Below are 57222 nucleotides of genomic sequence, written 5' to 3' on the forward strand. Positions count from 1 at the left end.
AACTGCTGCCGGATGCGGCGGCTTTTTGCTGGACATACTGCTCAGGATTCATGCGGCGATTGTTGCACGTGAAAATGACGCAATCGGGCCTGCGGACAGGCGCCTATTTCTCACATCACGCCTATCCTTCGCATCTGCTACATCCATAAGGCGCGCCAGCCCATCACCACCACATCCCAGGCGCCGAGCTTGGGGCGTTGCTGCAAGGTGTTGAAGCCCAGCGCCTCGATCTTGTCGAGGATGCGCAGGCCGCCTTGCACCACCAGGCGCAGCTCCCAGCCGCCGCGCCCGGGTACTTTTTTCACCAGTTGTGCGCCTTTTAGCATCCTGGCCTTTGCTGAGCGGGCGCAATCAGCTATCAAATTAATAGTGCTTGGCTGGCTGTCCAGCGCCAGCAGCTGCGCTTCATCGACGCCGTGACGCGCCCAGGCGTCGGCGGGCAGGTAAATGCGTCCGCGCGGAATGTCCACGCTCAGGTCCTGCCAGAAGTTGATGAGCTGCAGGGCGGTGCAGATGTCGTCGCTTTGCTGCAGCGAGGCCGCGTCGCCGACGCCGTACAGGTGCAGCAGCAGCCGGCCCACCGGGTTGGCCGAGCGGCGGCAGTAGTCGAGCAGTTCGACCTCGCTGGCATAGCGCTGCTTCACCACGTCCTGCTCAAAGGCGCTGAGCAGGTCGGCCAGCAAATGGACGGGCAGGGCAAACTGCGCGATCACCGGGCCGAGACGCTCAAAGACGGGGGCCCAGCACGGCGATGGGGCCAGGCCGGTCGCGGTCGCGGTCGCCATCAGATCCGCGCGGTAGGCGGCCAGGTCGTCCAGCCGTGTTTGAGGCCGGGCGTCGCCCTCGTCGGCGAGGTCGTCGGCGGTGCGGGCGAACCAGTAGATGGCGGCGATGGCCGGGCGCAGGTGCGGCGGGCACAAAAGGGAGGCGACCGGGAAATTCTCGTAGTGGTCAACGCCCGCCCTGCGCGTGCTGCCGATGGAGGTATTTGCAGGGGCCAGTTTTTCCGGCAAGGGCGTCGATTTGTCCGGCATGCGCGTCAAACCGCCAGCCGGCCCGGCATGCGGGTCATGAAATCCGCCAGGTAATTGGCTTCCTCGGAGGCGCCGGGACGTGCGTAAAGGCCGATGCCGATCTGTATCGAGGTCGGGGATTCGGGCGTGGAGGGCAGCACGCGGCAGCCCGGCGGGATGGTGGCTGAAATCATGGGGCCTATGCCTATGCCCACCTGCACCGCGGTGGCCATGGCCACCAGGGTGGAGGCTTCACACACCATGTTCCAGTGCAGCTGGCTGTCGGCCAGCGACTCCATGACCCGGGTGCGCCAGGGGCAGGCGTCGGTGAAAAGCACCACCGGCAGTGCCTCGTCCGGCAGCAGTGTCAGGTCGGAGCGCACCACCCACAGCAATTGCTCGGGCCATTCGACCAGGGGCTGGTGCGCCACCTCCTGGGTGTCGCAGATCAGCAAATCGAGTTTGTCCTGTTCAAACAGCGCGGCCAGCTGCCGGTTGCCTGCAATGATCAGGTCCAGATGCACCTTGGGGTTCTGGTCGCGGAAGGATTTCAGGATGTCAATCAGCCGCGTCGCGGCAAAGTCTTCCACCACCCCCAGCTTGACGCGCCCTTCCATGTGCTGGCCGCTGATGCGCTGGCAGGCTTCTTCGTTGAGGGTCAGGATCTCGCGCGCGTAGGGCTCCAGAATGCGTCCCTCGGCGTTGGCTGTCAGGCCCTTGGGCGAACGCTCGAACAGCGGGGCGCCCGCGATATCTTCCAGGCGCCGGATCTGCATGCTGACGGCCGCCTGGGTACGGTGCAGGGCGGCCGCTGCGCCATTGACGGTGCCCACGTCAATCACCGACAAGAATGCACGCAACAGGTGCGGGTCCAAGTCCTGCATTCAGTTTTATTGATAGGTAAACGACAATTTTGTGGCTATCGCCACTTTAGCAGAGCCCTTACCATGGCTTTGAGATTTTTTGAAAGGCAGCGAAAGCAGGTTTTCGCAGTTCAACAAATTATTCTTATATACCCACACTTACAGGAGACCCCGACATGACACACGATATCCAACGGCGCACCCTGGTCAAGGCCGCCGGCGCCGCGCTGGCCACCACGGCGCTGGGATTCCCGGCGCTCAACGCACTGGCTCAAAATCGCCGATTTGCAGGGAAAACCATCCGTATCCTGACCTGGTCGGACGACACGGGGCTGGCGGTGCTGCGCAATATTGCGCAGACCTTCGAAGCGCAGACCGGTGCCAAGGTGATTGCCGACCGCACGGGTAGCACGTCCGAGATGGTCGCAAAGCTCAAGGCCGGCGGCAACCGCCCGCAATACGACGTGATCACGCTGGCGGGTGTCGGGGCCGTGACCTTGGCCAGTGCCGGCCTGCTGGAAAAGCCCGACCTGAACCAGCTGCCCAACCTGCAAAGTGTGGACCAGCGGTTTCGCACCGGGGCGGACGGCCACGGCATCGGCTACCTGCTGTGGACCGGCGGCATGCTTTACAACACCCGTACCTTCAAGGCCGCGCCGACCAGCTATGAGGAAATGTGGAACCCCAAATATGCCAAGCGGGTGTTCCTGCCGCCGGCCACCTGGACGGATTCGCTGGACACCATTGTGGCGGCGGCCAAGCTGACCGGCGGCAGCGCGACCAATGTGGAAGGCGGTTTCAAGAAGCTGGCCGAACTCAAGGACCGGGTGCTGACCTTTGGCGAGAACCCGACGCAAATCGCCGAGCTGTTCCGCTCCAACTCGCTGGACATTGGCGCGGTGTATGCGCCGGCGTTTTTCGCCAAGGAACTCAAGGACCCCAATTCCGGCCTGGGCGCCACCTACAACCTCAAAGAAGGCTTTTTCGCCGACCTGATGTACACCATCGTGCCCAAGGCCCATCCCGGCGAGTCGTCCGTGATCCATGCCTTCCTCAACCACACGCTGGACCCGGTCGTGCAGGGCAAGATGGCCGAGGACGTGCTCAACGGGCCGGTCAACCTCAAGGCCGTGCTCTCGCCCGAGGCGCAAAAGAGCCCCTTCATCATCAAGCCCGAGCAGCTTGGCTCCACGGCGGTGATCCACGACAAGGCGGTGATTGCCGCGGTGCGCGACAGCTGGATCAAGCGCTATACGCAGACCTTTTCCTGATCACCCTTGATGTCCACCACGGCCGGTTCGCGCGTTGCGCACCGGCCGTCAGGAGAGTCTGACCATGTCCTATTTTCATTCGGGCCGCCTTCGGCTGGCCCTGCTGGCCTTGCCGGCCATCGTGTTGTTGCTGCCCTTTTTTCTGGCCGTTGCCTTTGTGCTGCGCTTTTCCTTCTCGGCGGAAACGCAGGCCATTGAGGGCTTCAGTCTTGGGCGCTATCTGGGCCTGCTCGACCCGTTCTTTTTGCGCTCGGTGATCCTGACGCTGAAACTGGCGGCGCTGAGCACGGTCATCTGCCTGGTGCTGGCGGTGCCAGTGGCCATGCTGATGGCGGCGATCACCCAGCCCATCTGGCGGCGCATCGTCACCAGCCTGATTTTGCTGCCCATGATTTTGAACCTGCTGATTCAGTCCTATGGCTGGATCATGGTGCTGGGGCCCAACGGCATCATCAACGGGGTGCTGCTCAAGCTGGGCTTGCTGGATCGCCCTGTGCAGCTGCTGTTCAATGAAATTGGCGTGCTGGTGGGCCTGGTGCAAACCGCTTTGCCGCTGGCCGTGTTTCCCATCCTGGGCTCGATGCGCGCCATTTCGGGGCAGTACCTGGAGGCCAGTGCCAGCCTCGGCGCCAAGCCCTGGGTGTCGTTTCGCGACATCACGCTGCCGTTGCTCAAGCCCGGGCTGATAGGCGCGGCCTCCATCGTGTTCGCCTTCAACGCCAGCGCCTTCGCCGTGCCGCTGCTGCTGGGCGGACGCCGCGTCCAGACCATGGGCGTGGCCATTCGCGACATGGTTTCGCCGATGTTTGACTGGGGCGGCGCGGCGGCCGCCGGTGTCACCCTCATCGCCATCACCCTGGCGACCCTGATGGCCGCGACCTGGCTGTCCACACGCAGCACCCAATGGCAAGGAGCACGTTGATGGCAACGACAACCTTAATCACCTCTTCAACCATGTCTTCAACCACCTCTTCAAGCGGGTCTTCGGTCATGCCTTCAAGCACTTCGCAGGCCGGCCGCGGATCGTTTGGCTGGGTCATGGGCACGCTGGCCGGGCTGGGCCTGCTCATCGCCGCGCTGCCGGTGGTGATCATCCTGATCATGTCGTTCTCGGGCGGCACCAACCTGGATTTTCCACCCCAGTCGCTGTCGCTGCGCTGGTACGGCGCCGCTTTCGATGTGCTGTTTGGCGACAAAAGCGAGGGCACGATGTCGGCTTTCAGTGCCATGAGCAGCAGCCTGATCGTGGGCCTCGTCACCATGCTGGCCAGCGTCAGCGTGTGTGTACCGTTGTCCTATGCCGTGGTGCGCAGCCAGGGGCGCTGGCGCCATGTGGCCGAACTGCTGTTCACCTTGCCCATCGTGTTTCCGCTGGTGGTGCTGGGTGTGGCCTATCTGCTCATGACCGAGGCGCTCAACCGTGAGACGGGCATTGACCTGGGCCTGTTTCGCCTGGCCATCCCGCACATCACGCTGGCGCTGCCTTTTGTGCTGCGCAATTGCCTGAGTGCCATGAACGGCGTTGGCGTGGACCTGGAGGAGGCCGCCATGTCGCTGGGCGCCTCGCCCTTGCGCGCCATCCTGCACGTGGTCGTGCCGCTGATGAAGCCGGGGATCATGGCCGGGCTGATCTTCGCCTTCATCATTTCATTCAATGAGTTCACGGTGACCTTCTTCATGTACACGATTGACGTGCGCACCTTGCCGATCTGGATGTACAGCCGCACCGTCTCGTCGCTGGACCCCACCACCCTGGCCATTTCGACCCTGATCATTGCCCTGGACGTGGCGCTGATCGCCTGGGTCGACAAGATCGTCGCCGGCAAGGGCAGCCTGTTTTGAGCGCGGCTTCCAAGAACCTGATTAACGAAAGACTGTTGCATATGGACAAACATCTGGAACTCCGCGGTATAGGCAAACGCTTCGGCACGGCGGAGGTGCTTAGCGGGGTCGATCTGAGCATCGCCCGCGGCGAATTTGTGTGCCTGCTCGGGCCCTCGGGCTGCGGCAAGACCACACTGCTGCGCATCATTTCCGGCTTCGAGAGCGCCAGCAGTGGGCAACTGCTGCTGGACGGCCAGGAGATCAACCATGTGGCGCCGCATCTGCGCGGCTTTGGCATGGTGTTTCAGTCGCTGGCGCTGTTCCCCCACATGACGGTGGCCGAAAACATCGCCTACGGCCTGAAGCTCAAAGGCGTGGCCCCGGCGCAGCGCGCCAGCCGGGTCGAGGAATTGCTGCACATGGTGCAGCTTCCGGCGATTGCGGACCGGCCGGTGTCGGCGCTCTCCGGTGGCCAGCGCCAGCGCGTGGCCATTGCGCGCGCGCTGGCCGTGCCGCCCAAGCTGTTTTTGCTGGACGAGCCGCTGTCGGCCCTGGACGCGCAGCTGCGCGACAGCATGCAGATCGAACTCAGGCAGCTGCAGCAGCAGTTTGGCGTGACCACCATCGTGGTCACGCACGACCAGCACGAAGCCATGATGTTGTCGGACCGCCTGGTCGTCCTCAAGGGCGGTCGCGTCCAGCAATGCGACACCCCCTCTCACGTGTACCGCAAACCGGCCAATGCGTTTGTGGCCGAGTTTCTGGGGGCCGCCAATCTGCTGCCCGGCGTGGTGCGTGGCCCGGGCATGGTCGAGGTGCTGGGCAGCACTCTGGCGTTGCCCAGCAGCCTGCCCGCCGGCAGCAAGGTGACGCTGGCGGTGCGCTCCGAAGACCTCAGGTTCGAGCAGGCCCACCTTGACGCACCGGCGCGGCCCAACAGCATCTCGGGTGAGATTGATTTTCTGCGTGACCTGGGGGCCAAGTCCGAACTGATCCTGCGCTGCGGCGATGAGCGTTTGCGTTGCCATGGCAGCGATGCCCAGTTCCAAAGCGCGCGCTGCGGGCAGCGGGTGAATGTTCTGATTGATGCCGAACGCTGTTCGGTATTTGCCGGCTGAGCGAGGGAGAGTTTGATGGAAACTTCCGTGCCCACGATCTCCCCGATTTTTGTCGACGCCGCAAGCGTGGCCCGCCATTTGCCCTGGCCGGCGCTGCTGCAGGCCTTGCAACAGGCCTTTGCCGCCACCGACCTGAGCACGCCCACGCGCGCTCACCACCACATGGAAGGCATGGGCGGCAGCAGCACGCCGGTCTTGCTCTCCATGCCGGCGTGGAGTCCGCGCCTGGGCGTGGGGGTCAAACTGGTGACGGTTTATCCCGATAACGCCAGCCTCAATTTGCCGTCCATCCATGGCCTGTATGTGTTGATGGATGGCGCCACCGGCCGTCCGCAGGCGGTGCTGGAGGCCGGCGAATTGACGGCGCGGCGCACCGCAGCCGCCTCGGCCCTGGCCAGCCGGTTTCTTTCACGGCCCGACAGCAGCACCTTGCTGATGGTGGGCACCGGGCGCCTGTCGCAGTATCTGCCACTGGCCCATGCCGAGGTGCGTCCGATCAAGCGTGTGCTGGTGTGGGGCAGGTCGCTGGCCAAGGCGCAGGAGAGTGCCGACGCCTTGCGGGCGCAGGGCGTGAATGCGCTGCCTGTCGCCGGGCTGCAAGAGGCCTGCGCCGAGGCCGACATCATCAGCTGCGCCACCCTGTCCAAGACCTCGCTGCTGCGTGGCGACTGGCTGCGACCCGGCACGCATGTGGACCTGGTGGGCGCTTTCACGCCACAGATGCGGGAGGCCGATGACCAGGTGTTCCAACGTGCGGCTTCGGTCTGGTGCGACACCACCGCAGGCGCGCTGGCGGAAGCCGGTGACCTGATTCAGTCGCTGGCCTCGGGTGCGCTTGACAATGGGCGCATCAAAGGCGATTTGCTGAGGTTGTGCCAGGCGGGCCAGCCCGTTTCGCGCCATGACGCGGACATCACCGTTTTCAAATCGGTAGGGGCGGCGCTCGAAGACCTTGCCGCCGCACGGCTATGCCTTGAACGCTTGTCCCCCGATTCAATTTTTTCCCCAACATGAGCAATGCCATGATCACCAATGCAGAACACCTGGCCCGATTGCGGGACCGTTATGCCGACGCCTCGGGCGCCGACATGTTTCACCCCGCCTTCAAGGCCGTGGCCGAGCAGATCTTCAGCAGTTCGGACCGCCGCAAATGGCCGTTTGCCGATGTCGCCACGTTTCTGGATGCCCCTTACCGACCTGATGGCCTGGCCCAACCCCTGCCCAATCTGGCGGGCCTGGATGTCGCGCTGATCGGCGTGCCTATGGACCTGGGTGTGACCAACCGCGCCGGAGCGCGTCTGGGGCCGCGGGCCGTGCGCAATGTGGAGCGCATCGGACCCTATGAACATGCCCTGGGCCTGGCCCCCATCACGCGGCTGAAGATGGCCGACGTGGGCGACGTGCCCATGCGCAGCCGCTACAGCCTGGACGAATGCCATGCCGACATCGAGGCCTGTTTTACCCAGGTGGTGCAGGCCGGTGTGATTCCGCTGGCCGTGGGCGGTGACCATTCGATCACGGGCTCGATTTTGAAAGCCGTGGGCCGCGACCGGCCGGTGGGCATGGTGCACATCGATGCGCATTGCGACACCGCCGGCACCTACGAGGGTTCCAAATTTCATCACGGCGGGCCCTTCCGCGAAGCGGTGCTGGCGGGCGTGCTGGACCCGCGCCGCAGCATACAGATCGGCATTCGGGGGGGCGCCGAGTATTTGTGGGAGTTTTCGTTCGACTCCGGCATGACCGTGATCCATGCCGAAGAATTTTCCAAAATGGGTGTGGAGGCCGTGATCCGGCGCGCTAGGGAAGTGGTGGGCGACGGCCCGACCTATGTCACGTTTGACGTGGACAGCCTGGACCCGGCCTACGCACCGGGTACGGGCACACCCGAGGTCGGCGGCCTGAGCCCGCGTGAAGTGCTCACCTTGCTGCGCGGCCTGGCGGGCCTGAACATCGTGGGCGGCGACGTGATGGAGGTGGCCCCGCAGCACGACCCCACCAGCAACACGGCCCAGGTGGGGGCGCAGATGCTGTTCGAGATCCTGTGCCTGGTGGCGCTGTCGCCGGCCATGGCCGGGCGGTAACAGGCCGTGCATCATTGCATTTCTTTTTCAACTTTTACCTGTCAGGAAAACCATGACCATCCAGCGCATTGAAACCGGCCCCCGCATGTCGCAAGCCGTGGTGCACCAGAAAACCATTTACCTGGCCGGCCAGGTGGCCGACCATGACGCCGGGCCCAGCGTCTTCACGCAGACGCAACAGGCCCTCGCCAGCATTGACCGCCTGCTGGCCGCTGCCGGCAGCGACAAAACCCGGATACTGAGTGCCACCATCTGGCTGACCGACATGGACACCTTTGGCGAGATGAACCGTGCCTGGGAGGCCTGGGTGGCCCCTGGCAGCACCCCGGCACGCGCCACGGTGCACAGCGCCCGTCTGGCGGCCCCGGAGTACCGAGTGGAAATTGGCGTGATTGCGGCTCAGGCTTAAACGACGCCTGCGCCCATACCCCCGCGCACCCCGCCACCGCTGCAGGGGTGAGCCCGGCTGTTAAGCCCTGAATTCGTGGCGCGGCCACGCTTCACGTCCGGGAGGCTGCAAATGCCCTGCGTTGCCGGACGCCGCGACTCTGGCCGGAAATCGGCTGCATTTTGCGGGCTCCTCATGCCGCTCCAGGCCGGATGTGGAGCGCAGTTGCCCTGCGCCAGGCATCCGGGCGAACATTACCCACTTCATCATGACGGCAGCCGCACAGGCAGCGCAACGCGTGCAAGCGCCTGGTCGCGGCGCGGCGGTTGCCTCTGACTTGGGCGCCAATGGGCATCGCTGCCGGTAATCTTTTGCCGCTGGCCTTGATGTCTGCGGCGCGCCCTGTCGCTTGACAAGCCTAGGCATTTAACCTAGATTACTAACCGGTCAGTCATTAATGGGCTGGCCCAGTAGCTTGTTGCCGGCCCTAAAGCCTGGCCCTTACCCGGATTCGATCATGAAGAAAACCGTCTTTGCCCTGGCAGGCGCCGCCGTTTTGCTGGCCGCCTGTTCCAAATCCGCCCCGCCAGAGGAGCCGGTTCGTGCCGTGAAAGTCATCACCGTAGGAAGCAGTGCATTTGCCTCCAGCCATGAGTATGCGGGGGAGGTCAAGGCTCAGGTCGAGTCCCGGCTGGGTTTCCGGGTTGGCGGCAAGATCATCAAGCGGCAGGCTGAACTCGGTCAGCATGTCAGGGCCGGACAGGTCCTGGCCCAGCTGGACCCGCAGGATTACAGGCTGGCCGCCGATGCGGCGCGTGCCCAGGTCGCCGCTGCGGCCACCAACCGGGACCTGGCCGCTGCCGATTTCAGGCGCTACAAGGAACTCAAGGACCAGAATTTCATCAGCGGCGCGGAGCTGGAGCGGCGCGAAGCCACGCTCAAGGCCGCCCAGGCGCAACTCGAGCAAGCCCAGTCGCAGCTGGCGGTGCAGGGCAACCAGGCCAATTACGCCGCCTTGTTGGCCGATGTGTCAGGCGTGGTGACGGCCATTGATGCCGAGCCCGGCCAGGTCGTGGCCGCCGGTGCGCCGGTGGTGCGCATCGCGGCAGACGGTGTGCGAGATGTGGTCTTCTCTGTGCCCGAAGACAAGCTGGCCGGCATCAAGCTGGGCGCGCCGGTCAAGGTCCGGGTCTGGGCGCAAGACACCGAGTTGCCCGGCAAGGTGCGCGAGGTGGCCGCCAGCAGCGATCCGGTCACGCGCACCTACCCGGTCAAGGTGTCCATCGACGCCAAGGAGCCGCCCGCGCTTGGGGCGACGGTTTATGTGGTGCCCGAGGCCGCCGGCATCGTGGGCATGCCGGTGATCAAGCTGCCGACCACGGCCTTGCGCCAGGAGGGCAAGGCCACGGCGGTGTGGCTGCTCGACAAGGCCAGCATGACCGTCAAGCCGCAGGTGATCCAGATCGCCACCGCTGACGGCAACGATGTGGTGGTGGCTTCGGGCCTGCAGCCGGGCATGCTGGTCGTCAGCGCCGGCGTGCATGTGCTGTCACCCGGCCAGAAGGTCAGTGTCTATCAGAAAAATTGGGCTGCAGCCGGCGCCAATACTGCGCAGGCAGCTCCTGATTCGATAGCGACAGCCACGGCGGCCGTGCCGGCCGCGAAGTGAGGCCGGCATGATGCAGGCAGGCAACGGCACCGGCGACCAGGCCGGCAACAACCCTGGCAACAACGCTTCCCCCTCCACCCGGTTCAACCTGTCCCGGTGGGCGCTGGAACATCCGGCGCTGACGCGCTACCTGCTGGTGGTGCTGATGGCGCTGGGTTTTGCGTCCTATTTCCAGCTGGGGCAGGACGAGGACCCGCCGTTCACCTTCCGCGCCATGGTGGTTCGCACCTACTGGCCGGGCGCCACGGCGCAGCAGGTGGCCGAGCAGGTCACCGACAAGCTGGAGCGCACGCTGCAGGAGGTGCCTTATGCGGACCGGATACGCAGCTACTCCAAGCCCGGCGAGTCGCAGATCATTTTCCAGATCAAGGATTCTTCCAAACCGGGCGACGTGGCCAACGTCTGGTACTCGGTGCGCAAGAAGGTCGGCGACATGCGCGGCACCCTGCCGGGCGGCATCCAGGGGCCTTTCTTCAATGACGACTTCGGCGATGTCTATGGCGTGATTTACGCGCTGGAATCGGATGGTTTCAACTACGCCGAGCTCAAGACCTTTGCCGACGACGTGCGCCAGCAGCTGCTGCGCGTGCCCGATGTCAGCAAGGTCGAGCTGTTTGGGGTGCAGGACGAAAAGGTTTTCATCGAAATTTCGCAAAAACGCCTGGCACAGCTGGGGCTGGACCTGAACCAGGTGCTGGCGCAGCTGGGCCAGCAGAACGCGGTCGAGTCGGCCGGGGCCGTGCAGACCCCGCTGGACGTGGTGCAAGTCCGTGTAGAAGGCCAGTTTGAGGCGCTGGAGCAATTGCGCGCCATGCCTATCCGCGGCACGGGCTATGGGGCAGGCACAAGCGCCGGGGGCAACCAGCTGCGCCTGGGCGACATTGCCGAGATCAAGCGCGGCTATGTCGATCCGCCGTCCGTCAAGGTGCACCACCAAGGCAAGGAAGTGATTGCGCTGGGCGTCTCCATGGCCAAGGGCGGCGACATCATTGCATTGGGCAAGTCGCTGGAGAAACTGTCCGAAAGCGTGGCCAAAACATTGCCGGCCGGCATCCAGCTGGTCCACGTGCAGGACCAGCCCAGGGCGGTGTCGACGTCGGTGAACGAGTTTGTCCGGGTGCTGATCGAGGCCGTGGTGATTGTGCTGGCGGTCAGTTTCATCAGCCTGGGCTTTCATAAACGCCCGCACCAGGGGCCTGGCCGCTTGCCGCTGTGGAAGCGGTATTACATCGACATGCGGCCCGGCCTGGTCGTGGGCATCACCATCCCGCTGGTGCTGGGCATGACCTTTCTGGCCATGTGGTACTGGGGCATCGGCCTGCACAAGATATCGCTGGGTTCGCTCATCATCGCGCTGGGCCTGCTGGTGGACGACGCCATCATTGCCGTGGAGATGATGGTGCGCAAGATGGAAGAGGGGTACGACAAGGTGCGCGCCGCCACCTTCGCCTACGAAATCACCGCCATGCCCATGCTGACCGGCACCCTGATCACCGCCGTCGGTTTTTTGCCCATCGGGCTGGCCAGGTCCACCACCGGCGAATACACCTTTGCGATTTTTGCGGTGACGGTGATTGCGCTGGTGCTGAGCTGGATAGTGTCGGTGTACTTCGTGCCTTATCTGGGCACGCTGCTGCTCAAGCCGCCGCCGGGCCGCCCCAAGGCGGCGACGGCCCCCTTGGGGGGCAGCGAGGCACACGCAGTGGCGAGCGTGGGGGCGAACCTATTGCCGCCGCATGTAAAGGAGGTGGCTGCCGGCCACGACAGCCCGCACGAGATGTTCGACAGCCCGTTTTACAGCTATTTCCGCAAAACCGTGGACTGGTGCGTGCAGCACCGCTGGATCACGATAGGCGCGACGCTGCTGCTTTTCGCGCTGGGCATTGTGGGCATGGGCAAGGTGCAGCAGCAGTTCTTCCCGGATTCCAGCCGCCCCGAGATCATGGTGGACATCTGGTTCCCCGAGGGAACGTCGTTTGCGGCCAATGAGGCCACCGCCAGGCGCGTGGAGCAGCGGCTGATGCGGGAAGAGGGCGTCACCTCGGTCAGCACCTGGCTGGGCTCGGGTGTGCCGCGGTTTTACTTGCCGCTGGACCAGGTTTTTCCGCAGACCAACGTCTCGCAGATGATCGTGCTGCCCAAGGATCTGAAGGTGCGCGAGTCGCTGCGCATCAAGCTGCCGGCGCTGCTCGCGACCGAGTTTCCCGAGGTGCGCGGCCGGGTCAAGCTGCTGCCCAACGGGCCGCCGGTGCCCTATCCGGTGCAGTTCCGCGTGGTGGGCGCTGACCCGCTGGTGCTGCGTGAGCGCGCCGACGAGGTCAAGGCGGTGATGCGGGACAGCGCCAACACGCGCGGCGTCAACGACAACTGGAATGAATCGGTCAAGATGCTGCGCCTGGAGGTGGACCAGGCCAAGGCGCGCGCGCTGGGTGTCACCAGCCAGTCGATCGCGCAGTCCTCCCGGACCATCCTGGCCGGCACGCCGGTGGGTCAGTTCCGCGAGGGTGACAAGCTGATCGACATCGTGCTGCGCCAGCCGCTGGACGAACGCAATGCCATCACCGATATCGGCAACGCCTACCTGCCCACCGCTTCCGGCAAGTCCATCCCCCTGACACAGATCGCCAAACCGGTGTTTGCCTGGGAGCCCGGTGTGATGTGGCGCGAAAATCGCGACTACGCCATCACCGTCCAAAGCGACATCGTCGAAGGGCTGCAGGGCGCCACGGTGACGCAGGAGCTGATGCCCAGGCTCAAGGCGCTGGAAGGCCAATGGCACGGCGGCGGCATGACGGCTTACCGCATTGACGTGGCGGGCGCGGTGGAGGAAAGCAGCAAGGGCTCGGCATCCATCGCCGCAGGTATTCCCGTCATGCTGTTCCTGACCTTCACCCTGCTGATGCTGCAGCTGCACAGCTTCAGCCGCGCCATGCTGGTGTTTCTGACCGGGCCGCTCGGCATTGCCGGCGTGGCCGGCGCCCTGATTCTGCTCGGGCGGCCGTTCGGCTTTGTGGCCTTGCTGGGCGTGATCGCGCTCATGGGCATGATCCAGCGCAACTCCGTGATCCTGATTGACCAGATCGAGCAGGACCGGGCCCGCGGCGTACCGGCCTGGGATGCGATTGTCGAGTCGGCGGTGCGGCGCCTGCGGCCCATCGTGCTGACCGCGGCCGCAGCGGTGCTGGCCATGATCCCGCTGTCGCGCAGCGTGTTCTGGGGGCCAATGGCCGTGGCCATCATGGGGGGGCTGGTCGTGGCGACGGTCTTGACGCTGCTGGCCTTGCCGGCCATGTATGCGGCATGGTTCCGGGTGAAGCGCGAACCGCCTGCGCCAGCCTGAAACTGGCCTTTGAACTGGGGGCTCCGAAAAGCGGGGAGGTTACAGGCTAAAATAGAACGTTAACCGATTTCAAGCGGGGATTCGGAGTTGTCTCGGATTCCCGTTTTTATTTCAGGCGCGCGGGTGGCGAAATTGGTAGACGCACCAGGTTTAGGTCCTGACGCCAGCAATGGTGTGGGGGTTCGAGTCCCCCCCCGCGCACCAACCTTAAGGCGTTGGGGGTAGCAGGCGCTGCCCCCAACTCGTCAGGTGTGGCTGAATCACCGCAGCATGGCAGGTGCAAGCCCTGTCTTGAACATTTTTTGATCTTAGGAAACCATCATGGCCGTGACTGTTGAAACCCTTGAGAAGCTCGAGCGCAAAATGACGCTGACGCTGCCCGTCAATACCATTCAGTCGGAAGTCGATACTCGCCTGAAGAAGTTGGCCCGCACGGTGAAAATGGACGGTTTCCGTCCCGGCAAGGTCCCCATGAACGTGGTGGCCCAGCGCTATGGCTATTCGGTGCATTACGAGGTCATGAATGACAAGGTGGGCGAGGCTTTTTCCCTGGCCGCCAACGAAGCCAAGCTGCGCGTCGCGGGCCAGCCCCGCATCAGCGAAAAAGAAGGCTCTCCCGAGGGCGAGCTGGTGTTTGACGCAGTGTTCGAGGTGTATCCCGAAGTCAAGATTGCCGATCTGGCCGGTGCCGAAGTGGAAAAGGTCAGCGCTGAAGTCAGCGAGGCTGCCATCGACAAGACCGTGGATATTCTGCGCAAGCAGCGCCGCACCTTCGCCCAGCGCACCGCTGATGCGCCTGCGCAAGACGGCGACCGCGTCACCATCGATTTCGAAGGCAAGATTGACGGCGAGCCCTTTGCCGGCGGCAAGGCCGAAGATTTCCAGTTCCTGGTCGGCGAAGGCCAGATGCTCAAGGAATTTGAAGATGCCGTGCGCGGCATGAAGAGCGGCGAAAGCAAGACCTTCCCCCTGAGCTTCCCTGCTGACTACCACGGCAAGGACGTGGCCGGCAAGCAGGCCGATTTCCTGGTGACGGTCAAGAAGATCGAGGCGGCCCACCTGCCGGAAGTCAACGAAGCCCTGGCCAAGTCACTCGGCATTGCCGACGCGACGGTCGAAGGCCTGCGTGCCGACATCAAGAAAAACCTGGAGCGCGAAGTCAAGTTCCGCCTGCTGGCCCGCAACAAGAACGCCGTGATGGACGCGCTGGTTGCCAATGCAGAGCTCGACCTGCCCAACGCCAGCGTGCAGGCCGAACTCGACCGCATGATTGAAGGTGCACGGGCTGACCTGAAGCAGCGCGGCATCAAGGACGCCGACAAGGCGCCGATTCCTGATGACGTGTTCCGCCCACAAGCGGAAAAGCGCGTGCGTCTGGGGCTGGTGGTGGCCGAGCTGGTGCGCGCCAACGAACTGCAGGCCAAGCCCGAGCAGCTCAAGGCTCATATTGAAGAATTGGCTGCCAGCTACGAAAAACCGCAGGATGTGGTGCGCTGGTACCTCAGCGACAACCGCCGCATGGCTGAAGTGGAGGCGGTTGTCATTGAAAACAATGTGACCGAGTTTGTCCTGGGCAAGGCCAAAGTCACGGAAAAAGCCATTTCGTTCGACGATTTGATGGGCCAGAACTAAAGCCTGGCTTCTCCCGAACTTGGGGCTTGTGCTTTGCGGTGCAGGCCCCAATTTATTTAGCTACGGCATAACAAGCCTGGGGCAGTTGTTAGCCTTCGCTGAAACTCTCTGGCGAGAGTTTTTAGGTACAGTACAAACATCTCTGGAGAAAGCATGATGGTCCGAAACAGCATTTATGGGGGCGGCTACGGCAGCCCGCAAGCCGGCGCACAGGATACGCAAGGTCTGGGCATGGTGCCCATGGTGATCGAGCAGTCTGGCCGGGGTGAGCGGTCTTACGACATTTATTCCCGTCTGCTCAAGGAGCGCGTGATTTTCCTGGTCGGCCCGGTCAACGACCAGACCGCCAACCTGGTGGTGGCGCAACTGCTGTTCCTGGAGAGCGAGAATCCTGACAAGGATATTTCTTTCTACATCAACTCTCCGGGCGGTTCCGTGACGGCCGGTATGGCCATTTACGACACCATGCAGTTCATCAAGCCGGATGTGTCCACGCTTTGTGTCGGCATGGCCGCCAGCATGGGTGCCTTTTTGCTGTCGGCAGGCACCAAGGGCAAGCGGTTTTCGCTGCCCAATTCGCGGGTCATGATTCACCAGCCATCGGGCGGCGCACAAGGCCAGGCCACGGATATTGAAATTCATGCCCGCGACATTCTGAAAACCCGTGACCAGCTCAACCGCATCCTGGCCGCCAACACCGGCCAGCCGATCGAGAAAATCGAGCGCGACACGGAGCGTGACTATTTCCTGTTTGCGGACGACGCCAAGGAATATGGCCTGATTGATCAGGTGATCTCCAAGCGCCCCTAAGCCAAAGGCTTCAAGTTGCACAGCAACAAGCGGCGTTTTCCGTAGCTGAAAACGCCGTTTTTTTATTGGTTATCATTAGGTAACAGTTTCCCCAGGCACCTTAAAGGCATCCCACCAATGGCCGAGAAAAAAGGCTCCTCCAGCGAAAAGACTTTGTACTGCTCCTTCTGCGGTAAGAGTCAGCACGAAGTTAAAAAACTGATCGCTGGCCCATCGGTCTTTATCTGTGACGAGTGCATAGACCTTTGCAACGAAATCATCCGCGACGAGCTGCCCGCCGGCGAAGATGTCCGCGAAACGCGCAGTGATTTGCCCACACCGGCAGAGATCAAGTCGACGCTGGACGGCTACGTGATTGGCCAGGAGCCGGCAAAGCGTACGCTGGCCGTCGCCGTGTACAACCACTACAAGCGCCTGCGCCACAAGGATGCCGCAAAAAAAGACGACGTGGAGTTGACCAAAAGCAATATTTTGCTGATTGGCCCCACGGGTTCGGGCAAGACCCTGCTGGCCCAAACGCTGGCCCGCACGCTTAACGTTCCGTTTGTGATGGCCGACGCCACCACGCTGACGGAAGCCGGTTACGTGGGCGAGGACGTGGAAAACATCATCCAGAAATTGCTGCAAAGCTGCAATTACGAAGTCGAGCGCGCCCAGCAGGGGATTGTGTACATCGATGAGATCGACAAGATTTCCCGGAAATCCGACAATCCTTCCATCACCCGTGACGTGTCGGGCGAAGGCGTGCAGCAGGCCCTGCTCAAGCTGATCGAGGGCACGATGGCTTCGGTGCCGCCGCAAGGTGGCCGCAAGCATCCGAATCAGGATTTCCTGCAGGTCGACACCACGAATATTCTTTTCATCTGCGGCGGCGCGTTTGCCGGCCTGGAAAAAGTCATTGAAAACCGTACCGAGGCTTCAGGCATTGGTTTCGGCGCCGCCGTCAAGAGCAAGAAAGCGCGCAGCCTGACGGAAGCGTTCAAGGAAGTCGAGCCCGAGGATCTGATCAAGTTTGGCCTGATCCCCGAGTTGGTGGGCCGCATGCCGGTGGTCGCCACCCTGGCCGAGCTCAGCGAAGATGCGCTCGTGCAAATTCTGACCGAACCGAAGAATGCCGTGGTCAAGCAGTTCAGCAAGCTGCTTTCCATGGAGGGCGTTGATCTGGAAATCCGGCCATCAGCCTTGAAAGCCATCGCGCGCAAGGCTCTGGCCCGTAAAACGGGTGCGCGCGGGCTGCGCTCCATTCTGGAGCAGTCGCTGATCGACACCATGTTTGACCTGCCCAACGCCAGCAATGTAGACAAAGTGGTTGTGGATGAATCCACGATTGAAGAAAACAAGGCCCCACTGCTGGTCTACCGCGAATCGGCAAAGAAAGCCTGAACGCCACCAGACGGGCTTGGGCAGGGGGCGCTTGAAAAGAGCTTTCTGCGCCCCATGTCTGAGTTGATTGTCTTCCGCCTGGCCAGAAAACTGGTCTTTGCGTTTTGCCTTACGTTTAAGGTTTAAGGTTTATATGTCCGGACAAACTTTCCTGCCCTCTACACCCATTGATTTACCGCTGTTGCCTTTGCGCGATGTGGTCGTGTTTCCGCACATGGTGATTCCGCTGTTTGTGGGCCGTCCCAAGAGCATCAAGGCGCTGGAATCGGCCATGGAGGCCGAACGCCGCATCATGCTGGTGGCACAAAAAACCGCAGCCAAAGACGAGCCTTCGGTCGAAGACATGTTCGAGGTCGGTTGTGTCGCCACGATTCTTCAGCTGCTCAAGCTGCCCGACGGCACTGTCAAGGTCCTGGTTGAGGGCCAGCAGCGCGCCAAGGTCAACAAAATTGAAGAGGGCGAACAGCACTTCTCGGCCAACCTCACACCGGTGGAGCCGGTCGTGGCGGCCGCTGGCGACAAGGGCAGCGAAATTGAAGCCCTGCGCCGCGCCGTGATGCAGCAGTTTGACCACTACGTCAAACTGAACAAAAAAATTCCTCCGGAAATCCTCACCTCCATCTCCAGCATTGACGATGCGGGCCGTCTGGCGGACACGATTGCCGCGCACCTGCCGCTCAAGCTTGATGCCAAGCAGGTGATTCTGGATCTCGACAATATCAAAACCCGGCTCGAAAACCTGTACGAGCAGCTTGAGCGTGAGGTGGACATCCTCAATGTCGACAAAAAAATCCGTGGTCGCGTCAAGCGCCAGATGGAAAAGAATCAGCGCGACTTCTACCTCAATGAGCAGGTGAAGGCCATCCAGAAAGAACTGGGTGAAGGCGAAGAAGGCGCGGACATCGAAGAGATTGAGAAAAAGATCAAGATGGCCAAGATGCCGCAGGAGGCGCGGAAAAAGGCGGAGAGCGAACTCAAAAAGCTCAAGCTGATGTCACCCATGTCGGCCGAGGCGACAGTGGTGCGCACCTACATTGATGTATTGACCGGCCTGCCATGGAGCAAGAAGACCAAGATCAAGCACGATCTGGGCAATGCCGAGAACGTCCTCAACGAGGACCACTATGGCCTTGAAAAGGTCAAGGACCGCATTGTGGAATACCTCGCGGTGCAGCAGCGTGTTGACAAGCTCAAGGCGCCGATTCTCTGCCTGGTGGGGCCTCCCGGCGTGGGTAAAACATCCCTGGGGCAGTCGATTGCCAAGGCAACGGGCCGCAAGTATGTGCGCATGGCGCTGGGCGGCATGCGTGATGAAGCCGAAATTCGTGGCCACCGCCGCACCTACATTGGCGCCCTGCCGGGCAAGGTCTTGCAAAGCCTGACCAAGTCGGGCACGCGCAACCCGCTGTTTTTGCTGGATGAGATTGACAAGCTGGGCACGGATTTCCGTGGGGATCCTTCCAGCGCCCTGCTGGAAGTGCTCGACCCTGAGCAAAACCACACTTTTGGAGACCACTACGTTGAGGTTGATTTCGACCTCAGCGATGTGATGTTTGTGGCGACGTCAAACTCGATGAACATTCCCCCGGCATTGCTGGACCGCATGGAGGTTATCCGGCTGTCTGGCTATACGGAAGACGAAAAAACCAGCATTGCGATGCGCTACCTGTTGCCCAAGCAGGTGAAGAACAATGGCGTCAAGGATGGCGAGCTCGAGATCAGCGAACAGGCCGTGCGTGACATCGTGCGTTATTACACGCGTGAAGCCGGTGTGCGCTCGCTTGAGCGAGAGCTTTCCAAGATTTGCCGCAAGGTCATCAAAGGTGTTCAGCTCAAGAAAATGACGCCCAAGGTGCTCGTGACGCCCGACAACCTGAACGAATTTTTGGGTGTTCGCAAATACAACTACGGCCGTGCAGAGCAGCAAAACCAGGTGGGTCAGGTGGTGGGGCTGGCCTGGACCGAGGCGGGTGGCGATTTGCTGACGATCGAGGCTGCCATCATGCCGGGCAAGGGCGTCATTACCCGGACGGGTTCGCTGGGTGATGTCATGAAGGAGTCCGTCGAGGCTGCTCGTACGGTGGTTCGCAGCCGCGCCAAAATCCTGGGCATCAAGGATGAGATGTTCGAAAAGCGGGATATCCACATTCACGTGCCGGATGGCGCGACGCCCAAGGACGGCCCAAGTGCAGGTGCGGCCATGACCACGGCATTCGTTTCTGCGCTGACGGGTATTCCCGTGCGGGGTGACGTCGCCATGACGGGCGAGATCACGCTGCGCGGCGAGGTGACCGCCATTGGTGGTCTGAAGGAAAAATTGCTGGCCGCCTTGCGCGGTGGCATCAAGACGGTGCTGATCCCTGAAGAGAACGCCAAGGACCTGCAGGAGATTCCTGACAACGTGAAGAGTGGTCTGGAGATCGTGCCGGTAAAGTGGATCGATCAGGTGCTGCAGGTCGCGCTGGAGCGCCAGCCGGTTTCCTTGCCTGATGAAGAGGCTGTCGTGGCGACTCCTGCCGGCGTTGCCGTGCCTGTTGAAGCCGCAGGAACCGTGAAACATTAAAACGGTCATCGAATTTTTTGACCCTCTTCGAAAAGCTCGAAATATCACGCTATAATTCGTGCATGTCATCGCGGGAGTAGCTCAGTTGGTAGAGCGCAACCTTGCCAAGGTTGAGGTCGAGAGTTCGAGACTCTTCTCCCGCTCCAATTCAGAAGGGCAGCACTTTAAAATGCTGTCCTTTTTCGTTGGGTAGTTGCTGAAGCCGACGGCTTTGCCGAGGCATGCAGAGCATGGCGCGGTAACAAAGCGGTTATGTACCGGATTGCAAATCCGGCTAGCCCGGTTCGACTCCGGGCCGCGCCTCCAGGATTCGGATGTGCAAGCCATTGGCTTGGATATCAAATAGTGTTTAATGCGGGAATAGCTCAGTTGGTAGAGCGCAACCTTGCCAAGGTTGAGGTCGAGAGTTCGAGACTCTTTTCCCGCTCCATTTCTAAAAAAGGACAGTGAAAGCTGTCCTTTTTTTTCTATGGGCATGGCTTCGGGGCAAAGAGCAGAAATCTCTGCTTCATCCGGACGAGGCACCGAATTCAATGCTTGCCTTCAGTTCCTGCTGCGGGGCTTTTTGTTTGACAATACGCTTTGGCCTGAGTGGTGAAATAGGTAGACACAGCGGACTTAAAATCCGCCGCTTCGTGAATAGCGGGCGTACCGGTTCGATTCCGGTCTCAGGCACCACTGCCGCCAGTCCACGCGCCGGGCGTTCCCTTCAAAACTGGGTAAGATAATTCCATGTCCCGCTACAACACACCTTTTGAAATTCACGTTCACGGCGAGGTGCCTTTGCGCGCAAACGTTACCTTCGAGCAATTGCAGGAGGCGCTCAAGCCGCTGTGGAAATATGGGGGATCAAAATCGCTGGCCGCGGGCGCTGCAAGTGCCTATGAAGAAGAGCCCGGCATTCGATTTGATGTTCAAAAGCATGTGCTGCAGATGTGCTGGACGGTGCCTGGCGATGAGGACTTCCGTCAGGCGCTTGATGAAATGTGCATGGGTTTGAATGAACTGGCCGAGCAGGGCGCGCCCATTGAGGTGACCTTTTACGATTCGGAATTTGATGAGGATGAAGGCGCTGAGGGGGATGAGGCGCGCGATGACTTTGCGATGTATTTTGTCGGCCCCACGCCGGCCGCCATCATGCAGGTTCAAAGGGATTTGCTGGTGCAGGACATGATAGGCCTGATGGAGAGGCATTTCGACGGCTCGGAACTCGGCGACGTTGTTGCGGCTGTTGACAAGTTATTTGAGCGGCGCTTTGATGCGCTGGTCAACTCCATGCAACTTGGCAAGCCACCACGCGGCCTGGGTGGCTCGCAAGGCGGTTCAGGCCATGGTGGCGGGCGCAAGCCCCGCCATCTGCATTAAGTCGAATCAGGCAGGGTCAGGCCACTCTTATGGGCGGGGCGTACTGGTTGGCGGCGAGACCCTGCTCCGCACTAAAGCCAAGACCGACAAGGTAGACGTTCATCGCACATTGGCCGACCTCCAGGAGGTCAAAGGCTTGTGGGTCAAGCAGCCAGTTTTGTATCAGTCCGCTTATCAGGGCGTGAAAGCCGTAGGCTGCAACAGCCGCCGGCATGGCCAGCTTGACTTTTCTTTGGCGCGCTGCCGCGTCAATGTGGTTTTCAAAGTGGCTTAGAAATCCGTTGCGTACGGTCAGATGCCGCTGGCGGACGGCCTGAAGCTCTCCCACATATTCCACTTTGTGTGTCGCCACTTCAAAGACGCGGCGGGTTTGACTGTTATTCACGATCTGACTGAACGCATTGACCGTGACTTGGCGTATCAGGTTAAGTGAATTGCTGTCTTCTGGCTCGCTGCCTTCGTGCCTCAAAGCCTCCTCCATGGGCAGTGTCACGCGCTCCATCATGGCGTTAAACAGATCGGCCTTGTCCTTGAAGTGCCAGTAGATGGCGCCGCGTGTGGCGCCCGCACGCCGCGCAATGTCCTGCAGGCTGGTGCCTGACACCCCTTGTTCCTGAAACACGTGTTCGGCCGCATCCAGCAGCTTGTTGCGGGTGGCAAGGGCTTCTTCTTTGGTTCGACGGGCCAAGATGGGTCTCCTGAGGGTTATTTCTGATCGGTTGCTTTTATACATTCGCAAATGTATGTAAACTATAGCATCCGCAAAAACCCTTATTCTGTGGCCCTGATTTTCGGTGGATGTGCACAGCATCTTTGACCGACAGCACCATCTTTGCGCCTTTTTCCAAAAAATTGAGGAACAGCATGCCTATGTCTCGCGTTGTCCAGCCTTCTTTATTCCCCCGTTTTGCTCGTCATCAGTCGCTGGTGGTGATGGCTGCGCTTGCACTGCTTCTGGCTGGATGCGGCAAAGGCGGCACCACTCCGGGCGGTGCCGCGCCGCCTCCCGCGCAGGTCGGCGTTGTGACCGTGACGCCGGGCGATGTGGGCCTGGTGACCGAGTTGCCCGGCCGTCTTGAAGCCTCGCGCGTGGCCCAAGTCAGGGCGCGTGCCGCCGGTATTTTGCAAAAGCGGCTGTTTCGGGAAGGCAGTGACGTGAAAGCCGGGCAAGCGCTGTTCAGTATTGATGCCGCGCCTTATGCCGCTGCGGCTGCCAGTGCCAAGGCCGGCCAGGCGCGCGCGGAAGCCAATCTGGCGCAGGCGACTGCGCTGGCCGAGCGCTACAAGCCGCTGGTCGAAGCCAATGCGATCAGCAAGCAGGAATACGCCAACGCTGTGGCGGCGCAGAAGCAGGCAGAAGCCGATGTCGCTGTTGGCCGGGCCAGCGTGCAGACGGCCAGCATCAACCTGGGCTACGCCGCGGTGACGGCACCCATCTCGGGCCGCATTGGCCGTGCGCTGGTGACCGAAGGTGCATTGGTCGGCCAGGGCGACGCAACACAACTCGCAGTGATCCAGCAGATCAACCCCATGTACGTCAACTTCACGCAATCTGCATCGGATGTGATGAAGCTGCGCGCTGCGATGGCGGGCGGCCAGCTCAAGCGTGCCAACGGTGCGGATGCGGCGAGCGTGCGCATCATGCTGGAAGATGGCACGGAATATCCGCGTCCCGGACGATTGCTGTTTTCAGACCTGACCGTCGATGCCACGACGGGTCAGGTGACCTTGCGGGCTGAAGTGCCCAATCCCGACGGCCAGTTGCTGCCGGGTCTGTATGTGCGCGTGCGCCTGGAGCAGGCCCAGGCGACCAATGCCATTACCCTGCCCCAGCAGGCCGTGACCCGCACCGCCCAGGGCGATACGGTCATGGTGGTCGGTGCCGATGGGAAAGTCTCGTCGCGTCCGGTCACTATCGGCTCCGCCAAGGGCACCCAATGGGTGGTGCTGGATGGCCTGAAGGCTGGCGAGCAGGTGATGGTTGATGGCTTCCAGAAGCTGCAAATGATGCCGCCAGGCACGCCGGTCAAGGCCGTGCCGTGGCAGCCCACTGCACCGGCGCCGACAGCCGCCGCTTCTGCGCCTGCTGCTGCAGCAAGTTCCGCCGCCCCCGCTGCTTCAGCGGCCGCGAAGTAAGGAGCTCACTCCATGGCCAAGTTTTTTATTGATCGGCCGATCTTTGCGTGGGTGATTGCCCTGTTCATTCTGGTCGTTGGCAGCGTGGCCATCACGCAGTTGCCGATTGCCCAGTACCCGCCCGTGGCGCCTCCCGCCATTGTCGTGACTGCAGCCTACCCTGGCGCCTCGGCCAAGACACTGGAGGACAGTGTGCTGAGCGTGATCGAGCGGGAAATGAACGGTTCTCCGGGACTGATCTACATGGAGGCGGTTGCACAGGCCAACGGCACCGGCAATATCACCCTGAGTTTTCAGCCCGGTACCAACCCCGAGTTGGCCCAGGTGGATGTCCAGAACCGGCTGTCGCGTGCGGCACCGCGCTTGCCGCAGGCGGTGACGCAGCAGGGCGTGCGCGTGGATAAATCGAACTCGAACTTCCTGTTGTTCGCCATGCTGTCTTCAGACAACCCGGCGATTGATCCGATCGCGCTGGGTGACTATGCTTCGCGCAACGTGGTCCCCGAACTCCAGCGCCTGCCCGGTATTGGCCAGGCCCAGTTGTTTGGCACTGAACGCGCCATGCGCATCTGGATCGATCCGGCCAAGCTCGCAGGATTCGCGCTGTCGGCATCCGATGTGACCAACGCCATTCGGGCCCAGAACGCGCAGATTTCATCGGGCTCGATTGGCGACCTGCCCAATGTGGCGGGGCAAGGCATCGCTGCGACGGTGGTGGTCAATGGCCAGCTCTCCAGCATCGAGCAGTTCGGCAACATCGTGTTGCGGGCGAACACCGACGGCTCTTCTGTTCGCATCAAAGACGTGGCGCGTATCGAATTGGGTGCCCAGGCCTACGCGACCTCGGCACGCCTGAATGGCAAGCCGGCCACCGGCATTGGCCTGCAGCTCGCCCCCGGTGGAAACTCCCTGGCCGCCGCCAAAGCCGTGCGCGCCAAGATGGAGCAACTCAAGCCCTACTTTCCCCAGGGCGTGAGCTATACCATTCCTTACGACAGTTCGCGCTTTGTGAGCATCTCCATTCAACAGGTGGCGCAAACGCTGATCGAGGCGGTGGTGCTGGTGTTCCTGGTGATGTTCCTGTTCCTGCAGAACTGGCGCTACACGGTCATCCCGACCATCGTCGTGCCGCTGGCCCTGATGGGTGCCTTCGCCACGCTGCTGGCGCTGGGTTTTTCCATCAACGTGCTGACCATGTTCGGCATGGTGCTGGTCATCGGTATCGTTGTGGACGATGCGATCGTGGTGGTCGAGAACGTCGAGCGCATCATGAGCGAAGAGGGCCTCCCGCCGCTTGAAGCGACGCGCAAGGCCATGGGACAGATTTCGGGCGCCATCATCGGTGTGACCGTGGTGCTGGTTTCGGTCTTTGTGCCGCTGGCCTTCTTTGCCGGCTCGATCGGCAATATTTACCGTCAGTTCTCCGCGGTCATGGTCGCCTCGATTGGCTTCTCGGCTTTCCTGGCGCTGTCCCTCACGCCGGCCTTGTGTGCCACGCTGCTCAAGCCGGTTGAAGCCGGCCATCACCATGCGAAGACCGGCTTCTTTGGCTGGTTTAACCGCGGGTTTTCGCGCTCGGCCAAGGGGTATGAAGGCCTGGTCGCACGCCTGCTGCGGCGCGCCGGCCGCTACCTGGTTATTTATGCGGCCATCATCGGCGTGGTGGCGCTGGTGTACACACGCCTGCCGACGTCCTTTTTGCCGGCGGAAGACCAGGGTACCTTGCTGGTGAACGTGCAACTGCCCCCGGGCGCCACGCTGGAACGCACAACCCAGGTGATGGAGCAGGTGGAAGGTTTCATGCTCAAGCAGCCTGAAGTGCAAAGCATGGTGGGTGTGCTGGGCTTCAGTTTTTCCGGCCAGGGTCAAAACGCAGGCTTGGCCTTCGTGACGCTGAAAGACTGGTCTGAGCGCAAGGAGAAGAACCAGCACGCGGATGCCCTGGCCGGCCGCGCTTTTGGCGCACTCTCGGGGATTCGTGACGCGTTCATCTTTCCGTTGAGCCCGCCGCCTATTCCCGAGTTGGGGAATGCCAGCGGTTTTACTTTCCGTTTGCAGGATCGCGCCGGGGCCGGGGGCGAGGCGCTTTTGGCCGCCCGCAACCAGTTGCTGGGCATGGCCTCCAAGAATCCGGTGCTGACGCAGGTGCGGCCGGACGGGCTGGAAGATGCGCCGCAGCTGCAGATCGACATCGACAGGGACAAGGCCAACGCCCTGGGCGTGAGCTTTGACGCCATCAATGCGGTGCTGTCGACCAGTCTGGGTTCCAGCTATGTCAATGACTTTCCCAACCGGGGACGTCTGCAGCGCGTGGTGGTGCAGGCCGATGCGCCGGCACGCATGCAGCCCGATGACCTGCTCAAATTGAATGCGAGCAATGCGCAGGGGCAGCAGGTGCCGCTGTCGGCTTTTGCCACTACGCGCTGGGTCAAGGGGGCGATGCAGACCGTTCGCTACAACGGCTACCCCGCGATGCGGATCAGCGGCAGCGCAGCACCCGGCTACAGCACCGGTGCTGCCATGGCTGAAATGGAAAAAATTGCGGCCCAGCTGCCGCAAGGTTTCGGCTATGAGTGGAGCGGGCAGTCGCGCGAAGAAAAGCTGGCGGGCTCGCAGGCCATGATTCTTTATGGCTTTGCCATTCTGGCGGTGTTTCTGTGCCTGGCGGCGCTGTATGAAAGCTGGTCCATTCCGCTGTCCGTGATTCTGGTGGTGCCCCTGGGCGTGCTGGGCGTCTTACTGGCTACCTTGCTGCGCGGCTATGCCAATGACGTGTATTTCCAGGTGGGCCTGATCACCATCATTGGCCTGTCGGCAAAGAACGCCATCCTGATCATCGAGTTTGCGAAGGATTTGCAGGCCCAGGGCAAGGGCGTGATCGAGTCGGCGCTGGCCGCCGCGCATCTGCGCTTTCGGCCCATCATCATGACCTCGTTCGCTTTCATGCTGGGTGTGCTGCCGCTGGCCATTGCCTCGGGCGCCAGCTCCGCCAGCCAGCGGGCCATCGGCACCGGCGTGATAGGCGGCATGATCACCGGCACGGTATTGGCCGTGTTCTTCGTGCCGATTTTCTTTGTCGTGGTGCGCAGCTTTTTCAAAGGCAGCGCGCGCCAGCAAAAAATTTATTCAGCCCATGCCAAGGCGGCAGGCATCGAGGCTCAAGAAGGAAATGAAGGTAAGGCCCATGCGTAAACGGAAGCTTCCCCCACTTCTGGCCGTGAGCGCTGCGGCGCTGCTGGCCGGTTGCTCGCTGATCCCGACCTATGAGCGCCCCGCGGCGCCTGTGGCTGCGGCTTATCCGGCATACAGCAACACGGCCGCAACGGAGGCGGCCAGCCCTGCAAATGCAACACCGGCGCCCAGTGTGGCCTGGCAGGACTTTTTTGCGGATGCAAAACTGAAGCGCCTGATCGAGCTGTCACTGGCCAACAACCGGGATCTGCGAGTGGCGGTTCTCAACATCGAGCAGTCCAGGGCACAGTTTCAGATCCGCCGGGCCGATCAGTTCCCCAGCGTGAACGGCGTGTTCACCGGTTCCCGCGCGCCCGACGGAAAGGGCGGCATTACCAACCTCTACAACGTGGGCCTGGCGGTCACGGCGTATGAGCTGGACTTTTTCGGACGCGTCAGCAGCCTGAAGGAGGCCGCGCTGAACCAGTACCTGGCCACGGAAGAGGGGCGCAAGACCGCGCAGATCAGCCTGATCGCGTCGGTCGCCAATACCTACTTCAGCATCCTGGCGGACGAAGAGTTGCTTGAGATCACGCGCCAGACCCTCGTGACCCGCGAAGAGTCCATGAAGCTGACCAAGCTGCGCCTGGACAATGGCGTGGCTTCCGAGCTGGACTACCGCCAGGCCGAGTCCCTGGCGGAGGCGGCCCGTGTGGCCTATGCCCAGCAGCAGCGCCAGCGCGCGCTTGACGAAAACGCCTTGACCTTGCTGGTGGGCCAGCCCCTGGGCGGCGAATTGCCGACCGGAGTGGCGCAGTTTGTGCCCCTGGCCCAGACCCAGCCCCTGGCCGACGTGCCTGCCGGCTTGCCATCCGACCTGCTCACCAATAGGCCCGATATCCGCCAGGCCGAACAGCTCCTGCTGGCCTCCAATGCCAATATAGGTGCGGCCCGTGCAGCATTTTTCCCGCGGATTTCCCTGACGGTGGGGGCCGGCAGTGCCAGCAGCCATCTGTCGGGCCTGCTGAAGAGCGGCTCGTGGGGCTGGACCATGGCGCCGCAGCTGATACTGCCCATCTTTGATGCCGGGCGCAACCAGGCCGGTCTGGATTCGTCCAAGGCCGATCGCGATATCGCCGTGGCGCAATACGAGAAAGCCATACAGACGGCTTTCCGCGAAGTCGCCGATGCGCTGGCCACGCGGGGAACGCTGGTCGACCAGCTGCGCTCCCAGGAAGCGCAAGCCAATGCGGAGGCCATTCGTTTCAAGCTGTCCGACCTGCGCTACCAGAACGGCGTGGCCAGCTATCTTGATTTGCTGGATGCGCAGCGTTCGCTGTTCACCGCGCGGCAAGCCGTGGTGCAGACCCGTCTGGCCCAGCTGCAAAGCCAGGTCACGCTGTACAAAACGCTGGGCGGCGGCTGGAAGGAGCCTGCGGCCCCAGCTGCCGCGCCCTGAGCGCGTCGTGCGGCGGGCCGGCTGCGTTTTCGAGGCCGTGCCTGCCGAGCGCAACGAGAACTTGCTTGCTATCAGAAGAGTAGCTGCTTGCGTATATTGTGCACGGGCTGACGGCCTGTTTGATCATTAACAGGCCGTCAGGCCCGGTGGCGCAAGGTTAGCGGTTCACTTCCCGGGCGATTCGGGGCAGGCGTTAGACGGCATATTTGGCCGCCAGCCTTTTGAGGGTGTTGATACCCCTGAAGGTCGCCTGCAGCTTCAGCGCTCTTTCAAGCAGCGCGTTGGAGAACTTCGACTCACTCTGCTTTTTGCGGCAAAGCCAGTAGACCTCCCGGCCCTGCACATGAAAGTCGTCAATGTCGGTCTTCAGGCTCATCAAGGTCTTTTGCGCCTCGGCACTCAAGGGCTCCGCCAGGAAAGCCACATTGAGCGTACCAGCCGCCTCCAGCTGTGACGCCGGGAAGGGCTGGTACCTGGCGATGGCCGCCACCTCGGGCATGCTGCGGATGAAGGTGCGCACCTCATAACCCAGCGCGGTGTGAAGATGCTTTTCAATCGCCGTCGCCAGCGTCGGCAATTTTTTGGCGGGCGCGGTAAAGATCACGTTGCCACCGGCGATAAAGGTCTCGACATTCGCCAGGCCCAGCGCTTCAAAATGTGCCCGCAGTGCTTCCATGCTCACGTTGTGGCCGCCTACATTGATGGCGCGCAGGAAGGCGATCTGCTGGGTCATGGGCGTCAAGTCGGGTTGATGGTTGATGGCAAGCGCCGGATGACTAGGCATTATGTCGGCCTGCCGTCCTTACGCCTTTATCGCCATTTCTGCGGGTAATTTTGGCATCAAGCCCACGGTGGATAGGCGCAAGTTGCTATCAAAAATGTAGCAAATTGGCGATCCTGCCAGGCAAAACAGCGCCAGGCAGCCAGGTGCCTGGCGTCCAGTTGTCAGGATTTGCGCCAAATGTATCCATGCCCGTTTGCCTTGGGGTGTGAAGGCATTTGTTGAAGGGTTACTCCCTACGGAATGGTGCTTGGGGCGGCGGTATATTCGCTGCCGAATGACAGGCAAACGTGGACTCTCCCAAATGGGAGGCAAACCGTCCATCAACCATGGCGGGCCAAAAGCCCGCCAATTTTTATTCAGAAGTGCTACAAGCATGAACTCACATTGGACGATGAAGACGCTGGCTGGCGCCGTGCTGCTGGCTTGCGCCGGCCTGGCTGCTGCGGCCACGGTGCCCGCGGGCGTGAAGTTGCATGAAACCCAGGAGCTGGTTCGCAACAATGGTTCCGAGCCCGAAACCCTTGACGCCGCGCTGGCGTCGGGCGTGCCGGCCAACAACATCATCCGTGACATGTTTGAAGGGCTGACGGCGGCCGATGCGAACGGCAAGATCGTGCCGGGAGTCGCAGAGAGCTGGAAGCAGGCCGATGCCCACACCTGGGTCTTCAAGCTGCGCAAGAACGCCAAATGGTCCAACGGCGACGCGGTGACCGCCGAAGACTTTGTCTACAGCCTGCGGCGTTTCGTCGACCCGGCGACGGCCTCGAAATACGCCGCCACCTACGGCATCTTCCTGCTCAATGCCAAGGAGATCATCGAGGGCAAGAAGCCAGTCACCGAGGTGGGCGTCAAGGCTGTGGACCCCTACACCCTGGAAATCAAGACGCCTTTCCCGGTCAGCTTCCTGCCCGAAGTCGTTTCCAACCCCCAGCTGGCTCCGCTGCATAAAGCGACCATCGAAAAGTTTGGCAAGGACTGGACCAAACCGGCCAACATGGTGAGCAATGGCGCTTTCACCTTGAAAGACTGGCTGGTCAACAGCAAGATCACACTGGCCAAGAGCCCCACCTACTGGGATGCCAAAAATGTCCAGCTGAACAAAATCACCTACCTCTCGGTCGAGGACGGCAACGCCGACGTCAAGCTTTACGAGTCGGGCGAGAACGACTGGGTGTACCAGCTCCCTCCCGGCACTTTCGACAAATACAAGGCGCAGTACCCCAAGGAGATTCGCAATACCGACATGCTGGGCTTGCGCTATTACTCCCTGAACAATGCGGACCCGGTCCTCAAGGACATCCGCGTGCGCCAGGCGCTGTCCATGGCGATTGACCGCGACATCCTGGCGCAGCGCGTGACGGCCGATGGCCAGACGCCGGCCTATGGCGTGATCGTCAAGGGCACGGCGGGTGCGGATGTCACCGCCTATGACTGGGCCAAGTGGCCCATGGACAAACGGGTGGCGGAGGCCAAGAAGTTGATGGCGGCCGCCGGCGTTGCACCCGGCACCAAGATCAAGTTTTCCTACAACACCAGCGATTACCACAAGAAAATGGCCATTTTTGCGGCCTCCGAGTGGAAGACCAAGCTGGGCCTGGACGTTGAACTGGAAGCGATGGAGTTCAAGGTCCTGATCAAGAAACGCACGGACAAGGACTATCAGATGGCCCGCAACGGCTGGGTTGCCGACTACAACGACGCGACCACCTTCTTGACGCTGGTGCAATGCGATTCGGACCAGAACTACCACAACAGCTGCAACCGCAAAGCCTCTGCGCTGATCGATGAAGGCAACCAGTCGCTTGACCCCGCCAAGCGCAAAGCCCTGCTGACCCAGGCGGCGAAGATGATCATGGACGACTACCCCATGATCCCCTTGCTGCAGTACACCGTGCCGCGACTGGTCAAGCCCTATGTGGGTGGTTATTCGACCACCAATGCGCTGGACCGCTACCGCGCCAAGGACCTGTACATCATCAAGCATTGATGTCCGGGCTGAGCCAAAGACAGTAAAACAGAAAGACAGGGCAGACGTCACCACGGCATCTGCTTGTCTTTGAGCTGCTTTTTCTGCCGTTCTTTGACGCCCTATGGGGTGTTCAGGGCTAAGCTGTGCTCGACTCGCGCACTCACACTGATTTGACCGGAGATATTCTTCATGTGGTCCTACACCTTCCGGCGCATCCTGGCGACGATTCCGACCTTGCTGGCCGTTGTGACCGTTTGTTATCTCCTGCTCCATGCAACACCCGGCGGGCCCTTTGACGAGGACCGAAAGGTGTCCGCCGCGGTCCTGGCCAATCTGCAGGCCAAGTACCACCTGGACTTGCCGCTGTGGCAGCAATACCTGCACTACCTCAACAACCTGCTTCACGGTGATCTGGGGGCCTCCTTCCGCTATGCCGACTGGTCGGTCAACGAGCTGGTGGCCAAGGCGCTGCCGGTGTCCGCGGTGATAGGCGGGGGCGCGATTGTCATCGCCTTGTTTGTCGGCGTGCTGCTCGGCACCATAGCCGCCCTGCGCCAGAACAGCGTGGTCGATTACCTGGTAATGCTGCTCGGCAATGCCGGCCATGCCTTTCCCTCGTTTGTGATCGGCCCCGTGCTGATTCTGGTTTTTGCCGTCTGGCTCAAGGTCGCGCCGGCCGGGGGCTGGAACGATTTCTCGCCGCGCTTCATGGTCTTGCCCATGCTGCTGCTGGTGTTCATCAACGTTGCCACCATTGGGCGCGTCATGCGCGGCAGCCTGATTGAAGTGCTGCACAGCAACTTCATCCGCACGGCGCGTGCCAAGGGCCTGCCCATGCGCACCATCATCCTGCGCCACGCCCTCAAACCGGCGCTGCTGCCGGTGGTGTCGGTCATCGGCCCCCTGGCGATTTCATCGATCACCTCGGCCATCGTGACCGAGTCGGTGTTCTCGCTGCCGGGCCTGGGAAAGCTGATCGTGAACGGCGCCGCCAATCGCGACTACACCCTGGTGCTGGGCCTGGTGGTGTTGGTGACCGTGGTTGCCGTGACGTTCAACCTGCTGGTCGACCTGGCCTACGCCCTGCTTGATCCGAAGATCAGGTACTGAAGGACGTCACATGCTATTCAAGAACAAATCGGATGCGCTGGTCGCGGCCCTGGATACGCTGGAAGTGGCCGACATCTCCGGACGCAGCCCCTGGGCCGATGCGCGCGGGCGCTTTTTGCGCAACAAGGCGGCGGTGCTCAGCCTGTGTCTGCTGGCTTTCATCACCCTCATTTGCATCGTCGGGCCATGGCTGCTGCCGCACGCCTTTGACGCCGCCGACTGGGATGCCATGAGCATGCCGCCCATGCTCAAAAACTGGCATTTTTTTGGCACGGACGAGTCTGGCCGCGATTTGCTGGTGCGCAGCCTGGTCGGTGGCCGCGTCTCCCTCATGGTGGGCTTTCTGGCCACCTTGTCTTCCGTCACCCTGGGCATCGTCTGGGGGGCGACGGCGGGTTTCATGGGCGGCAAGGTGGACGCCTTCATGATGCGCGTCGTGGACATGATGTACGCCGTGCCCTATTTGCTGATCGCCATCTTGCTGGTGACCATTCTGGGCCGGGCCTTCTACCTGGTGGTGATCACCATCACGGTGTTCTCCTGGATGGACATGGCCCGTGTGGTGCGCGGCCAGACCCTGTCGCTGCGCTCCAAGGAATTCATTGAAGCGGCCCGCGCCCTGGGCGTGCCGACGCGCCGCATCATCTTCCAGCACATCGTCCCGAATCTTTTGGGCATTGTGGTGATTTACACCACGGTCACCGTGCCGGCCGTGATTCTGACCGAGTCCGTGTTGTCCTTTCTGGGGCTGGGGATTCAGGAGCCGATGACGAGCTGGGGCGTGCTGATTCACGATGGCGCGTCCGTCATGGAAGTCTCGGTGTGGATGCTGCTGTTCCCGGCCGGCCTGCTGTCCACGACCCTGTACTGCTTTAACTACATCGGGGACGGCCTGCGCGATGCGCTCGACCCCAAAGACCGTTGAGGCGGAAACACACCATGAGCCTGATTGAAGTCAAAAACCTCGGGGTCCAGTTTCAAACCCGGGACGGGCTGATTTATGCCGTCAACGGCATCAACTTTGCACTGGAGCGGGGCCAGACCCTGGGCATCGTGGGCGAAAGCGGCTCCGGCAAGAGCCAGAGTGTGCTGGCCATGATGGGCTTGCTCGCCAACAACGGCAAAGCCACCGGCCAGGCCTTGTACCAGGGCCGGGATCTGCTGGCCATGAAGCCGGCCGAGCTCAACAAAATTCGCGGCAACCGCGTGGCCATGATTTTTCAGGACCCGATGACCTCGCTCAATCCCTACCTGACGGTGGAGCGGCAGATGACCGAGGTGCTGCAGTTTCACAAGGGCCTGGACCGCAAGTCCGCGCGCGCCAAGTCGGTAGCACTGCTCGATGCCGTCAAGATACCCGAGGCCGCTCGCCGCATCGCGATGTACCCGCACGAGTTTTCCGGGGGCATGCGCCAGCGCGTGATGATTGCCATGGCCTTGCTGTGCGAGCCCGAGGTGCTGATTGCCGACGAGCCCACGACGGCGCTGGACGTGACGGTGCAGGCGCAGATTATTGCCTTGCTGCGCGATCTGCAGCGCGACTTTGGCACCGCGATTGTCATGATCACGCATGACCTGGGCGTGGTGGCCGGCTTGTGCGATGAGGTGATGGTGCTGTATGGCGGGCGCGTGATGGAGCAGGGCGACGCCAACAGCATTTTTTACCGCGCAACGCACCCCTATACCGTAGGCCTGCTGGGCGCCATACCGCGCCTGGACGCGGAGGATGAAGCCCTGGTGGCCATTCCCGGCGCGCCGCCCAACATGGCGCGGCTACCCAAGGGCTGCCCATTCAGCGAGCGCTGCACACTGGCCAACGCCGAGTGCCGCGAGGTGCTGCCCGCATTGCTGGCGGCCGAGAACAATCCGGCCGTGCGCCGGGCCTGCCATAAATCGATTCAGGCCGTGTCCGAACTCGCGGCCAAGGGAGTGAGCCATGCGTGAGGCGGCCCGGCCGATTCTGTCGGTGCGCGATTTGAAAGTGCACTTCAAGGTCAAAGCGGGCAGCGCCTGGCCCTGGTCGCCGGCCCGCACCCTGAAGGCCGTCGATGGTGTTTCTTTCGACATTCATGCGGGAGAAACACTGGGCGTGGTGGGCGAATCCGGTTGCGGCAAGTCGACCCTGGCGCGCGCCGTGCTCAACCTGATCCCCGCCACCGCCGGCAGCATTGTCTGGATGGGCCAGGAAATGACCGGGGCATCAAGCCAGGCCTGGTTGGCTGTTCGAAAAGACATCCAGATGATTTTTCAGGACCCGCTGGCCTCGCTGGACCCGCGCATGACCATCGCGCAAATCATTGCCGAGCCCTTGCGCACGCACCACGCCGAGATGCCCGACGATGAGGTGATGAAGCGCGTCAAGGCCATGATGACCCGCGTCGGGTTGACCACGCAGCAAATCAACCGCTACCCGCACGAGTTTTCCGGTGGCCAGTGCCAGCGCATCGGCATTGCCCGGGCCCTGATTCTGGAGCCCAAACTCATCATTTGCGATGAGCCGGTGTCGGCGCTCGATGTCTCGATTCAGGCGCAGATCATCAACCTGCTCAAGGAACTGCAAAAGTCCATGGGCCTGGCGCTGATCTTCATCGCCCATGACCTGGCCGTTGTCAAACACATCAGCGACCGTATTTTGGTGATGTACCTCGGGCACGAAATGGAAGTGGCCCAGAAGAAAACGCTGTACGCCACGCCGCGCCATCCCTACACCCAGGCGCTGCTGTCAGCCATTCCGATTCCCGACCCGGCGCTGGAGCGAAAAAAATTGATCCAGTTGCTGCACGGCGACCTGCCTTCGCCCATGGACCCGCCCTCGGGATGCGTGTTTCGGACCCGCTGTCCGCTAGCCATTGCACGCTGCGCGCAGGAGGTACCAGAGCTTCGCCGCTTGAATGCGCAAAGCGAGGCCGCCTGCCTGCTGGCCTGAACTCACATACCTTTTAGGGCTTCGGCTCCATGTATGAGGGGCATGCTGCTATGGTTTCAGCTGTCTTGCATCTGCAGGGGTTCGCGTCAACAGGTCCTCACGGCCATGGCGTCAAGAGCTTTAAGCCTGGCAAGACCTTTGAGCGCACCACCAAGGTCAAAGCTTAGCTTTTAAGGGCTTTTTCCAATGGCATACGGTAAATCAATACTGCCGGCAACAATGCCAGCAACAATGATGACAACGCAAGCGCGGCCAGCCACATCAAATCTTGCACGCCAATTGCGGCATGCATGGTCAAGCCGCTGACACTTTCAAACCATTGGCCAAACAGGACCGCCAATAACCAGCCAAACGGTAACCCAATCAAGACACCACCGACCAGTACCGCTACTACTTGTATCCAGGTTAGTAGAAAAATGAACCCTGCTGGCGCACCGAGCGCGCGCAACACAGCTAGAAACGGCCGTTTCGCCATCAATAGGATGGTGATCGACAATAAAACTGTCAGCATCACGATCAGTAGCATTAACGTGATCAGTCCAGAGATGAGGTCTGCGGCATTGCCTACCGTTTGATATAGCTTCATAAGGACTTCGGCTGGGAATACGGCAACGGTTCGGCCATCGCGATATTGCTGCCGTAGTCGATATGCATCGGCCAAAGTTCTGGGCTTAACCACCAGCGCTGGCACCCGCTTTAGCATTTGAAGCCGTTCCTCTGTGACTCTGGGGTCGATGGGAAGTTTGATACGAGGATCTGCAAAATACGGCGTATGCATGGCCCAGATCGTTTCGATGGGCACCAGTATGGCCTTATCCCAGGGTGATCCTGTTGCGGGCAGTTTTTGGCTAATCTTTATCGGGAAATTACCATGTTGCAGCTCGGGGATGACTGTCCGGCTAGCAAACCCGTGCGACACAACAAATGTGTGACCTACTTCAAGCGCAACATTTGCACCAATCACAGCAGAATTGGTGGTCCATGAGGAACATGCGTCCGAGGACACAGTCTGCATGCAAGTCAGTTGTTTTCCTGTTAAGGAAGATAGCAATGCCGCTGAAGTCCCTACCACCGGATAGCCTTCCGCAGAATCACCCAATGCGACCGGTGCGGCATACACCACACCGGGATCTTTCGCCAGACTGTCGAGGACCTGCGTTGGCAGCAGGGTCAATGCAGCTGGCTGCAGATAAACCGTTGTCAGGACAAGCTGTGTTTCGCTGCCGGCAGCGCCGATGATCAAGTCAAACGGTGCCGCGGCCTGATTGGCTCCTTGTCTGAAAGCTTGCTGATATACCGACAGACCGATACCCGTTGCCACAGCCAACCCGACAAGGCCCACCATCAAAAGGTAACTCAAGGCATGTTGCCGTAGCTCGGCCAAGGCCAATGGAAACGGATTCATGCGCAATGGCCATGTTATGGCTCGCAAAGCAAACCTTCCTTCAGATCCAGTCGTCTATCAAGCGTGGCTGCCAGGTTTTGATCATGCGTAGTGATGATGGCGGTCGTACCTGCTTCGCGGCACAACTCCGACAGCATGGCAAACGATGTTTTCGCAGTCGCAACATCCAGGCTGGCAGTGGGCTCATCGGCAATCAAGATGCGCGGCCTGCGCAAGAACGCTCTGGCAAGGGCAACTCTTTGCATCTCGCCGCGAGATAACTGCTCGGTGTTTCGTCGCGCTGGCACGTTCAACTGATCCAGCAAGGACTGCGCCCGCAGGCGAATGCCCGGACTGACGCGAAACGCGCCAAAGTGCTCGCTCAGTAACACATTGTCGATCGGCGAGAGTTTGGGATGCAGGTGAAATTGCTGAAACACAATGCCAACATGCTCGCGACGCCAGCGATCTTGCTGACTCGGTGAGAGGGATGAAAGCTTGATGTTGTCCCAGCTGATGTCGGCGCCGGGCAGCAGCTTGAGCCCTAACAACACATTGAGCAATGTTGTCTTGCCCGACCCGGAAGGGCCGCAGAGTGCAATCTGTTCGCCAGCGCAGAATGCAAGATTCTCAATGGCCAGGACAGATCGCTCAACACCGCTATTGGCTTTAACTGAGAAATGAATTGATTTAGCGCGCAGCGAAGCACCGCTCAATATCGCCATTAACATGAATCAAGAAACGTTGGTCTTAAGATTCGCTATCAGGCCTGAACCACGCTCGCATCGGTCAACCTTAGCAAGCTGACGAACCCAGTCACGGTATCCACTTTGGAGCCAATTTCAAGTTTTCCGACCACCTTCACCAGCGTCCCGTCGCGGTAGAAATTGCTGTTGCCTTTGAGATAGATAACAACGATATCGTTGGGCCAATCGGCGTCGGAGCTGCAAAATGGGCAAACAGAAACAGGTGTCCGGGTCAACACAAAGAACTTCGAATCTGGTTTGAGCGGTGGCGCCATAAATCCCATGAACTCGACCGGCTTGCCGGCCAAATTCATGACTCGATTGGACAACACCATACCTAAAGGACCGACGCTTTTGTAAAGCTCGGCAAAGGCTATTGGATTGGCATCCCCTGCGATTGCGGAACTTCCTTTCAAAGCGCCAAGTGATGCCAGGCCGGCACCCAAAGAATTGACCAACAATTCGCGGCGGTTGACAGGCATAAGATTCTCCTAAGCGAGTAAGAGTGCGATAAAAGCCGGCGCTGAGTCTGGCAGCACCAACTCACCGCAGTCGGTCTATTTACGCCCCAATCCGAGCGCATCAACCATGGTTCTGAACACTTCCGTATTGTCCATAAAGCCGTGAACGCGTTCCGCACCCGGTCCGGATGCATTCAATACACCATCATCCGCTGTATGGGTGCCAGAATCAGCGGATTGCGGGAGGTTGCCAATGCGAAGCACCGCGCCAGGCTCATCCTTGTACTGCGGATTGGCAATGTAATCGCCTTTGCTGTTTTTGATCGATGGAACAAAGGGGCCGTCTAGTTTTGGGCGATTGGTTTCATAGTAGTCCGGATAATTACCATAAGTCATTGCCAAACGCTTGCTGACATCGACCGAAGGTGGGTAGCCGTTTTTATCGGCTTTCGGATAATTTGGGTACCCGGCTTGCTCGTAAACACCGATCTTGTTGCGCATTTCAGCGCTGGGCTTCGTGTCGTCGACGGTGCCAACAAGAGAAAGTCCATGCGTGTGATCCGGTGTCACCAGAATCAGTGTGTCCTTATTTTTTGCAGCGAAATCCTTGGCTATCTGCACCGCATTGGACAGCATGATGGTGTCATAAACACTGCGCTCCCAATCGAGCGGATGATTGAATTTGTCAATCAGGCCCGCCTCGACCATCAGAAAAAATCCGTCTTTGTTGCGTGAAAGGACGTCAATGGCCGCTTTGGTCATATCAGCCACATCGGGCTGGTCAGGATACTTGTCTACAGAGCCCTTTTTGAGCACATGGCGATCCAACGCGCCGTCCATATTTTCCAAATGATAGAGGCCAAGCAACTTGGACGTGCCGCTTTTTGCGGCGGCTTTCATTTCAGCATCAGTTGTGGCAACGGAAAAACCCGTCTTCCGGAATAAATCCACGATGTCCTTGTCGTCCTTGCGCTTGGATCCGGGCGTGGAGCGTGGCAAAAAGTAAGCGGAGCCACCGCCCATGATGACGTCGGCACGACTCTGGAACAGCTGCTCGGCGATGATGTCCTTGTCTGAACGGCGGCGCGTATGGGCAACAACACCAGCAGGCGTCGCATCCTCAATTTCGGCATCGCTCACAATGCCGACCGCCATTTTTGTCTTGCGCTTAACGAGTTCGGCGATGGTCTCAACTTTGGGGTGATCCAGGTTGCCTTTGGCACGGCTGGCATACACGCCCAGCGCGTTGACACTGGATTTGTGCCCAGTGGTATAGGCGCTCATCGAATTGGCTGAGTCGGTGACGATTGAATCGACGCCAGAGGTTCCAATCAGCGCCATGTTCGGCATGTCGTCAAAGGACAACTTGCCAAGATACTTGCCTTCCTTGATTCCCTTTGACAAGATACGCGCCGCTGTGCGATTGGCAATCGTCATGCCGTCGCCGATGAACAGGATGACATTCTTTGCCTTGCGTGCGCCGGTACCATAGACCTCCCAGGTCACTTCAATACTCGACTTTCCGTCGGAGGCCTTGACAACGTATTGACCGGGTTTGTCGATGGCGACGTTGGCCAGGCTGATTGAAGACGCGTTTGCGCCATTTTCCTTCTCGATGAATTTGGGAGTGGCTTTCAGCATATCTTTTGCCGGAACGCCATTGATGGTGACCGTTAGATCTGCTTCATTGACCACAGTATCAAACTCGACCTTCAAGTCGAAAACGCTACCGGCCAATATCGCCGCACGGTCAATAGGATAGATCGCGGCGGCATGTACATTGCTCGCAAAAATCAAACCAAGAATTGCGCATAATTTCTTCATATTTACCTGCGTAAAGTTATCCCTATAAGTCTGACCTAATGCCGTGACATTCACGTGACAAGACTTATCAGCTCACCTCCTTTGGTTTTGATGGGCGGCTCGCTGGTCACCGATGCCCGGCGGCAGGAACTGGTGCGCGGGGGCGGCAGCGCCAACCTGCGTGACAAGGTGGTGGGCATCTACGCGAAGGCCGGTTTTCCAGCAAACTCCAAAGCACCCGGCTCGCGGGATGAGGCGATGGCGGCCATCTGCGCGACGGCGTGCACGGCCCGGAAGCAGGGGCGCCCTTGCCGGCCGCCGGCGCCTGCTCACGCAGCAGGCCATGCGATTCTGGCCCTGCGGGTGTGGCATCAATAGATATGTAGACTTGATGCTATTAAAAATATAGCAAATTACGAGAGGCTGCGGTCTAGGCTCAAGCGGCCAACGCAGCAAATCCCTGCTGCAGATCGCGCATCAGGTCAGCCGGGTCTTCGAGGCCGATGTGCAGCCGGATCACCTGGCCGCGGCCCGACCAGTCGGCCACGCTGCGGGCGCGGCGCATGTTCGCCAGCGTGACCAAGCTTTCATAGCCGCCCCATGAGGCGCCAATGCCAAACAGCGCCAGGCCGTCAATCAGGCGTTCCGCCGCAGCTTTGTCGAAGTCTTTGTTCAACTCGAAGGAGATCAGGCCGTTGGTGCCTGTGCAGTCACGCTGCCAGAGCGCATGGCCCGGGTGACTGGGCAGGGCCGGGCAGAACACAGTGGCCACCTCGCTGCGCGTTTGCAGCCACTGTGCCACTTGCAGGGCGTTACCTTCGTGCATGGCCAGGCGCGCGGCCAGGCTGCGCGCGCCGCGCAGCACCAGGTAGGCATCGTCGGGGCTGACCGTCATGCCAAAGGCGTCACTGCGTTCGGCCAGCGGCTGCCAGGCTTGTTTCGTGGTGGCGACAGTGCCCATCATCACGTCGGAATGGCCGGACAGGTATTTGGTGGCGGCCATGATGGACACATCGGCGCCCAGTGCCAGCGGCCGGTATTGGCAGCCGGAACCCCAGGTGTTGTCGGCCACCAGCAGCAGACCCCTTGCCCGTGCAAGGCGGGCCAGCTGCGGCAGGTCGCACATTTCGTAGACCAGCGAGCCAGGGCATTCGGCATAAATCATGCGGGTGCCGGCTTCGATTTTTTCCTCGACGTCGCTGCCGTCGGCGGCAAAAAAAGTGCAGCGGATGTTGTAGGGGGCCAGAAAGGAGTCGACCAGCTTGCGCGCCGGCTCATACACGCTGTCCGACATCAGCACATGGTCGCCGGGCTTGAGGTAAGACAGCAGCGTCATGGCGATGGCGGCCAGGCCGGTGGGAAAGAGCCGCGTGCGGTAAGCGCCCTCCAGTTCGCTGACCAGGTCTTCCAGCGCGAAATTGGTCGGGTTGCCACGGGCGCCGTAGGTAAACAGGCGCTCCTCACTGCGCCGGGCGCGCATCGCGTGTTGCTGCGCCGTGCTGTCAAACAGCACGGTGCTTGCACGCACCACCGGCGGGTTGACCGGCTGGCCGCCCTCGAAGGCCGGTTGTTTGCCGGCGTGGACCAGCCGGGTCAGCGGCGATGAAGCTGGCAGCGGTTTTTCGTTCATGTCAGGTCAATTCCGGTAAAAGGCGAATCAGTCAACCTTGGCGCCCGAGAGCTTGACCACACGCGACCAGCGGGCGATGTCTTCCTTGAGCTGCGCGGCAAAGGCTGCCGAGCTGTTGGCAACGACTTCACTGCCGCCTTCGGTGATCAGTTTCGTGACTTCCGGCGTTTTGAGTGAGCGCACGATGCTGTCGTGCAGGTAGGCCACGCGCTCGGGCGGTGTGCCGGCGGGGGCGAAAAAGCCATACCAGTCCTCAAAGGTGGTGTTGCGCAAGCCTAGCTCTTCGAGCGTCGGGACTTTCGCAAACACGCCAATACGGCGGGGGCTGGTGACCGCCAGGGCGCGCATCTTGCCGTTCTGGATGAAGCTGGATACCGAAGCGGTGGAGGTGATGAGCACATCGACCTGGTTGCCGAGCAAGTCGGTGATGGCCGGGGCCGCACCCTTGTAGGGCACATGGGTCATGGGCAGGGCACTGTCTTTTTCCAGCACCACACCGACCAGGTGCGACAGCGTACCGTTGCCCGGCGTGGCGTAAGTGACGCGGCCGCCCGGGACTTTGGTTTGTGCGGCCAGGTCGGCAAAGGTTTTAAGGGCCGAGTTGCTGGCCACCACCAGCGCCAGCGGTGCCGCATTGGCCTGCGTGATCGGGATGAAATTTTTTAGCGGGTCAAAGCCTGGCGACGCATACAGCGCGGGGTTCACTGCCATCAGCGAAACCTGGCCCGTCAGCACGGTGTAGCCGTCGGGTTTGGCATCCGCCACCGCCTTGGCGCCAATGTTGCCGCCGGCGCCGCCCCGGTTGTCGACGACGGCCGTCTGGCCGGTAATGTCAGACAGGCGGCTGGTCACAAAACGCGTGGTGGCGTCATTGCCGCCACCGGCCGGAAACGGCGACACAAACTTGATGGGCTGGCTGGGAAAACCGGCGACCTGGGGCATTGGCTGCGCTAGAGCGCCGCCGTGCACGGCGCACAGGGTCCAGAAAAGCGAGGCTGCAGTGAATTTCAGCGTGGAAAGCATGTCGGACTCCTGGTGAAAAAGGCGGATGACGGGAAGCGGGGCGTTAAAGCCGCTCAAACGGTGAGACGGTAAAGAGTGAAAGAAAGAGGGGGCAGGGACTAGGCTTGCGCCGTGGCGTGCTCGGCGCGGGCGCCGGCGCCGGCGCCGGCGGCGGGCAGACGAAATGCATTCAACTCAAGCGCATCCAGCTGCCCGATCAGGTTGACCTCCCAGGCCAGGTACTGGCGGGCAGCCTCTTTGTTTCCGTCATGCCGGTCATGCACAAAGAAGAGGTAGTCGATGCAGTCGCTGTCGGCCGGCGTATCGCCTTTGTCCTGCAGCGGCAAACCGGCGGCGCGCCAGGCGGCCATACCGCCTTCCAGCAGGCTGACCGACAGGCCCAGTTCCTGAAGGTCTATGGCCGCGCACGCTGCCACGCCGGCTTCATCGGCGATCAGCACCAGCGGCTGGGTCGCGCCCGCCAGCGCCGCTGCCAGGCGCGGGCGTATGGCCCATTGCGTGCCTGCCATATGGGCTTGGCGAAACTGCATGCTGGGCCGCAGGTCAATGGCCAGCACCGTGCCGCTGGCCAGCCTGGCGGCCAGTACCTTGGCGCTGATCGTCGGCAGGGCGGGCAGGGCGGCGGCTTGCATTGCGAGCAAGGCCAGCCCGCTGGCCAGGCCTTCTTCGAGCACGCTGGCATCGTGGCCCATCTGGCGCAGCCAGCTGGCCACCGTGCGGGCACGAATGCCGTCCGAGTCGAACAGCACCAGCCGGGCGTGGCGCACGCCCACATACTGGTCGTTGGCTTGCATCAGCTGACCGCCCGGCGTGTGCTGGGCGCCCGGCAGGCTGCCACGTGCATATTCTTCCGGGCTGCGCACATCGCACAAAAAGAGCGTGCGCTGCGCATCAGCGGCCCAGTCGCGCACGGTTTTGGCGCTCACCATGGGCACCTTGAAGCGTGTGGCCAGTGCCTCGGCCGCAGCGCGCATGCCGGCTTGCGTGGCGGGGGCTTGGGGCTCCTTCCGTTCGGGGTAGCGGCGCGTTCCGCCGTGTTCCAGTGGCAGGTCGGCCAGATACCAGCCCTGGGTACCGTTTTCGAGGGCCGAGACGGGGTTGCGCAGGCCCAGGTTGATCAGTGTCTGCGCGCCTATGATGCTGCGTGTGCGGCCCGCGCAATTGACCACGATATGCGTTTCCTCGCTGGGCACCAGGTCGCGGATGCGCAAGCCCAGCTCGCCATTCGGGCAACTGATGGCCGTCGGAATGTTCATCTTCTGGAATTCCGAAAACGGCCTGCCGTCCAGCACCACGACGTCTTTTTTGTCGGCCAGCAGGCTTGCCAATTCGGTCGCGCTGACGCGCGGCGTGTGGTAAACCTGCTCGGCCAGCTCGCCGAAGGTCTTGGAGGGCACGTTGACCCCCGCAAACAGCGCAAAGCCGGCGGCCTGCCAGCCGCCGGTGCCGCCTTGCAGCACATGCACGTTGGTGTAGCCCAGCGCGGCCAGCCGGCGCGCGGCGGCAGGGGCTGCGCTCTGGCCATCGTCGTCATACACCACCAGCCGCACGCTGTGGCGCGGCGCCAGGCGCAGCACGTCCAGCTCCAGCCGGCTGTAGGGCAGGGGGATGGCGTAAAACAGATGGGACTGGCCGTATTGCCCGTGCTCTCGCACATCAAACAGGGCAATCTCCTGGCCATCGTGCAGCCAGGTTTTCAGTGTGGCGGCTTCTACAGAACGAGTCATGGGTCGGGAGGGGGTGAGGGTCGGTAAAAGGAGGGGCGAACGGGGGCAAAGTGGCGTATTAGCGGCGGGTCTGAACGCCAATCCCCATGGTTTCGCAGGTGCCTTTTTCCAGGTCGTAGCCGGTGCGGGTGTTCAGCGTTTCGAGGGCGCGGCCGTACATGTGCAGGTGGCGAATCACCTGGCCGACCGGGATCTCGACCGAGTGGATGTCGTCCGGCATCAGCGCGATGCCCGTGCCAGGCTCCACCACCACCTGGCTGGTTTCCCTGAGCTGTGCCTTGCCTGCCACCGAGCCATCGTCTTCGCGCTCGTACACGCGGTTGAGTTCCGTGCCCTCGACCGCGCTGATGCAGGCCCAGGTGGTGTGGTTGTGCGGCACGATGCGCTTGCCGGGGCGCATGACGTTCAGGTACAGCGCAAAGCGCTGGTCGGGGTCTTCCGCGATCAGGTAGCGCGCCTGCAGTTCGGGGCTTTCAGGGGCGGCGAATTCGTTGGCGCTCCACAGTTCGCTGCGGCTGGCCAGCTGGTTGAGCGCCGCCAGGACGCCGGCGAGCGACTCGCGTGTTGCCTCGGTGTTTCCGACAATGTTTTTAATGCTTTGAATGGATTCATTCACCACTTGGGTGCGTTGTGCTGCGATGCTCATGGGCCTTTTCCTGAGTGAAAATTCGGTTCGTGAGGGCTAATATAGCCATGTCATATTTTTGAAACAACGCAGAAATAGAGATAAAAACATTAGCATTCTTAATACATGAAAACGCTGGACCTGGAATTATTAAGAGCCCTGGTCGCCATTGAAGCGCACGACAGCTTTGCCGCTGCCGCCATTCATCTGGGTAAAACCCAGTCGGCGGTGACGCAGCAAATGCAACGCCTGGAAGACCAGATAGGCCACCCGCTGTTTGAAAAACAGGGTCGCCACAAACGGCTGACGCCGCATGGGCAAAAGCTGCTTGACTACGCGCGCCACCTGCTGGCGATCAACGACGACGCGCTGCGCAGCCTGCAGCAGGGCAACCTGGAAGGGGTGCTGCGCATCGCTGCACCGCACGATGTGGCCGACACCATGCTGCCGACGCTGCTGGCGCAGGTGGCGCGCGCCTCACCCTTGCTGCAGCTCGACATTCATGTCGGGCGCAGCCCTTTCCTGATGGAGTCGCTCAAGCGCGGCGAGATTGACATGACCATTTCCAACCGCCATGACCCGGCGCTGGAAGGGGTGGTGTTGCGCACCTCGCCCACGGTGTGGCTGTGTTCGGCCAGCTATGTGCATGACCGCGCCAAGCCCGTGCCGCTGATCCTGGTGGAGGGGCCCAGCGTGTACCACCGGCTGGCGCGCGAGGCGCTGGATGGCGCGGGCATACGCTGGTCACCCAGCTACACCGCGTCCAGCCTGATCGGTATCAAGGCTGCGTTGCGGGCGGGCCTGGGCGTGACCGCGCGGGGTATCGAGATGGCGGGCGCCGACCTGCGTGTGCTGAGCGAAACCGACGGTCTGCCCCGGCTGCCCGACGTGGCTTACCACCTGTTCATTCGCAAAAACGTCATCAACCCGGTCACACGCAAGGTGTTTGACATGCTCAAGTCCAACCTGGGCCTGATTCGCAGCGCGGCTGATCCGGGGGCGCCTGCGGTGTTGCCTGAGACGAAGGTGTGAAGCGCCCGCGCCAATTGCGCTTGGCGCCAGGCTTTGGGCTTGTTCAGGCCACCAGCCCAATCGGAGTCTGTACAAGCAGCTATTAAAACGCTAGCGCTTCAACGGTGGCGTCAATCTGTAGCCAGTGTTGTGAGGCGGCTTGAAGGGCGGCGGGCTGGCCGGTGGTGAACAGCCTGATGTGGCCTGCCGGATGACTCGCTAAAGCGGCGGGCGGATAAATGGCTGCCTGCCGTGTATCGGGCTCCCCAGCGGCTGCCGCCAGGCGCAAGCGCGTCTGGCGCGCAACGGGTGCGCCCGTGTCCAGAAACTGGACTTGCGGGCCCAGCAAGTCACGCAGTTGTGCACTGGCAAAGGGGTAGTGTGTGCACCCCAACACCAGACTGTCGATTTCGCCTTTTTCCGAACCAAATATGCCCATGGCCGTGGTGTACTGGGCGCAAAGCGCTTCTGTTTTTGTAGCGTCACCGCTTTCCACACTGCGTTCAATGGCCTCGGCCAGACCATCGCAGGGCTGCAAAATGAACTCCGCCTGCCCGACCAGGGAGCCGAGCAGGGCTTTGAATTTGGCACTGGCAAGTGTCCCGCGGGTAGCCATGACACCAATGCGCCGGGTTTGGCTATGGGCCACAGCGGGTTTGAGTGCCGGTTCAACGCCGATGATAGTAAGGTCCGGGTGCTCTTCACGCAGCAAATGAATGGCTGCCGCCGTGGCGGTGTTGCAGGCAATGACGAGCGCCTTGACCTTGAGGTGCTGTTGCGTCAGCAGATGGCGGGCAATGGCACGGGAACGGGCAACAACAAAACAGTCTTCGCGCTCTCCATACGGGGCATGACCGCTGTCAGCAACATAAATGAAGTTCTCGTGCGGCAGCTCGGTGCGTAGCGCCTTGAGAATGCTCAGGCCGCCTATGCCGCTGTCGAAAACCCCTATGGCCTGGCTGCCCGTACTCAAGCGCTGGTGACCGGGATCTGCTTGAACTCGCCCGTGGCAATCTTTTTCTGCCACTCGGCCGGGCCTGTGATGTGCGCGCTGGTGCCGCCCGCATCTACCGCCACGGTGACCGGCATGTCCACCACGTCGAATTCGTAAATCGCTTCCATGCCCAGGTCGGCAAAGCCCACCACTTCGGCGTGTTTGATGGCCTTGGACACGAGGTAGGCCGCACCGCCCACGGCCATCAGGTAGGCGCTCTGGTGTTTCTTGATGGCCTCAATGGCCACCGGGCCGCGCTCGGCCTTGCCGACCATCGAGATCAGGCCGGTTTGCGCCAGCATCATTTCGGTGAAGCCGTCCATGCGGGTGGCCGTCGTCGGGCCGGCGGGACCGACGGCTTCGCCCTTGACCGGGTCCACCGGGCCGACGTAATAGATCACGCGGTTGGTGAAATCCACCGGCAGCTTCTCGCCCTTGAGCAGCATGTCGGCAATGCGCTTGTGCGCGGCGTCGCGGCCGGTCAGCATCTTGCCGTTCAGCAGCAGCGTATCGCCGGGCTTCCAGCTGGCGACTTCTTCCTTGGTGAGGGTGTTGAGGTTGACCTTTTTGCTCTTGTTGTAGTCGGGTGCCCAGTTCACGTTGGGCCAGAGGTCCAGCGAAGGCGGGTCGAGGTAGACCGGGCCGCTGCCGTCGAGCACGAAATGCGCATGGCGGGTAGCCGCGCAGTTGGGGATCATGGCCACGGGCTTGCTGGCCGCGTGCGTCGGGTACATCTTGATCTTGATGTCCAGCACGGTGGTCAGGCCGCCCAGGCCCTGCGCGCCTATGCCCAGTGCGTTGACCTTGTCAAACAGCTCCAGGCGCAGCTCTTCGGTTTTGCTGAGTTTGGCACCGGAGGAAGACTTGGCCTGCAGCTCGTACATGTCCAGGTCGTCCATCAGGCTTTCCTTGGCCATCAGCACGGCTTTTTCGGCGGTGCCGCCAATGCCTATGCCCAGCATGCCGGGCGGGCACCAGCCGGCGCCCATGGTGGGCACGGTCTTGAGCACCCAGTCCACCACCGAATCGCCGGGGTTGAGCATCACCATCTTGCTCTTGTTTTCGCTGCCGCCGCCCTTGGCCGCCACCGTCACCTCCACGCTATTGCCGGGCACCAGCTCGGTGAAGATCACGGCCGGCGTGTTGTCCTTGGTATTTTTGCGGTCGAACTGCGGGTCGGCCACGACCGAGGCGCGCAGGGTGTTGTCAGGGTGGTTGTAGCCCTGGCGCACGCCTTCGTTGATGGCGTCGTCGATGCTGCCGGTAAAGCCTTCCCAGCGCACGTCCATGCCGACTTTCAGAAACACGTTGACGATACCGGTGTCCTGGCAGATCGGCCGCTGGCCGGTGGCGCTCATCTTGCTGTTGGTCAGGATTTGCGCAATCGCATCCTTGGCGGCCGGGCTTTGCTCGCGCTCGTAGGCGCGCGCCAGGTGGGCGATGTAGTCGGTGGGGTGGTAATAACTGATGTATTGCAGGGCGGCGGCAACGGATTCGATGAGGTCGGCTTGTTTGATGGTCGTGGTCATGGCTTTTTGCAAATGGTCGTGAGGTGGCGCAATACCCATTAAATGAGAATTGCTTTTATTAAGGAAGCTCTGCATAACCCTGCGCGAGTTCGTGTAGCTCGGTTCGGGATGGGATGCAAGGCGCGTTTCGCAGCCAATAGCCTGGCTATTGGCAAGAAATGCAACGCCGCAGACCGCCCGAATCCGGGCTATCACGGACCGCGTGGGGTTATGTAGAGCTTCCTAAATGGCTATGCTGCAAACTTCAACCCTCTATTTTGACAGGTCAGGCCCACATCATGAGCACACCCGCAGACACCCGCACAGAGCACGACACCTTTGGCCCCATAGCGGTGCCGGCCGACAGGCTGTGGGGCGCGCAGACCCAGCGCTCGCTCCAGAACTTCGACATCTCGGGCGAGCAGCAGCCGCGCGAACTGATCCGGGCCCTGGCGGAGATCAAGCGCTCTTCTGCGCTGGTCAACCAGGCGCTGGGCCTGCAGGATGAGAAAAAAACCAGGGCCATTGTTGCCGCGGCTGATGAGGTGATCGCGGGCAAGCACCCGGACGAGTTCCCGCTCGTGGTCTGGCAGACCGGCTCGGGCACGCAGACCAATATGAATGTCAATGAAGTGCTGGCCAACCGTGCCAGCGAGTTGCTGGGCGGTGAGCGCGGCGAGGGCCGGCTGGTGCACCCGAATGACGATGTCAACCGCAGCCAGTCGTCCAATGACGTGTTCCCCACGGCCATGCATGTGTCCGCCGTGGAGGCCATCAGGCACAGGCTGCTCCCGGCCATTGCAAAACTGCGCACCACGCTGGCACAAAAGGCGGTTGACTTCGATGACATCGTCAAGATAGGGCGAACCCATTTGCAGGACGCCACGCCGCTGACGCTGGGCCAGGAATTTTCCGGCTATGCGGCGCAGCTGGCCCACGGTGAAAGGCATGTGCGGGACGCCTTGCCCCACCTGTGCGAGCTGGCGCTGGGCGGCACGGCCGTGGGCACCGGCCTGAATGCACCCGAGGGCTATGCCGAGCAGGTGGCGGCCGAACTGGCGAGCCTGACGGGCCTGCCCTTTGTCACGGCGCCCAACAAGTTCGAGGCCATGGCGTCCATGGATGCCCTCGTGCATGCCCACGGCGCGCTCAAGACGCTGGCGGCCAGCCTGATGAAAATCGCCAACGATGTGCGCTGGCTGGCCAGTGGGCCGCGCAGCGGCATTGGCGAGCTGAGCATTCCGGAGAACGAGCCGGGCTCCTCCATCATGCCGGGCAAGGTGAACCCGACGCAAAGCGAAGCCGTCACCATGCTGGCCGCGCAGGTGTTTGGCAACGATGTCGCCATCAATTTTGGCGGCGCATCCGGCAACTTTGAGCTCAATGTCTTCAGGCCCATGGCGGCCTACAACTTCCTGCAAAGCGTGCGCCTGCTGGCCGATGGCATGGTCAGCTTTAACGACCACTGCGCCGTCGGCATTGAGCCCAACCGCGAACGCATTGCCGAACTGGTGGGCCGTTCGCTGATGTTGGTGACGGCGCTCAACACCCACATTGGCTATGACAAGGCGGCCTCCATCGCCAAGAAGGCGCACAAGGAAGGCACGAGCCTGCGCGAGGCGGCGATTGCTTCGGGCCATGTGACGGCCGAGCAGTTTGACCAGTGGGTGGTGCCCGAGCACATGGTCGGACGCTGAAAAAAAACAGCAGCCAGCTATCAAAACGATAGCTGGCTGTGCTTGTTGCTTGAGGGTTGGACTCTCTTTTTACTTGATTTTTGCGGCGGCGATGGCCTGCGCGATCCAGTCGTCAAAGACCTTCTGATGGGCCTTGATCCAGGCATCGGCATGGCGCTCCACGTCCTGCGGCTTGTTCCGGCCGTCACGCATGCGCAGATTCTGGGCATTGATGTCGGCGACCGGCAGTTTCATGATCGAAAAGAGCTTGGCCGCGGCCATGAGGTGGACCAGCTCAACAAGGAAGTGGGGCAGTCCCGGACGGCGGCGTGATTTCGGACATGATGGGGGGAGGCTGTGAGGTCGCGGAATTGCAGGGGCGCGGAAAATCGTCCATCGGTTTTTGAAAATTGTAAGATTCAAGCCAGTCAGTGGCTTGTAAGTGCGAGGCACGAAAGTACCACGCATTCCACGATACACAGGAGACAAACACCATGAGCGCCCCCCAAACTGCCATCGAATCCGTGCTGGTTGAAAACCGGGTTTTCCCCCCCAGCCCAGCGATTGTGAAGGCGGCCCGCATTTCCGGCATGGCGGCCTATAACGCCCTGTGCGCTGAGGCCGACAAGGATTTTGAAGGCTTCTGGGCCAAGCTGGCGCGTGACAACCTGAGCTGGAAAAAGCCTTTCAATCAGGTGCTGGATGAGTCGAACGCCCCGTTCTACCAATGGTTTGCCGATGGCGAGCTGAACGCCTCCTACAACTGCCTGGACCGCCATCTGGGCACTCCCACGGAGAACAAGAAAGCCATTATTTTTGAGAGCGATGACGGCAAGGTCACCAACGTGACCTACAAGGAGCTGCACGCGAAAGTCAGCCAGTTTGCCAGCGCGCTCAAGGGCCTGGGCATCAAGAAGGGCGACCGGGTCATCATCTACATGCCTATGACCGTCGAAGGCGTCGTCGCCATGCAGGCCTGCGCGCGCATCGGTGCCACGCACTCGGTGGTGTTCGGCGGCTTTTCGGCCAAAAGCCTGCAGGAGCGCATTCAGGATGCCGGCGCGGTGGCGGTCATCACGGCCAACTACCAGCTGCGCGGCGGCAAGGAGTTGCCGTTGAAAGCCATTGTGGACGAAGGCATTGCCATGGGCGGTTGCGAGTCCGTCAAGAATGTGGTCGTCTACCAGCGCACGGCGACGGCCTGCGGCATGCTGGCCGGGCGCGACCATCTGATGCACGAGCTCACAGCCAAGGCCGCGCCGGTTTGCGAACCTGAGTTCGTGGGCGCCGAGCATCCGCTCTTTATTCTTTACACCTCGGGCTCCACCGGCAAGCCCAAGGGCGTGCAGCACAGCACCGGCGGTTATCTGCTGTGGGCCAGGCTCACCATGGACTGGACTTTTGACATCCAGCCCGCCGATGTGTTTTGGTGCACCGCAGACATTGGCTGGGTCACCGGCCACACTTATGTGGCCTATGGGCCGCTGGCGGCAGGCGCCACGCAAATCATCTTTGAAGGCATACCGACCTTCCCGAATGCGGGCCGCTTCTGGCAGATGATCGAGCGCCACAAGGTCACGATTTTCTACACCGCACCGACGGCGATTCGCTCGCTGATCAAGGCCGCTGAGGGCGATGAAAAAATACACCCATCCCGTTCGGATTTGAGCAGCCTGCGCATTCTGGGCACCGTGGGCGAACCGATCAACCCTGAAGCCTGGATGTGGTACTACAAAAACGTCGGCGGCGAGCGCTGCCCGATCGTCGACACCTTCTGGCAGACCGAAACCGGCGGCCACATGATCTCGCCCTTGCCCGGCGCCACGCCGCTGGTGCCCGGCAGCTGCACCTTGCCACTGCCCGGCATCATGGCCGCCATCGTCGATGAGACCGGCAAAGACCTGCCCAATGGTTCGGGCGGCATGCTGGTCGTGAAGCGACCCTGGCCGGCCATGATCCGCACCATCTGGAACGACCCCGAACGCTTCAAGAAAAGCTATTTTCCTGAGGAGATGGGGGGCGCGATTTACCTGGCTGGCGATGGCGCGGTGCGCAATGCTGACAACGGCTATTTCCGTATCACCGGCCGCATTGATGATGTGCTGAATGTGTCTGGCCACCGCATGGGCACCATGGAGATTGAATCGGCACTGGTGTCGCATTCCACGCTGGTGGCGGAGGCGGCAGTAGTGGGCCGCCCCGATGATTTGACCGGCGAGGCGATTGTGGCCTTTGTGGTGCTCAAGCGCTCACGGCCTACTGGTGATGAGGCCAAGGCGATTGCCAAGGAACTGCGCGACTGGGTGGGCAAAGAGATTGGTCCCATCGCCAAGCCCAAGGACATCCGTTTTGGGGACAACCTGCCCAAGACGCGCAGCGGAAAAATCATGCGTCGTCTGCTGCGGGGCATTGCCAAGGGGGAGACCCTGACGCAGGATACGTCGACCCTGGAAAACCCCGCCATTCTTGACCAATTGGCTGAAAACCTTTGAGCGGGGTTTCAGCGTAGGCTAGCAATTGCCCATAGGGCTTGTTATGCCGTAGCTAAAACCCAGCCACCCTGGAACAGCTGTCACAGAAATCTGTGAGGCCTCGACAGGGCTGCGCTCAGCCATGAAAAAAAAAGCCCGTCATCGACGGGCTTTTTTGTGCACGGGTTGTGGCGCCGGAAATGGCCGGTCACCCGATGAAGGAATTACTTCTGGGTCAGGACCCAGGCCACCAGCTTCTTGGCCTCGTCCGGGTTGACCTGGGTATTGGCAGGCATGGGAACAGGTCCCCAGACGCCCGAGCCGCCCTTCATCACTTTGGCTGCGAGTTTGTCGGCAGCGTCTTTCTGCCCTGCGTATTTGGCAGCGACATCCTTGAAAGACGGGCCGACGAGTTTTTTGTCGACAGCGTGGCAAGCCATGCAGTTTTTTGCCGTGGCCAGCTGCAGGTCAGCCAGGGCAGGGGTGGACACGGCCACACCGGCCGCCACGGAAGCGATTGCCAAAAGAATACGTTTCATGGATTGTCCTCGTGGGGAAGATAGGGATTCGGTTACAGTCAATTAACGTCATTGTAGTGGTGCCGGTTGACCTCGCACCGGAGGGGAAACCCAAGGCCGGGCGCTTTGTTCTGCCCGGAATTTTCTGGAGTTGGCTATGTATTTTTTGTTGATCGGATTGGTTGGCCTGGCACTGAAGTACCTGGAGATTGGCCCCGTTGCCGCCTGGAGCTGGTGGGTGGTGCTGTCACCCTTTGCCCTTGCCGTGGTGTGGTGGGCCTGGGCGGATGCGTCGGGTTATACCAAGCAGAGGGAAATCGACAAGATGGCCAGGCGCAAGCAGGAGCGCATCGACAAACAGCGTGATGCCATGGGCATGCTGAGCAAACGCCGCAAGTAAACCGCCTTGCTTGAGCCGCCTGGTTGCCATTCGGCCCTGAAGTAAAAAGCCCGTAAAGTCTGTGACTCACGGGCTTTTTTGTTTTACGAATCAGCGGGCATCAAAAGTCGTCCAGCACGGCGCCTTTGCTGGCGCTTGAGGCGTTGAAGGCGAACTTGGCCTGTACGCCGCGGGTGTAGCGCGGTGCCGGGGCCTTCCAGCCAACCTTGCGTTGCGCCAACTCGGCGTCGCTGATATTCAGCTGCAGCAGCAGTTGATGGGCGTCAATCGTGATGGAGTCGCCTTCATGGATAAAGGCAATGTTGCCGCCGGCCGCGGCTTCCGGCGCGACGTGGCCGACCACCATGCCCCAGGTGCCGCCGGAGAAACGCCCATCGGTGATCAGGCCCACGCTTTCGCCCAGGCCGGCGCCAATCAGCGCACCGGTAGGCGCCAGCATTTCCGGCATGCCCGGCCCGCCTTTGGGGCCGAGGTAACGCAAGACCATCACGTCGCCGGCCTTGATCTTTCCGGCCAGGATGGCGGCGAGCGCCGACTGCTCGTCGTCAAACACGCGGGCCGGGCCGGTCATGACCGGATTCTTCAGGCCGGTGATCTTGGCCACGCAGCCTTCGGGAGACAGGTTGCCCTTGAGGATGGCCAGGTGGCCGTGCGCGTACATCGGGTTGCCGATGGGGCGAATCACGTCCTGGTCGGCACGCGGTGCATCGGGCACATCCTTGAGGACTTCCGCAATGGTCTGTCCGGAAATCGTCAGGCAGTCGCCATGCAGCAAGCCGGCGGCCAGCAGGGTCTTCATGACTTGCGGGATGCCGCCGGCGCGGTGCAGGTCCACGGCCAGGTACTGGCCCGAAGGCTTCAGGTCGCACAGCACGGGCGTCTTCTGGCGCACGCGCTCGAAGTCGTCAATCGACCACTCCACGCCCGCGGCATGTGCAATGGCCAGGAAGTGCAGCACGGCGTTGGTGGAACCGCCGGTGGCCATGATCACGGCCACGGCGTTTTCAATCGATTTCTTGGTGACGATGTCGCGTGGCTTGATGTCTTTTTTGACCGCCTCGATCAGCACCCTGGCAGACTCCTTGGCCGAGTTCATTTTCTCGTCGTGCGGATTGGCCATGGTGCTGGAGTAGGGCAGCGAAATGCCCAGGGCCTCGAAGGCGCTGGACATGGTGTTGGCCGTGTACATGCCGCCGCAGCTGCCGGTGCCGGGAATGGCGCGGCGTTCAATTTCCTTGAGGTCCTCGTCGCTCATGCGGCCGGCGGCGTTTTCGCCCACGGCCTCGAACACGCTGACGATGTTCAGGTCCTTGCCCTTGTAGTGGCCCGGCAAAATCGTGCCGCCGTAAACATAGATGGCCGGCACATTGGCGCGCAGCATGCCCATCAGGCCGCCCGGCATGTTCTTGTCGCAGCCGCCGATCACCAGCACGCCGTCCATCCACTGGCCCTGCACGCTGGTCTCGATGCAGTCGGAAATGACTTCGCGGCTGACCAGCGAGTACTTCATGCCTTCGGTGCCCATGGCCATGCCGTCGGAAATGGTCGGCGTGCCAAACACCTGCGCATTGCCGCCGGCTTCTTCAATGGCGGCAATGGCCGCATCCGCCAGCTTTTGCAGGCCGCTGTTGCACGGCGTGATGGTGCTGTGCCCGTTGGCCACGCCAATCATGGGCTTCTTGAAGTCGCTTTCCTCGTAGCCCATGGCGTAGTACATGGAACGGTTGGGCGCGCGCGATTTGCCTTCGGTGATGTTGGCGCTGCGGCGGTTGATCTGGATAGGTTTGATTTCCATGGGGTGTCTCTTGAGGTTGGCCTGTCGGTGGGTTGCCACGCCTGGGGGTGTGGGTTTTTTATCGGAAAGGCAAGTATGCGTGTTTTAACTGATTCTTTCCAATCCATTATTCATGCTGTATTAATATGTAATGCATATGAAGAATGCCGACACCGACGCCCGCAAACCGCCGTTGATCGAGTTCCGCCTGTGGCGCCAGTTCCTGGCCGTTGCGGAGGAGCTCCATTTCGGCCGCGCTGCCCAGCGCCTGAGCATGACCCAGCCGCCCCTGACCCAGGCCATTGCGCAGCTGGAGCGCGCGCTGGGCCTGAGGCTTTTTGATCGCACCAAGCGCAGCGTGCAACTCACCGCGGCAGGCGCGGCGCTGGTGCCCGAGGCACGCGACCTGCTGGCCCGCGCCCAGGCCTTGCCCGCGTATGCGCGTGCCAGTGCCGACGGCGAGGCCGGGCGTCTGCGGCTGGCCTTTGTCTCCACGGTCGGATTTGATTTGCTGCCGCGCTGGGTGCTGGCCTTCCGCGAGCAGTATCCCAAGGTGCAACTGGAGCTGATTGAAGCCACCGGCGATGTGCAGCTGCAGGCCCTTGAGCGCGCTGAAATCGATGCCGGCTTCATGCTGCATTCACCCGGCTTTGCGCCGCCGGGCCTCGTCTGCCAGCGCATCGCACGGGACCCGCTGGTGGTGGCCGTGCCCGAGCAAAGCGGGTTGGCCGGCAAAACCACGCTCACGCTGAAGGACTTGCTGGACCAGCCCCTGGTGATTTTCCCGCGGCGCATCCTGCCGTCGTTGTACGACGCGATTTTTGCGATGTACCACGCCTCCGGCCACTTGCCGCGCGTGGCACAGGAAGCCATCCAGATGCAAACCATCGTGAACCTGGTGTCGGCGGGCCTCGGCGTGGCCTGGGTGCCCGAAAGCGTGCGGCAGTTCCAGCGGCCGGGCGTGGTGTACCGGGAGCTCAAGGCGGGCAAGGGGCAGGCGGTGCCGGGCTGTGAGACCAGCCTGGTCTGGGCCGCCGGGGCGGCCAGTCCGGCGCTGCTGCGCTTCCTGGCGTTTGCACCGGGCTGACAGCCTTCGACGGGAAGGATCGCAAGGTAACCATCACGGACTTGAGCTGCGGGGTTGCGAAGACACCAGCACCGGTTTTTCTCGGTACACCTCGGGCATCATGCTTTTCAGGTTGGCGATTTTTGGCAGGTCAAACCGCGCGATATACGGTGAGCGCGGGCTCAGGCAGCGCTCCGCAGAGGTTTGCTTATCGTCGTCATGCCACCGTGAAGTTCATGGCTACGCCGTTCATGCAATAGCGCAGGCCGGTAGGTTGGGGCCCATCGTCGAACACATGGCCCAGGTGCCCGCCGCAGCGGCGGCACAGCACCTCGGTCCGCTTCATGAACAAGCTCGTGTCGGTGTCTTCGACCACCGCTTTGTCCATCGGCTGCCAGAAGCTGGGCCAGCCGGTGCCGCTGTCGAACTTGGTCTTCGACGAAAAGAGCGGCAGGGCGCAGCCCGCGCAGCTGAAAACGCCGGCGCGCTTTTCCTTGTCGAGCGGGCTGCTGTAGGGGCGCTCGGTTCCGGCCTTGCGCAAGACACGGTATTGTTCGGGTGTGAGAAGCTTTTGCCATTCGGCATCGGTGTGCGTCACTTCGTAGGCCCGCGCCGCGTGCGCCGGGCTGCTGCCCAGCAGGCCACGCATGCCGGCCAGAATGCCGGACAGCGCACCGAGGCGCAGCAGGGTAGTTCTTCGGCTCATCATGGACTTTCCTTTTGCTAAATTGCTTGCAGGTGTTCGATTGATGGGGGCGGCCCTTGGTTCCTTGCACTGCCCGGACTGGAGCGCGCCACAATGACAGGCATGCACAAGATGTCCAGGCTTTGCGCTGGCCTGATGCTGGCGGGCGTGCTGGCGGCCTGCATCGGCCCGCCCGACGATTCGCGCGCGGAGGATGTCCAGCTGCAGCTGATGGGAACGTGGCTGCGCGACTATGAAGAAAACGGAATCCGGGTGCGCCGTGTGCTGGTGCTGGCGCAGGACGGCCACTTCAGCGAAATGACCAAGGCCACCCAATACGACGTGATCGTGGCCCGGCACGACCACGCCGGCGAATGGCACTTCGACGGTACCAACCTCAAACGCCGCTACACCCTCATCGACGGCAACCAACCTTCTGCGCCCATGTTTCCGTATGTCGCCTTCGAGCTCAGATTCGAGTCACGCAACGAGTTCATCGGCACAGACAATGTTAGACAACGCCAGGTGCGCTACCAGCGCGTGGCCGATGGCACGCTGCCTTAGGCGCCGGTCCTGATCACCGAAATAAACTCCGTCCCGCTTTCCGGCAGCCAAACCTCCCCAGGGCGGCCCAGTATCTGGCGGATGCTGGCGGCGGGACGCGGCAGGGTGAGCACCTCGAACTTCTCGCCGCCCGGGTCGAAGCGCAGCATGGCGTTGTGGCTCCACTCCGAGGCCCAGACGATGTCTTTGTCGTCCACGTACACGGCGTACACGTGCGGCTCGGCGCCTGGCGCTTTCCAGCTGCGCCAGCTGTTGGCGCCCGTGCCCAGCGCCGGGTC

48 protein-coding genes, 5 tRNA genes and 1 pseudogene (2 of these 54 only partly in view) are annotated in these 57222 nt (G+C 61.4%); 34 read left to right on the top strand and 20 right to left on the bottom strand.

The genetic code is table 11. The features are described 5' to 3' along the window. The 3 genes from hpnD to PJE01S_RS05565 form a co-directional block, all read right to left on the bottom strand. Positions 1-52, bottom strand: the start of a protein-coding gene (gene hpnD / locus PJE01S_RS05555; protein WP_068832167.1) for a presqualene diphosphate synthase HpnD. The gene continues 791 nt to the left of window position 1, outside the view; the window shows 52 of its 843 coding nt (coding positions 1-52); its start codon is at positions 50-52; its stop codon lies beyond the left edge, outside the window. An 85-nt stretch (positions 53-137) separates the two neighbouring features. Continuing rightward, positions 138-1034: a squalene synthase HpnC gene (gene hpnC, locus PJE01S_RS05560; protein ID WP_068832168.1), complete on the bottom strand. Its 897-nt coding sequence runs from the start codon at positions 1032-1034 to the stop codon at positions 138-140. Between the two features lie 5 nt (positions 1035-1039). Beyond that, complete coding sequence (locus PJE01S_RS05565; RefSeq protein ID WP_068832169.1) at positions 1040-1897, bottom strand: LysR substrate-binding domain-containing protein; 858 nt, start codon at positions 1895-1897, stop codon at positions 1040-1042. A 155-nt stretch (positions 1898-2052) separates the two neighbouring features. On the opposite strand from PJE01S_RS05565, the gene PJE01S_RS05570 reads away from it, so the two are divergent. From PJE01S_RS05570 to PJE01S_RS05660, 19 genes are all read left to right on the top strand, one after another. Further along, a complete protein-coding gene (locus PJE01S_RS05570; RefSeq protein WP_068832170.1) occupies positions 2053-3147 on the top strand; it encodes an ABC transporter substrate-binding protein in 1095 nt (364 codons plus the stop codon). 64 nt (positions 3148-3211) lie between these two features. Further along, on the top strand, positions 3212-4069 hold the full coding sequence (locus tag PJE01S_RS05575; protein WP_068832171.1) for an ABC transporter permease: 858 nt from the start codon (positions 3212-3214) through the stop codon (positions 4067-4069). Positions 4070-4101: 32 nt separating this feature from the next. Further along, positions 4102-4989, top strand: coding sequence for an ABC transporter permease (locus tag PJE01S_RS05580; RefSeq protein WP_245660629.1), 888 nt, complete (start codon positions 4102-4104; stop codon positions 4987-4989). Positions 4990-5030: 41 nt separating this feature from the next. After that, positions 5031-6089, top strand: coding sequence for an ABC transporter ATP-binding protein (locus tag PJE01S_RS05585; protein ID WP_245660631.1), 1059 nt, complete (start codon positions 5031-5033; stop codon positions 6087-6089). A 15-nt stretch (positions 6090-6104) separates the two neighbouring features. Then, positions 6105-7103 (top strand): bifunctional Delta(1)-pyrroline-2-carboxylate/Delta(1)-piperideine-2-carboxylate reductase, encoded by a 999-nt coding sequence (lhpI, locus tag PJE01S_RS05590; RefSeq protein WP_084389377.1) that lies wholly within the window; start codon positions 6105-6107, stop codon positions 7101-7103. After that, positions 7100-8173: an agmatinase gene (gene speB, locus PJE01S_RS05595; protein ID WP_245660633.1), complete on the top strand. Its 1074-nt coding sequence runs from the start codon at positions 7100-7102 to the stop codon at positions 8171-8173. Before lhpI ends, speB begins: the two co-directional genes overlap by 4 nt. A 52-nt stretch (positions 8174-8225) precedes the next feature. Next, on the top strand, positions 8226-8582 hold the full coding sequence (locus tag PJE01S_RS05600; protein WP_068832174.1) for a RidA family protein: 357 nt from the start codon (positions 8226-8228) through the stop codon (positions 8580-8582). A gap of 496 nt (positions 8583-9078) precedes the next feature. Then, positions 9079-10230: an efflux RND transporter periplasmic adaptor subunit gene (locus tag PJE01S_RS05605; RefSeq protein WP_068832175.1), complete on the top strand. Its 1152-nt coding sequence runs from the start codon at positions 9079-9081 to the stop codon at positions 10228-10230. A 10-nt stretch (positions 10231-10240) separates the two neighbouring features. Continuing rightward, positions 10241-13570, top strand: a complete 3330-nt coding sequence (locus tag PJE01S_RS05610) for an efflux RND transporter permease subunit (RefSeq protein ID WP_377372610.1) — start codon at positions 10241-10243, stop codon at positions 13568-13570. 117 nt (positions 13571-13687) lie between these two features. After that, positions 13688-13774, top strand: a tRNA-Leu gene (locus PJE01S_RS05615). A gap of 117 nt (positions 13775-13891) precedes the next feature. Beyond that, positions 13892-15202: a trigger factor gene (gene tig / locus PJE01S_RS05620; protein WP_068832176.1), complete on the top strand. Its 1311-nt coding sequence runs from the start codon at positions 13892-13894 to the stop codon at positions 15200-15202. Positions 15203-15355: 153 nt separating this feature from the next. After that, positions 15356-16012, top strand: a complete 657-nt coding sequence (gene clpP / locus PJE01S_RS05625; RefSeq protein WP_281178558.1) for an ATP-dependent Clp endopeptidase proteolytic subunit ClpP — start codon at positions 15356-15358, stop codon at positions 16010-16012. A 117-nt stretch (positions 16013-16129) separates the two neighbouring features. Then, positions 16130-17395: an ATP-dependent Clp protease ATP-binding subunit ClpX gene (clpX, locus tag PJE01S_RS05630; RefSeq protein ID WP_068832177.1), complete on the top strand. Its 1266-nt coding sequence runs from the start codon at positions 16130-16132 to the stop codon at positions 17393-17395. A 133-nt stretch (positions 17396-17528) separates the two neighbouring features. Then, positions 17529-19958, top strand: a complete 2430-nt coding sequence (gene lon / locus PJE01S_RS05635) for an endopeptidase La (protein WP_068832178.1) — start codon at positions 17529-17531, stop codon at positions 19956-19958. A gap of 70 nt (positions 19959-20028) precedes the next feature. After that, positions 20029-20104 (top strand) — tRNA-Gly (locus tag PJE01S_RS05640). Between the two features lie 86 nt (positions 20105-20190). After that, positions 20191-20264, top strand: a tRNA-Cys gene (locus PJE01S_RS05645). 48 nt (positions 20265-20312) lie between these two features. Next, positions 20313-20388 (top strand) — tRNA-Gly (locus PJE01S_RS05650). A gap of 155 nt (positions 20389-20543) precedes the next feature. Beyond that, a tRNA-Leu gene (locus tag PJE01S_RS05655) sits at positions 20544-20636 on the top strand. Between the two features lie 54 nt (positions 20637-20690). Further along, entirely contained in the window at positions 20691-21323 is a 633-nt protein-coding gene (locus tag PJE01S_RS05660) for a DUF6806 family protein (RefSeq protein ID WP_068832179.1), read from the top strand. Positions 21324-21339: 16 nt separating this feature from the next. On the opposite strand, the gene PJE01S_RS05665 is transcribed toward PJE01S_RS05660, so the two are convergent. Then, complete coding sequence (locus PJE01S_RS05665) at positions 21340-22011, bottom strand: TetR family transcriptional regulator (protein WP_174548520.1); 672 nt, start codon at positions 22009-22011, stop codon at positions 21340-21342. A gap of 176 nt (positions 22012-22187) precedes the next feature. On the opposite strand from PJE01S_RS05665, the gene PJE01S_RS05670 reads away from it, so the two are divergent. Genes PJE01S_RS05670 through PJE01S_RS05680 form a run of 3 tightly spaced genes read left to right on the top strand, consistent with a single transcriptional unit; the run spans position 22188 to position 28089 of the window. After that, the gene (locus PJE01S_RS05670) at positions 22188-23459 is read left to right on the top strand and encodes an efflux RND transporter periplasmic adaptor subunit (RefSeq protein ID WP_068832294.1); all 1272 of its coding nucleotides are present in this window, start codon (positions 22188-22190) and stop codon (positions 23457-23459) included. Positions 23460-23471: 12 nt separating this feature from the next. Further along, entirely contained in the window at positions 23472-26651 is a 3180-nt protein-coding gene (locus PJE01S_RS05675) for an efflux RND transporter permease subunit (RefSeq protein WP_068832180.1), read from the top strand. Continuing rightward, on the top strand, positions 26644-28089 hold the full coding sequence (locus PJE01S_RS05680) for an efflux transporter outer membrane subunit (RefSeq protein WP_068832181.1): 1446 nt from the start codon (positions 26644-26646) through the stop codon (positions 28087-28089). Before PJE01S_RS05675 ends, PJE01S_RS05680 begins: the two co-directional genes overlap by 8 nt. 193 nt (positions 28090-28282) lie before the next feature. Here PJE01S_RS05680 and PJE01S_RS05685 read toward each other — a convergent pair whose 3' ends face one another. Beyond that, on the bottom strand, positions 28283-28822 hold the full coding sequence (locus PJE01S_RS05685) for a DUF1697 domain-containing protein (RefSeq protein WP_068832182.1): 540 nt from the start codon (positions 28820-28822) through the stop codon (positions 28283-28285). A gap of 424 nt (positions 28823-29246) precedes the next feature. On the opposite strand from PJE01S_RS05685, the gene PJE01S_RS05690 reads away from it, so the two are divergent. The 5 genes from PJE01S_RS05690 (at position 29247) to oppF (ending at position 34878) form a co-directional block, all read left to right on the top strand. After that, positions 29247-30860, top strand: a complete 1614-nt coding sequence (locus PJE01S_RS05690) for a peptide ABC transporter substrate-binding protein (RefSeq protein ID WP_068832183.1) — start codon at positions 29247-29249, stop codon at positions 30858-30860. A 171-nt stretch (positions 30861-31031) separates the two neighbouring features. Next, positions 31032-31952 carry an oligopeptide ABC transporter permease OppB gene (gene oppB / locus PJE01S_RS05695; RefSeq protein WP_068832184.1) on the top strand — a complete coding sequence of 307 codons (921 nt, stop codon included), beginning with the start codon at positions 31032-31034 and terminating at the stop codon, positions 31950-31952. A 10-nt stretch (positions 31953-31962) separates the two neighbouring features. Then, a complete protein-coding gene (locus PJE01S_RS05700; protein WP_245660636.1) occupies positions 31963-32877 on the top strand; it encodes an ABC transporter permease subunit in 915 nt (304 codons plus the stop codon). Positions 32878-32891: 14 nt separating this feature from the next. Next, positions 32892-33896: an oligopeptide/dipeptide ABC transporter ATP-binding protein gene (locus tag PJE01S_RS05705; protein WP_068832185.1), complete on the top strand. Its 1005-nt coding sequence runs from the start codon at positions 32892-32894 to the stop codon at positions 33894-33896. Continuing rightward, complete coding sequence (oppF, locus tag PJE01S_RS05710) at positions 33889-34878, top strand: murein tripeptide/oligopeptide ABC transporter ATP binding protein OppF (protein WP_068832186.1); 990 nt, start codon at positions 33889-33891, stop codon at positions 34876-34878. The genes PJE01S_RS05705 and oppF overlap by 8 nt, the downstream gene beginning before the upstream one ends. A gap of 163 nt (positions 34879-35041) precedes the next feature. Here the strand turns inward: oppF and PJE01S_RS05715 are convergent, their stop codons facing one another. From PJE01S_RS05715 to PJE01S_RS05730, 4 genes are all read right to left on the bottom strand, one after another. After that, the gene (locus PJE01S_RS05715; RefSeq protein WP_157090239.1) at positions 35042-36283 is read right to left on the bottom strand and encodes an FtsX-like permease family protein; all 1242 of its coding nucleotides are present in this window, start codon (positions 36281-36283) and stop codon (positions 35042-35044) included. 14 nt (positions 36284-36297) lie between these two features. Further along, positions 36298-36987 carry an ABC transporter ATP-binding protein gene (locus PJE01S_RS05720; RefSeq protein ID WP_068832188.1) on the bottom strand — a complete coding sequence of 230 codons (690 nt, stop codon included), beginning with the start codon at positions 36985-36987 and terminating at the stop codon, positions 36298-36300. Between the two features lie 38 nt (positions 36988-37025). Next, a complete protein-coding gene (locus PJE01S_RS05725) occupies positions 37026-37490 on the bottom strand; it encodes a type III PLP-dependent enzyme domain-containing protein (RefSeq protein WP_068832189.1) in 465 nt (154 codons plus the stop codon). A 75-nt stretch (positions 37491-37565) separates the two neighbouring features. After that, on the bottom strand, positions 37566-39293 hold the full coding sequence (locus tag PJE01S_RS05730) for an alkaline phosphatase (protein ID WP_068832190.1): 1728 nt from the start codon (positions 39291-39293) through the stop codon (positions 37566-37568). 54 nt (positions 39294-39347) lie between these two features. Here PJE01S_RS05730 and PJE01S_RS05735 point away from each other — a divergent pair, with 54 nt between their 5' ends. After that, positions 39348-39650, top strand: a complete 303-nt coding sequence (locus PJE01S_RS05735; RefSeq protein WP_157090240.1) for a hypothetical protein — start codon at positions 39348-39350, stop codon at positions 39648-39650. A 58-nt stretch (positions 39651-39708) separates the two neighbouring features. Here the strand turns inward: PJE01S_RS05735 and metC are convergent, their stop codons facing one another. The 4 genes from metC to PJE01S_RS05755 form a co-directional block, all read right to left on the bottom strand. Then, positions 39709-40902: a cystathionine beta-lyase gene (gene metC / locus PJE01S_RS05740; RefSeq protein ID WP_068832192.1), complete on the bottom strand. Its 1194-nt coding sequence runs from the start codon at positions 40900-40902 to the stop codon at positions 39709-39711. A 27-nt stretch (positions 40903-40929) separates the two neighbouring features. Beyond that, complete coding sequence (locus PJE01S_RS05745) at positions 40930-41925, bottom strand: Bug family tripartite tricarboxylate transporter substrate binding protein (protein ID WP_068832193.1); 996 nt, start codon at positions 41923-41925, stop codon at positions 40930-40932. A gap of 98 nt (positions 41926-42023) precedes the next feature. Then, the gene (locus tag PJE01S_RS05750) at positions 42024-43652 is read right to left on the bottom strand and encodes a rhodanese-like domain-containing protein (protein WP_068832194.1); all 1629 of its coding nucleotides are present in this window, start codon (positions 43650-43652) and stop codon (positions 42024-42026) included. Positions 43653-43710: 58 nt separating this feature from the next. Continuing rightward, the gene (locus PJE01S_RS05755; RefSeq protein ID WP_068832195.1) at positions 43711-44298 is read right to left on the bottom strand and encodes a cysteine dioxygenase family protein; all 588 of its coding nucleotides are present in this window, start codon (positions 44296-44298) and stop codon (positions 43711-43713) included. 105 nt (positions 44299-44403) lie between these two features. Here PJE01S_RS05755 and PJE01S_RS05760 point away from each other — a divergent pair, with 105 nt between their 5' ends. After that, positions 44404-45309 (top strand): LysR substrate-binding domain-containing protein, encoded by a 906-nt coding sequence (locus tag PJE01S_RS05760; RefSeq protein WP_068832196.1) that lies wholly within the window; start codon positions 44404-44406, stop codon positions 45307-45309. Between the two features lie 82 nt (positions 45310-45391). Here the strand turns inward: PJE01S_RS05760 and murI are convergent, their stop codons facing one another. Together murI and PJE01S_RS05770 are read right to left on the bottom strand one after the other, a co-directional pair. Beyond that, positions 45392-46261 (bottom strand): glutamate racemase, encoded by an 870-nt coding sequence (gene murI / locus PJE01S_RS05765; protein ID WP_068832197.1) that lies wholly within the window; start codon positions 46259-46261, stop codon positions 45392-45394. Next, positions 46258-47811, bottom strand: coding sequence for a fumarate hydratase (locus PJE01S_RS05770; protein WP_068832296.1), 1554 nt, complete (start codon positions 47809-47811; stop codon positions 46258-46260). The genes murI and PJE01S_RS05770 overlap by 4 nt, the downstream gene beginning before the upstream one ends. A 278-nt stretch (positions 47812-48089) precedes the next feature. On the opposite strand from PJE01S_RS05770, the gene fumC reads away from it, so the two are divergent. Then, positions 48090-49487, top strand: coding sequence for a class II fumarate hydratase (fumC, locus tag PJE01S_RS05775; RefSeq protein ID WP_068832198.1), 1398 nt, complete (start codon positions 48090-48092; stop codon positions 49485-49487). 69 nt (positions 49488-49556) lie between these two features. On the opposite strand, the pseudogene proX reads toward fumC, so the two are convergent. Beyond that, positions 49557-49745, bottom strand: a pseudogene (gene proX, locus PJE01S_RS05780) (glycine betaine/L-proline ABC transporter substrate-binding protein ProX); the annotation flags it as partial. Positions 49746-49960: 215 nt separating this feature from the next. Between proX and acs the strand changes: the two are divergent. Further along, positions 49961-51958 (top strand): acetate--CoA ligase, encoded by a 1998-nt coding sequence (acs, locus tag PJE01S_RS05785; RefSeq protein ID WP_068832200.1) that lies wholly within the window; start codon positions 49961-49963, stop codon positions 51956-51958. A gap of 203 nt (positions 51959-52161) precedes the next feature. On the opposite strand, the gene PJE01S_RS05790 is transcribed toward acs, so the two are convergent. Next, positions 52162-52476 (bottom strand): c-type cytochrome, encoded by a 315-nt coding sequence (locus tag PJE01S_RS05790; RefSeq protein WP_068832201.1) that lies wholly within the window; start codon positions 52474-52476, stop codon positions 52162-52164. 136 nt (positions 52477-52612) lie between these two features. Between PJE01S_RS05790 and PJE01S_RS05795 the strand changes: the two genes are divergently transcribed. Beyond that, positions 52613-52855 carry a TIGR04438 family Trp-rich protein gene (locus tag PJE01S_RS05795; protein WP_068832202.1) on the top strand — a complete coding sequence of 81 codons (243 nt, stop codon included), beginning with the start codon at positions 52613-52615 and terminating at the stop codon, positions 52853-52855. A gap of 100 nt (positions 52856-52955) precedes the next feature. Here the strand turns inward: PJE01S_RS05795 and ilvD are convergent, their stop codons facing one another. Further along, positions 52956-54650 (bottom strand): dihydroxy-acid dehydratase, encoded by a 1695-nt coding sequence (ilvD, locus tag PJE01S_RS05800; protein WP_068832203.1) that lies wholly within the window; start codon positions 54648-54650, stop codon positions 52956-52958. Between the two features lie 136 nt (positions 54651-54786). Between ilvD and PJE01S_RS05805 the strand changes: the two genes are divergently transcribed. Then, positions 54787-55716 (top strand): LysR family transcriptional regulator, encoded by a 930-nt coding sequence (locus PJE01S_RS05805; protein ID WP_068832204.1) that lies wholly within the window; start codon positions 54787-54789, stop codon positions 55714-55716. A 196-nt stretch (positions 55717-55912) separates the two neighbouring features. Here PJE01S_RS05805 and msrB read toward each other — a convergent pair whose 3' ends face one another. Then, positions 55913-56404, bottom strand: a complete 492-nt coding sequence (gene msrB / locus PJE01S_RS05810; RefSeq protein ID WP_068832205.1) for a peptide-methionine (R)-S-oxide reductase MsrB — start codon at positions 56402-56404, stop codon at positions 55913-55915. Between the two features lie 99 nt (positions 56405-56503). Here msrB and PJE01S_RS05815 point away from each other — a divergent pair, with 99 nt between their 5' ends. Next, positions 56504-56944, top strand: coding sequence for a hypothetical protein (locus PJE01S_RS05815; RefSeq protein ID WP_157090241.1), 441 nt, complete (start codon positions 56504-56506; stop codon positions 56942-56944). On the opposite strand, the gene PJE01S_RS05820 is transcribed toward PJE01S_RS05815, so the two are convergent. Continuing rightward, on the bottom strand, positions 56941-57222 hold the 3' end of the coding sequence (locus PJE01S_RS05820) for a Vgb family protein (RefSeq protein ID WP_157090242.1). The gene runs 756 nt beyond the window's last position; 282 of the gene's 1038 nt are visible here — the last part of the coding sequence; the start codon falls outside the window, past its right edge; its stop codon occupies positions 56941-56943. The two genes, PJE01S_RS05815 and PJE01S_RS05820, sit on opposite strands and share 4 nt — an antisense overlap.

This window comes from Polaromonas jejuensis NBRC 106434 (assembly GCF_001598235.1).
Taxonomy (GTDB): Bacteria; Pseudomonadota; Gammaproteobacteria; order Burkholderiales; family Burkholderiaceae_C; genus Polaromonas; species Polaromonas jejuensis.

Coding starts and splice junctions, on each gene's coding strand:
- hpnC (WP_068832168.1), bottom strand. CDS start 1,034: ATGCCGGACAAATCGACGCCCTTGCCGGAAAAACTGGCCCCTGCAAAT.
- PJE01S_RS05565 (WP_068832169.1), bottom strand. CDS start 1,897: ATGCAGGACTTGGACCCGCACCTGTTGCGTGCATTCTTGTCGGTGATT.
- PJE01S_RS05570 (WP_068832170.1), top strand. CDS start 2,053: ATGACACACGATATCCAACGGCGCACCCTGGTCAAGGCCGCCGGCGCC.
- PJE01S_RS05575 (WP_068832171.1), top strand. CDS start 3,212: ATGTCCTATTTTCATTCGGGCCGCCTTCGGCTGGCCCTGCTGGCCTTG.
- PJE01S_RS05580 (WP_245660629.1), top strand. CDS start 4,102: ATGTCTTCAACCACCTCTTCAAGCGGGTCTTCGGTCATGCCTTCAAGC.
- PJE01S_RS05585 (WP_245660631.1), top strand. CDS start 5,031: ATGGACAAACATCTGGAACTCCGCGGTATAGGCAAACGCTTCGGCACG.
- lhpI (WP_084389377.1), top strand. CDS start 6,105: ATGGAAACTTCCGTGCCCACGATCTCCCCGATTTTTGTCGACGCCGCA.
- speB (WP_245660633.1), top strand. CDS start 7,100: ATGAGCAATGCCATGATCACCAATGCAGAACACCTGGCCCGATTGCGG.
- PJE01S_RS05600 (WP_068832174.1), top strand. CDS start 8,226: ATGACCATCCAGCGCATTGAAACCGGCCCCCGCATGTCGCAAGCCGTG.
- PJE01S_RS05605 (WP_068832175.1), top strand. CDS start 9,079: ATGAAGAAAACCGTCTTTGCCCTGGCAGGCGCCGCCGTTTTGCTGGCC.
- PJE01S_RS05610 (WP_377372610.1), top strand. CDS start 10,241: ATGCAGGCAGGCAACGGCACCGGCGACCAGGCCGGCAACAACCCTGGC.
- tig (WP_068832176.1), top strand. CDS start 13,892: ATGGCCGTGACTGTTGAAACCCTTGAGAAGCTCGAGCGCAAAATGACG.
- clpP (WP_281178558.1), top strand. CDS start 15,356: ATGATGGTCCGAAACAGCATTTATGGGGGCGGCTACGGCAGCCCGCAA.
- clpX (WP_068832177.1), top strand. CDS start 16,130: ATGGCCGAGAAAAAAGGCTCCTCCAGCGAAAAGACTTTGTACTGCTCC.
- lon (WP_068832178.1), top strand. CDS start 17,529: ATGTCCGGACAAACTTTCCTGCCCTCTACACCCATTGATTTACCGCTG.
- PJE01S_RS05660 (WP_068832179.1), top strand. CDS start 20,691: ATGTCCCGCTACAACACACCTTTTGAAATTCACGTTCACGGCGAGGTG.
- PJE01S_RS05670 (WP_068832294.1), top strand. CDS start 22,188: ATGCCTATGTCTCGCGTTGTCCAGCCTTCTTTATTCCCCCGTTTTGCT.
- PJE01S_RS05675 (WP_068832180.1), top strand. CDS start 23,472: ATGGCCAAGTTTTTTATTGATCGGCCGATCTTTGCGTGGGTGATTGCC.
- PJE01S_RS05680 (WP_068832181.1), top strand. CDS start 26,644: ATGCGTAAACGGAAGCTTCCCCCACTTCTGGCCGTGAGCGCTGCGGCG.
- PJE01S_RS05685 (WP_068832182.1), bottom strand. CDS start 28,822: ATGACCCAGCAGATCGCCTTCCTGCGCGCCATCAATGTAGGCGGCCAC.
- PJE01S_RS05690 (WP_068832183.1), top strand. CDS start 29,247: ATGAACTCACATTGGACGATGAAGACGCTGGCTGGCGCCGTGCTGCTG.
- oppB (WP_068832184.1), top strand. CDS start 31,032: ATGTGGTCCTACACCTTCCGGCGCATCCTGGCGACGATTCCGACCTTG.
- PJE01S_RS05700 (WP_245660636.1), top strand. CDS start 31,963: ATGCTATTCAAGAACAAATCGGATGCGCTGGTCGCGGCCCTGGATACG.
- PJE01S_RS05705 (WP_068832185.1), top strand. CDS start 32,892: ATGAGCCTGATTGAAGTCAAAAACCTCGGGGTCCAGTTTCAAACCCGG.
- oppF (WP_068832186.1), top strand. CDS start 33,889: ATGCGTGAGGCGGCCCGGCCGATTCTGTCGGTGCGCGATTTGAAAGTG.
- PJE01S_RS05715 (WP_157090239.1), bottom strand. CDS start 36,283: ATGAATCCGTTTCCATTGGCCTTGGCCGAGCTACGGCAACATGCCTTG.
- PJE01S_RS05720 (WP_068832188.1), bottom strand. CDS start 36,987: ATGGCGATATTGAGCGGTGCTTCGCTGCGCGCTAAATCAATTCATTTC.
- PJE01S_RS05725 (WP_068832189.1), bottom strand. CDS start 37,490: ATGCCTGTCAACCGCCGCGAATTGTTGGTCAATTCTTTGGGTGCCGGC.
- PJE01S_RS05730 (WP_068832190.1), bottom strand. CDS start 39,293: ATGAAGAAATTATGCGCAATTCTTGGTTTGATTTTTGCGAGCAATGTA.
- metC (WP_068832192.1), bottom strand. CDS start 40,902: ATGAACGAAAAACCGCTGCCAGCTTCATCGCCGCTGACCCGGCTGGTC.
- PJE01S_RS05745 (WP_068832193.1), bottom strand. CDS start 41,925: ATGCTTTCCACGCTGAAATTCACTGCAGCCTCGCTTTTCTGGACCCTG.
- PJE01S_RS05750 (WP_068832194.1), bottom strand. CDS start 43,652: ATGACTCGTTCTGTAGAAGCCGCCACACTGAAAACCTGGCTGCACGAT.
- PJE01S_RS05755 (WP_068832195.1), bottom strand. CDS start 44,298: ATGAGCATCGCAGCACAACGCACCCAAGTGGTGAATGAATCCATTCAA.
- PJE01S_RS05760 (WP_068832196.1), top strand. CDS start 44,404: ATGAAAACGCTGGACCTGGAATTATTAAGAGCCCTGGTCGCCATTGAA.
- PJE01S_RS05770 (WP_068832296.1), bottom strand. CDS start 47,811: ATGACCACGACCATCAAACAAGCCGACCTCATCGAATCCGTTGCCGCC.
- fumC (WP_068832198.1), top strand. CDS start 48,090: ATGAGCACACCCGCAGACACCCGCACAGAGCACGACACCTTTGGCCCC.
- acs (WP_068832200.1), top strand. CDS start 49,961: ATGAGCGCCCCCCAAACTGCCATCGAATCCGTGCTGGTTGAAAACCGG.
- PJE01S_RS05790 (WP_068832201.1), bottom strand. CDS start 52,476: ATGAAACGTATTCTTTTGGCAATCGCTTCCGTGGCGGCCGGTGTGGCC.
- PJE01S_RS05795 (WP_068832202.1), top strand. CDS start 52,613: ATGTATTTTTTGTTGATCGGATTGGTTGGCCTGGCACTGAAGTACCTG.
- ilvD (WP_068832203.1), bottom strand. CDS start 54,650: ATGGAAATCAAACCTATCCAGATCAACCGCCGCAGCGCCAACATCACC.
- PJE01S_RS05805 (WP_068832204.1), top strand. CDS start 54,787: ATGAAGAATGCCGACACCGACGCCCGCAAACCGCCGTTGATCGAGTTC.
- msrB (WP_068832205.1), bottom strand. CDS start 56,404: ATGATGAGCCGAAGAACTACCCTGCTGCGCCTCGGTGCGCTGTCCGGC.
- PJE01S_RS05815 (WP_157090241.1), top strand. CDS start 56,504: ATGCACAAGATGTCCAGGCTTTGCGCTGGCCTGATGCTGGCGGGCGTG.